Origin of the sequence: Escherichia sp. R1 (genome assembly GCF_003000935.1) — a bacterium.
GTDB lineage: Bacteria > Pseudomonadota > Gammaproteobacteria > Enterobacterales > Enterobacteriaceae > Escherichia > Escherichia coli.
This window is the reverse complement of sequence record NZ_PSRU01000001.1, coordinates 114382-170861: the sequence shown is the minus strand read 5'-3', so window position 1 is coordinate 170861 and position 56480 is coordinate 114382. Positions and strand designations below refer to the sequence as shown.

General features: G+C 51.7%; 57 protein-coding genes, 1 tRNA gene and 2 pseudogenes (2 of these 60 only partly in view). 33 read left to right on the top strand and 27 right to left on the bottom strand.

Features of this window, described 5'->3' with window-relative positions:
* The 5 genes in view from ssuB to ssuE are tightly spaced (at most 11 nt apart) and all read right to left on the bottom strand, a layout consistent with a single transcriptional unit that may run on beyond the window.
* Nucleotides 1–531, bottom strand: partial view of an aliphatic sulfonates ABC transporter ATP-binding protein gene (ssuB, locus tag C4F37_RS00930; protein WP_001090487.1) — the 5' portion only. Its footprint begins 237 nt before the window's first position; 531 of the gene's 768 nt are visible here — the first part of the coding sequence; the start codon lies at nt 529–531; its stop codon lies beyond the left edge, outside the window.
* Nucleotides 528–1319 carry an aliphatic sulfonate ABC transporter permease SsuC gene (ssuC, locus tag C4F37_RS00925; RefSeq protein WP_000235189.1) on the bottom strand — a complete coding sequence of 264 codons (792 nt, stop codon included), beginning with the start codon at nt 1317–1319 and terminating at the stop codon, nt 528–530. The genes ssuB and ssuC overlap by 4 nt, the downstream gene beginning before the upstream one ends.
* An 11-nt stretch (nt 1320–1330) precedes the next feature.
* Nucleotides 1331–2476, bottom strand: a complete 1146-nt coding sequence (gene ssuD / locus C4F37_RS00920) for an FMNH2-dependent alkanesulfonate monooxygenase (RefSeq protein ID WP_000055973.1) — start codon at nt 2474–2476, stop codon at nt 1331–1333.
* Complete coding sequence (ssuA, locus tag C4F37_RS00915; protein ID WP_001226260.1) at nt 2473–3432, bottom strand: aliphatic sulfonate ABC transporter substrate-binding protein SsuA; 960 nt, start codon at nt 3430–3432, stop codon at nt 2473–2475. The genes ssuD and ssuA overlap by 4 nt, the downstream gene beginning before the upstream one ends.
* Entirely contained in the window at nt 3425–4000 is a 576-nt protein-coding gene (gene ssuE, locus C4F37_RS00910) for an NADPH-dependent FMN reductase (RefSeq protein WP_001263945.1), read from the bottom strand. Before ssuE ends, ssuA begins: the two co-directional genes overlap by 8 nt.
* A gap of 236 nt (nt 4001–4236) precedes the next feature.
* Between ssuE and pyrD the strand changes: the two genes are divergently transcribed.
* Together pyrD and zapC are read left to right on the top strand one after the other, a co-directional pair.
* Nucleotides 4237–5247 (top strand): quinone-dependent dihydroorotate dehydrogenase, encoded by a 1011-nt coding sequence (pyrD, locus tag C4F37_RS00900; protein ID WP_001538524.1) that lies wholly within the window; start codon nt 4237–4239, stop codon nt 5245–5247.
* Nucleotides 5248–5420: 173 nt separating this feature from the next.
* The gene (gene zapC / locus C4F37_RS00895) at nt 5421–5963 is read left to right on the top strand and encodes a cell division protein ZapC (RefSeq protein ID WP_001295935.1); all 543 of its coding nucleotides are present in this window, start codon (nt 5421–5423) and stop codon (nt 5961–5963) included.
* Here the strand turns inward: zapC and ycbX are convergent.
* Nucleotides 5960–7069 (bottom strand): 6-N-hydroxylaminopurine resistance protein YcbX, encoded by a 1110-nt coding sequence (ycbX, locus tag C4F37_RS00890; RefSeq protein WP_000224300.1) that lies wholly within the window; start codon nt 7067–7069, stop codon nt 5960–5962. The two genes, zapC and ycbX, sit on opposite strands and share 4 nt — an antisense overlap.
* Nucleotides 7070–7166: 97 nt before the next feature.
* Here ycbX and rlmKL point away from each other — a divergent pair, with 97 nt between their 5' ends.
* The 6 genes from rlmKL to rmf all read left to right on the top strand — a co-directional run bounded on the left by rlmKL (nt 7167) and on the right by rmf (nt 15205).
* Complete coding sequence (rlmKL, locus tag C4F37_RS00885) at nt 7167–9275, top strand: bifunctional 23S rRNA (guanine(2069)-N(7))-methyltransferase RlmK/23S rRNA (guanine(2445)-N(2))-methyltransferase RlmL (protein ID WP_001538527.1); 2109 nt, start codon at nt 7167–7169, stop codon at nt 9273–9275.
* An 11-nt stretch (nt 9276–9286) separates the two neighbouring features.
* A complete protein-coding gene (locus tag C4F37_RS00880; protein ID WP_001773885.1) occupies nt 9287–11194 on the top strand; it encodes an ABC transporter ATP-binding protein in 1908 nt (635 codons plus the stop codon).
* A 129-nt stretch (nt 11195–11323) separates the two neighbouring features.
* The gene (pqiA, locus tag C4F37_RS00875) at nt 11324–12577 is read left to right on the top strand and encodes a membrane integrity-associated transporter subunit PqiA (RefSeq protein ID WP_000333176.1); all 1254 of its coding nucleotides are present in this window, start codon (nt 11324–11326) and stop codon (nt 12575–12577) included.
* Nucleotides 12578–12581: 4 nt separating this feature from the next.
* On the top strand, nt 12582–14222 hold the full coding sequence (gene pqiB / locus C4F37_RS00870) for an intermembrane transport protein PqiB (RefSeq protein ID WP_000445548.1): 1641 nt from the start codon (nt 12582–12584) through the stop codon (nt 14220–14222).
* Nucleotides 14219–14782 carry a membrane integrity-associated transporter subunit PqiC gene (pqiC, locus tag C4F37_RS00865; RefSeq protein ID WP_000759110.1) on the top strand — a complete coding sequence of 188 codons (564 nt, stop codon included), beginning with the start codon at nt 14219–14221 and terminating at the stop codon, nt 14780–14782. The genes pqiB and pqiC overlap by 4 nt, the downstream gene beginning before the upstream one ends.
* Nucleotides 14783–15037: 255 nt before the next feature.
* Entirely contained in the window at nt 15038–15205 is a 168-nt protein-coding gene (rmf, locus tag C4F37_RS00860; RefSeq protein WP_000828648.1) for a ribosome modulation factor, read from the top strand.
* Between the two features lie 69 nt (nt 15206–15274).
* Here rmf and fabA read toward each other — a convergent pair whose 3' ends face one another.
* Nucleotides 15275–15793, bottom strand: coding sequence for a bifunctional 3-hydroxydecanoyl-ACP dehydratase/trans-2-decenoyl-ACP isomerase (gene fabA / locus C4F37_RS00855; RefSeq protein ID WP_000227926.1), 519 nt, complete (start codon nt 15791–15793; stop codon nt 15275–15277).
* 68 nt (nt 15794–15861) lie between these two features.
* Nucleotides 15862–17622 carry an AAA family ATPase gene (locus tag C4F37_RS00850; RefSeq protein ID WP_000156498.1) on the bottom strand — a complete coding sequence of 587 codons (1761 nt, stop codon included), beginning with the start codon at nt 17620–17622 and terminating at the stop codon, nt 15862–15864.
* Between the two features lie 185 nt (nt 17623–17807).
* Between C4F37_RS00850 and matP the strand changes: the two genes are divergently transcribed.
* Nucleotides 17808–18260 carry a macrodomain Ter protein MatP gene (gene matP, locus C4F37_RS00845; protein WP_000877153.1) on the top strand — a complete coding sequence of 151 codons (453 nt, stop codon included), beginning with the start codon at nt 17808–17810 and terminating at the stop codon, nt 18258–18260.
* Nucleotides 18261–18337: 77 nt separating this feature from the next.
* On the opposite strand, the gene ompA is transcribed toward matP, so the two are convergent.
* Complete coding sequence (gene ompA, locus C4F37_RS00840; protein ID WP_001313715.1) at nt 18338–19378, bottom strand: porin OmpA; 1041 nt, start codon at nt 19376–19378, stop codon at nt 18338–18340.
* A gap of 355 nt (nt 19379–19733) precedes the next feature.
* Complete coding sequence (sulA, locus tag C4F37_RS00830; protein ID WP_000288723.1) at nt 19734–20243, bottom strand: SOS-induced cell division inhibitor SulA; 510 nt, start codon at nt 20241–20243, stop codon at nt 19734–19736.
* Nucleotides 20244–20461: 218 nt separating this feature from the next.
* On the opposite strand from sulA, the gene sxy reads away from it, so the two are divergent.
* On the top strand, nt 20462–21091 hold the full coding sequence (sxy, locus tag C4F37_RS00825) for a CRP-S regulon transcriptional coactivator Sxy (protein ID WP_000839136.1): 630 nt from the start codon (nt 20462–20464) through the stop codon (nt 21089–21091).
* Here the strand turns inward: sxy and yccS are convergent.
* Both yccS and C4F37_RS00815 read right to left on the bottom strand, forming a co-directional pair.
* The gene (gene yccS, locus C4F37_RS00820; protein WP_000875041.1) at nt 21054–23216 is read right to left on the bottom strand and encodes a YccS family putative transporter; all 2163 of its coding nucleotides are present in this window, start codon (nt 23214–23216) and stop codon (nt 21054–21056) included. The two genes, sxy and yccS, sit on opposite strands and share 38 nt — an antisense overlap.
* Nucleotides 23217–23225: 9 nt before the next feature.
* The gene (locus tag C4F37_RS00815; RefSeq protein ID WP_001261236.1) at nt 23226–23672 is read right to left on the bottom strand and encodes a YccF domain-containing protein; all 447 of its coding nucleotides are present in this window, start codon (nt 23670–23672) and stop codon (nt 23226–23228) included.
* Nucleotides 23673–23794: 122 nt separating this feature from the next.
* On the opposite strand from C4F37_RS00815, the gene helD reads away from it, so the two are divergent.
* Nucleotides 23795–25849 (top strand): DNA helicase IV, encoded by a 2055-nt coding sequence (gene helD, locus C4F37_RS00810; protein WP_001538528.1) that lies wholly within the window; start codon nt 23795–23797, stop codon nt 25847–25849.
* A gap of 31 nt (nt 25850–25880) precedes the next feature.
* Here helD and mgsA read toward each other — a convergent pair whose 3' ends face one another.
* Nucleotides 25881–26339: a methylglyoxal synthase gene (gene mgsA, locus C4F37_RS00805; RefSeq protein ID WP_000424181.1), complete on the bottom strand. Its 459-nt coding sequence runs from the start codon at nt 26337–26339 to the stop codon at nt 25881–25883.
* Nucleotides 26340–26434: 95 nt separating this feature from the next.
* Nucleotides 26435–27097 carry a DUF2057 family protein gene (locus C4F37_RS00800; protein ID WP_000847791.1) on the bottom strand — a complete coding sequence of 221 codons (663 nt, stop codon included), beginning with the start codon at nt 27095–27097 and terminating at the stop codon, nt 26435–26437.
* A gap of 172 nt (nt 27098–27269) precedes the next feature.
* Here C4F37_RS00800 and C4F37_RS00795 point away from each other — a divergent pair, with 172 nt between their 5' ends.
* Nucleotides 27270–27683 carry a CoA-binding protein gene (locus C4F37_RS00795; protein ID WP_000665218.1) on the top strand — a complete coding sequence of 138 codons (414 nt, stop codon included), beginning with the start codon at nt 27270–27272 and terminating at the stop codon, nt 27681–27683.
* Nucleotides 27684–27727: 44 nt separating this feature from the next.
* Here C4F37_RS00795 and hspQ read toward each other — a convergent pair whose 3' ends face one another.
* Both hspQ and rlmI read right to left on the bottom strand, forming a co-directional pair.
* Nucleotides 27728–28045 carry a heat shock protein HspQ gene (hspQ, locus tag C4F37_RS00790; RefSeq protein WP_001295356.1) on the bottom strand — a complete coding sequence of 106 codons (318 nt, stop codon included), beginning with the start codon at nt 28043–28045 and terminating at the stop codon, nt 27728–27730.
* 57 nt (nt 28046–28102) lie between these two features.
* On the bottom strand, nt 28103–29293 hold the full coding sequence (gene rlmI, locus C4F37_RS00785) for a 23S rRNA (cytosine(1962)-C(5))-methyltransferase RlmI (protein WP_000116317.1): 1191 nt from the start codon (nt 29291–29293) through the stop codon (nt 28103–28105).
* A gap of 94 nt (nt 29294–29387) precedes the next feature.
* Between rlmI and yccX the strand changes: the two genes are divergently transcribed.
* Entirely contained in the window at nt 29388–29666 is a 279-nt protein-coding gene (gene yccX / locus C4F37_RS00780) for an acylphosphatase (RefSeq protein ID WP_000048225.1), read from the top strand.
* Here yccX and tusE read toward each other — a convergent pair.
* The 3 genes from tusE to C4F37_RS00765 all read right to left on the bottom strand — a co-directional run bounded on the left by tusE (nt 29663) and on the right by C4F37_RS00765 (nt 31036).
* Nucleotides 29663–29992 (bottom strand): sulfurtransferase TusE, encoded by a 330-nt coding sequence (gene tusE / locus C4F37_RS00775; protein ID WP_000904443.1) that lies wholly within the window; start codon nt 29990–29992, stop codon nt 29663–29665. The genes yccX and tusE overlap by 4 nt on opposite strands.
* Before the next feature lie 90 nt (nt 29993–30082).
* Nucleotides 30083–30742 (bottom strand): FtsH protease modulator YccA, encoded by a 660-nt coding sequence (yccA, locus tag C4F37_RS00770; RefSeq protein WP_001538531.1) that lies wholly within the window; start codon nt 30740–30742, stop codon nt 30083–30085.
* A 206-nt stretch (nt 30743–30948) separates the two neighbouring features.
* Nucleotides 30949–31036, bottom strand: a tRNA-Ser gene (locus C4F37_RS00765).
* A gap of 426 nt (nt 31037–31462) precedes the next feature.
* On the opposite strand from C4F37_RS00765, the gene hyaA reads away from it, so the two are divergent.
* From hyaA to appA, 10 genes are all read left to right on the top strand, one after another.
* Complete coding sequence (gene hyaA, locus C4F37_RS00760) at nt 31463–32581, top strand: hydrogenase 1 small subunit (RefSeq protein WP_001538532.1); 1119 nt, start codon at nt 31463–31465, stop codon at nt 32579–32581.
* Nucleotides 32578–34371 (top strand): Ni/Fe-hydrogenase large subunit, encoded by a 1794-nt coding sequence (gene hyaB, locus C4F37_RS00755; protein WP_000107398.1) that lies wholly within the window; start codon nt 32578–32580, stop codon nt 34369–34371. The genes hyaA and hyaB overlap by 4 nt, the downstream gene beginning before the upstream one ends.
* 18 nt (nt 34372–34389) lie before the next feature.
* The gene (gene hyaC, locus C4F37_RS00750; RefSeq protein ID WP_001538533.1) at nt 34390–35097 is read left to right on the top strand and encodes a Ni/Fe-hydrogenase b-type cytochrome subunit; all 708 of its coding nucleotides are present in this window, start codon (nt 34390–34392) and stop codon (nt 35095–35097) included.
* Entirely contained in the window at nt 35094–35681 is a 588-nt protein-coding gene (hyaD, locus tag C4F37_RS00745) for a hydrogenase 1 maturation protease (RefSeq protein ID WP_000003675.1), read from the top strand. The genes hyaC and hyaD overlap by 4 nt, the downstream gene beginning before the upstream one ends.
* On the top strand, nt 35678–36076 hold the full coding sequence (gene hyaE / locus C4F37_RS00740; protein WP_000063990.1) for a hydrogenase-1 operon protein HyaE: 399 nt from the start codon (nt 35678–35680) through the stop codon (nt 36074–36076). Before hyaD ends, hyaE begins: the two co-directional genes overlap by 4 nt.
* On the top strand, nt 36073–36930 hold the full coding sequence (locus C4F37_RS00735; protein WP_000004930.1) for a hydrogenase expression/formation protein: 858 nt from the start codon (nt 36073–36075) through the stop codon (nt 36928–36930). Before hyaE ends, C4F37_RS00735 begins: the two co-directional genes overlap by 4 nt.
* Nucleotides 36931–37063: 133 nt before the next feature.
* The gene (gene appC, locus C4F37_RS00730; RefSeq protein ID WP_000263563.1) at nt 37064–38608 is read left to right on the top strand and encodes a cytochrome bd-II oxidase subunit 1; all 1545 of its coding nucleotides are present in this window, start codon (nt 37064–37066) and stop codon (nt 38606–38608) included.
* A gap of 11 nt (nt 38609–38619) precedes the next feature.
* Nucleotides 38620–39756 carry a cytochrome d ubiquinol oxidase subunit II gene (gene appB, locus C4F37_RS00725; protein WP_000460803.1) on the top strand — a complete coding sequence of 379 codons (1137 nt, stop codon included), beginning with the start codon at nt 38620–38622 and terminating at the stop codon, nt 39754–39756.
* A gap of 12 nt (nt 39757–39768) precedes the next feature.
* Nucleotides 39769–39861 carry a cytochrome bd-II oxidase subunit CbdX gene (gene cbdX, locus C4F37_RS00720; RefSeq protein ID WP_000270305.1) on the top strand — a complete coding sequence of 31 codons (93 nt, stop codon included), beginning with the start codon at nt 39769–39771 and terminating at the stop codon, nt 39859–39861.
* Nucleotides 39862–39940: 79 nt separating this feature from the next.
* Nucleotides 39941–41251 carry a bifunctional acid phosphatase/4-phytase gene (appA, locus tag C4F37_RS00715; RefSeq protein ID WP_001538534.1) on the top strand — a complete coding sequence of 437 codons (1311 nt, stop codon included), beginning with the start codon at nt 39941–39943 and terminating at the stop codon, nt 41249–41251.
* On the opposite strand, the gene cspH is transcribed toward appA, so the two are convergent.
* Nucleotides 41239–41451, bottom strand: coding sequence for a cold shock-like protein CspH (gene cspH, locus C4F37_RS00710; protein WP_000087763.1), 213 nt, complete (start codon nt 41449–41451; stop codon nt 41239–41241). The two genes, appA and cspH, sit on opposite strands and share 13 nt — an antisense overlap.
* A gap of 285 nt (nt 41452–41736) precedes the next feature.
* On the opposite strand from cspH, the gene cspG reads away from it, so the two are divergent.
* The 4 genes from cspG to C4F37_RS00690 are packed head-to-tail and all read left to right on the top strand — an operon-like array spanning nt 41737 to nt 42516.
* Nucleotides 41737–41949 carry a cold shock protein CspG gene (gene cspG, locus C4F37_RS00705; protein WP_000066490.1) on the top strand — a complete coding sequence of 71 codons (213 nt, stop codon included), beginning with the start codon at nt 41737–41739 and terminating at the stop codon, nt 41947–41949.
* Nucleotides 41950–41959: 10 nt separating this feature from the next.
* Nucleotides 41960–42148, top strand: coding sequence for a cold shock small protein YmcF (ymcF, locus tag C4F37_RS00700; RefSeq protein WP_071524879.1), 189 nt, complete (start codon nt 41960–41962; stop codon nt 42146–42148).
* Nucleotides 42123–42353 carry a protein YmcE gene (gene ymcE, locus C4F37_RS00695; protein ID WP_012896763.1) on the top strand — a complete coding sequence of 77 codons (231 nt, stop codon included), beginning with the start codon at nt 42123–42125 and terminating at the stop codon, nt 42351–42353. Before ymcF ends, ymcE begins: the two co-directional genes overlap by 26 nt.
* Nucleotides 42343–42516 (top strand): GnsA/GnsB family addiction module toxin, encoded by a 174-nt coding sequence (locus C4F37_RS00690; RefSeq protein WP_001019197.1) that lies wholly within the window; start codon nt 42343–42345, stop codon nt 42514–42516. The genes ymcE and C4F37_RS00690 overlap by 11 nt, the downstream gene beginning before the upstream one ends.
* Nucleotides 42517–42564: 48 nt before the next feature.
* Here C4F37_RS00690 and C4F37_RS00685 read toward each other — a convergent pair whose 3' ends face one another.
* Together C4F37_RS00685 and torS are read right to left on the bottom strand one after the other, a co-directional pair.
* Nucleotides 42565–43638 (bottom strand): 4Fe-4S binding protein, encoded by a 1074-nt coding sequence (locus C4F37_RS00685; RefSeq protein ID WP_000818456.1) that lies wholly within the window; start codon nt 43636–43638, stop codon nt 42565–42567.
* A 71-nt stretch (nt 43639–43709) separates the two neighbouring features.
* Nucleotides 43710–46453 (bottom strand): annotated as a pseudogene (gene torS / locus C4F37_RS00680) (TMAO reductase system sensor histidine kinase/response regulator TorS).
* An 82-nt stretch (nt 46454–46535) separates the two neighbouring features.
* On the opposite strand from torS, the gene torT reads away from it, so the two are divergent.
* Nucleotides 46536–47564 carry a TMAO reductase system periplasmic protein TorT gene (gene torT / locus C4F37_RS00675; protein ID WP_001264953.1) on the top strand — a complete coding sequence of 343 codons (1029 nt, stop codon included), beginning with the start codon at nt 46536–46538 and terminating at the stop codon, nt 47562–47564.
* On the opposite strand, the gene torR is transcribed toward torT, so the two are convergent.
* Nucleotides 47537–48229, bottom strand: a complete 693-nt coding sequence (gene torR / locus C4F37_RS00670) for a two-component system response regulator TorR (RefSeq protein ID WP_001120112.1) — start codon at nt 48227–48229, stop codon at nt 47537–47539. The genes torT and torR overlap by 28 nt on opposite strands.
* Nucleotides 48230–48358: 129 nt before the next feature.
* On the opposite strand from torR, the gene torC reads away from it, so the two are divergent.
* The 3 genes from torC to torD are packed head-to-tail and all read left to right on the top strand — an operon-like array spanning nt 48359 to nt 52673.
* On the top strand, nt 48359–49531 hold the full coding sequence (gene torC, locus C4F37_RS00665; RefSeq protein WP_001230247.1) for a pentaheme c-type cytochrome TorC: 1173 nt from the start codon (nt 48359–48361) through the stop codon (nt 49529–49531).
* Nucleotides 49531–52077 carry a trimethylamine-N-oxide reductase TorA gene (gene torA, locus C4F37_RS00660; RefSeq protein WP_001538536.1) on the top strand — a complete coding sequence of 849 codons (2547 nt, stop codon included), beginning with the start codon at nt 49531–49533 and terminating at the stop codon, nt 52075–52077. The genes torC and torA overlap by 1 nt, the downstream gene beginning before the upstream one ends.
* Complete coding sequence (gene torD / locus C4F37_RS00655; RefSeq protein WP_001538537.1) at nt 52074–52673, top strand: molecular chaperone TorD; 600 nt, start codon at nt 52074–52076, stop codon at nt 52671–52673. The genes torA and torD overlap by 4 nt, the downstream gene beginning before the upstream one ends.
* A 356-nt stretch (nt 52674–53029) precedes the next feature.
* Here the strand turns inward: torD and cbpM are convergent, their stop codons facing one another.
* Nucleotides 53030–53335, bottom strand: a complete 306-nt coding sequence (gene cbpM, locus C4F37_RS00650) for a chaperone modulator CbpM (RefSeq protein WP_000024569.1) — start codon at nt 53333–53335, stop codon at nt 53030–53032.
* Nucleotides 53335–54255 carry a curved DNA-binding protein gene (gene cbpA / locus C4F37_RS00645; protein ID WP_000420625.1) on the bottom strand — a complete coding sequence of 307 codons (921 nt, stop codon included), beginning with the start codon at nt 54253–54255 and terminating at the stop codon, nt 53335–53337. The genes cbpM and cbpA overlap by 1 nt, the downstream gene beginning before the upstream one ends.
* Nucleotides 54256–54407: 152 nt before the next feature.
* On the opposite strand from cbpA, the pseudogene C4F37_RS27680 reads away from it, so the two are divergent.
* Nucleotides 54408–54509 (top strand): annotated as a pseudogene (locus tag C4F37_RS27680) (hypothetical protein); the annotation flags it as partial.
* A 280-nt stretch (nt 54510–54789) separates the two neighbouring features.
* Nucleotides 54790–56031, top strand: a complete 1242-nt coding sequence (gene agp, locus C4F37_RS00640) for a bifunctional glucose-1-phosphatase/inositol phosphatase (RefSeq protein WP_001773887.1) — start codon at nt 54790–54792, stop codon at nt 56029–56031.
* A gap of 37 nt (nt 56032–56068) precedes the next feature.
* Here the strand turns inward: agp and C4F37_RS00635 are convergent, their stop codons facing one another.
* Together C4F37_RS00635 and wrbA are read right to left on the bottom strand one after the other, a co-directional pair.
* Complete coding sequence (locus C4F37_RS00635; protein ID WP_001143120.1) at nt 56069–56296, bottom strand: YccJ family protein; 228 nt, start codon at nt 56294–56296, stop codon at nt 56069–56071.
* A gap of 20 nt (nt 56297–56316) precedes the next feature.
* Nucleotides 56317–56480 carry the 3' portion of an NAD(P)H:quinone oxidoreductase gene (wrbA, locus tag C4F37_RS00630; protein ID WP_001151437.1) on the bottom strand. It continues 433 nt past the right edge of the window, so the window shows 164 of its 597 coding nt (coding positions 434–597); its start codon lies off the right edge, out of view; the stop codon is at nt 56317–56319.

Sequence of the window (56480 nt, the reverse complement as noted above, 5' to 3'; positions counted from 1 at the left end):
TGACACAATCAAATCCTGCATCTCGAGTCGCGTTAAAGCGTCCAGCGCACCGAGTGGTTCATCAAGCAACAATAAACCCGGTCGATGAATCAGCGCCCTTGCCAGCGCCACACGTTGTTTCTGCCCGCCAGAAAGTGCGGCAGGCCATTCCCCCGCGCGATTCTCCAGCCCTACCGCAGCCAGAGCCTGACGCGCCGCATCGCGCCACTGGCCTTTAAGGCCTAACCCAACGTTATCAATCACCGATTTCCACGGCAGCAGACGCGCGTCCTGAAACATCATTCGCGTATCATCCTGAATCTCAGCCAGCGGTGTGGTGCCCGCTAACACATCGCCAGCGGTTGGCGTTTCCAGACCTGCCAGCAGGCGCAGCAGGGTACTTTTGCCACCGCCGCTGCGGCCCACCACCGCCACAAACTGACCTGCCGGAATATGTAAATCCAGTTGGTTCAGGACGATATTTTCCGCGTAATGTTTGCTTACTGCATTGAGCAACAATGGTGTGCCCTGGTTCAGACGAGCAGTATTCATACCGTGGCCTCCTTCAAATGATAAGCCGGGTTCCAGCGCAACCAGAGACGCTCTAACAGCTGCGCGCTGACGTCAGCAAGTTTGCCGAGCAGGGCGTAAAGAATAATGGCGACTACCACCACGTCCGTTTGCAGAAACTCCCGCGCATTCATCGCCAGATAACCAATGCCGGAATTGGCAGAAATAGTTTCGGCAACGATCAGCGTCAGCCACATCAGGCCCAAAGCAAAACGCACACCGACCATAATTGAGGGCAGGGCACCAGGCAGGATCACATGGATAAACAGCGGTATGCCGGATAATCCATAGCTACGTGCCATCTCCACCAGCCCACGGTCGATATTACGGATGCCGTGCCAGGTGTTGATATAAATGGGGAATAGCGTACCGAGCGCCACCAGAAATATTTTAGCGGATTCATCAATGCCGAACCACAAAATCACCAGCGGGATCAGCGCCAGATGCGGCACGTTGCGCAACATCTGAATTGAGGTATCCAGCAGCCGTTCTCCCCAGCGTGACAGCCCGCTAATCAGCCCCAGAATTAATCCCAGTGATCCGCCAATTGAAAAGCCAATCAACGCACGCCAGGAGCTGATCGCCAGATGCTGCCACAGTTCGCCGCTGGCAGAGAGCGTCCAGAACGCCATCACCACTCCTTCCGGTGAGGGCAAAATACGCGTCGATAGCCAGCCAACCGAGGAGGCCAGTTGCCACACCGCCACGATGCCCACCGGTAAAAACCAGGGAGCAACGCGCAATAACCACTTCTTCACTGGCGTTGCCATCATCGTGTTCCTTAGCTTTGCGCGACGTTACGGGGGATAAAATCATTCGCCACCGCTTCGCCTTGTGGATTCAGCGGTTGTGGCTGGGGAATTTCCGGGATGGCGACATCCAGATGTGGGAACAGTAACTCGCCGACCCGATACGCTTCTTCCAGATGCGGGTAGCCCGAAAGCACAAAACTGTCGATGCCAAGTGCAGCGTATTCGTTGATTCGCGCGGCGACCGTAGGACCATCGCCCACCAGCGCCGTCCCGGCACCGCCGCGCACTAAGCCAACACCCGCCCATAAATTGGGGCTGATCTCCAGATTGTCGCGCTTGCCGTTATGTAGCGCCGCCATTCGCTGTTGTCCTACGGAATCCGTGCGGGCGAATGCGGCCTGTGCTTTGGCGATAGTTTCATCATCAAGATGCGAGATTAACCGCTCGGCGGCCTGCCACGCTTCGTCGTTGGTTTCACGAACAATCACATGCAGACGAATACCGAAACGAATTTTGCGTCCATGCGCGGCAGCTTTCGCCCGCACGTGTTCGATTTTCTCTTTTACCAGTTCCGGTGGTTCGCCCCAGGTAAGGTAGAGATCAACTTGTTCTGCCGCCAGCTCCTGGGCGACATCTGACGATCCGCCAAAGTAAAGCGGAGGATAAGGCTGTTGAATCGGCGGGAAGAGCAGTTTGGCTCCGCGTACATGAATATGTTTGCCGTTGAAATCCACAGTCTCGCCAAGCAACAACCGCCGCCAGACCTGGGTAAATTCTGCCGAGGCTTCGTAACGCTCGCTATGATCAAGGAACACGCCGTCGCCTGCCAGTTCTTGTGGATCGCTGCCTGTGACCAGGTTAAACAACGCACGTCCGTTAGAGAGACGGTCAAGCGTGGCGGCCTGACGGGCGGCAACGGTAGGTGAGGTTACGCTGGGGCGCAGGGCGACAAGAAACTTCAGCCGTTGTGTCACCGGGATCATCGACGCCGCCACCAGCCACGCATCTTCACACGATCGCCCCGTCGGGATCAGCACACCGGTATAGCCCAGACGATCCGCCGCTTGCGCAATTTGTTGCAGATAACCGTGATCAACCGGACGTGAACCTTCTTCCGTTCCCAGATAATGCCCGTCACCGTGGGTCGGTAAAAACCAGAACATATTCAGACTCATAATTGTTTTCCTTCCAGTTGAGTGGGCTGCCAGATGCGCTGGCGAATATCGACTTTTTTCGGCACCAGACGGTTTTCATAAAACAGATCTGCCGTTTGCTGCTGTAAGGCGGCAACTTCAGCGCTCAACGGTTTGATGGTGGTGGGAGGACGATGATCCAGATATGAGGCAATAACCGGTGCCGGTAAGCCCATCGTTTTTGCCAGTAAAGCGATGCTTTGTTCGCGCTGGCTGCGGGTTAACGCATCGGCCTCACTAAAGGTTGTCAGCACACCCTGAATAAAAGCGCCGTTTTTTTCTGCATACGGACGAGCTGCCAGATAAAACGATCCAGTTTGATTGAGATCGGTGCCGTCTTTCAGCACCCGCACGCCGCCCTGTAATAATGCAGCGGAGTAGTAGGGATCCCAGATAGCCCAGGCGTCAACGTTACCTTGCTGGAACGCGGCGCGGGCATCGGCAGGCGTCAGGTAAGTGGGCTGAATATCCGTGAATTTAAGCCCGGCCTGGCGAAGGGCTCGCAGTAAAAGATTGTGCGAACTGGAACCTTTCTGAAAGGCAACTTTGTGACCTTTAAGATCGGCTACGGTTTTGATCGGGCTGTTTTCTGCCACCAGAATCACTTCGGCTTTGGGTTTCGGTGGCTCGACGCCCACGTATACCAAATCAGCCCCGGCAGCCTGGGCAAAGATTGGCGGAATATCCCCGGTACTGCCGAGATCGATACTGCCAACGTTTAACGCCTCCAGCATCTGTGGGCCAGCGGGGAACTCCACCCAGGAGATTTTTGTTTGCGGATAGCGTTTTTCCAGTAACTGGTGGCTTTTTGCCAGCACCATACCAATACTGCCTTTTTGATAGCCTATACGTAACGCCTCTGGCGAAGACTCCGCGGCAACAGCAAGTGTAGAGACGCTAAGTAAACCCGCCAGCGCCAGTTTAATGATCTTACGCATGGGCATTACCTCGCAGAGACAGAAGGTCAGGAACCTGAACATCGCGGCGGTGCAACGCCTGCCAGAAAGTTTCTAGCGCGGTATCAAGACGAGTTTGCAGATTTGGCGTGAACTGGGGTTTGTGTTGATAATCAATGACTTGCGAGTCATCGGCAAACACGCCGTGCAGGATCTCCTGGGCTTTCAGCGTACTTAAAACTGGCTTAAGGGCATAATCGACCGCCAGCAGATGGGCCACGGTGCCGCCTGTCGCCAGCGGCAGCACCACTTTGCCTTGCAACGCACGTTCTGGCAGCAGGTCGAGCAGGGTTTTCAGTGCACCGGAATAGGCGGCTTTATACACAGGCGTGGCGACAATCAGCCCATCGGCCTGTTGCAGCTGTTCGGTGAAGGTCTTGAGTGCCGGACTATCGAAACGAGCATAAAGCAGATCTTCCGGGACGAAGTTTTGCAAATTCCAGTGATAAACCTCTACATCCAGGCCATTTAGTTTTTCCCGCGCATATTCCAGCAAGGAGCTGGAGCGAGAAGGAAAGCGAGGACTACCCGCCAGGGTGATGACACGCATACTCTCTCCTTATAACCAATTGTTCTTGTTTTGTTAACATTGATAACAATTCGGTCAGTCTGACAGAGGGCGTCCGCGAGTCGAAATGATTTATCTGAGGAAGAAAAGCCAAAAAAAGCATAAAAAAAGCGCAATAAGAAAACGTTTGCTATTTATTGCCGCAGGTCAATTCCCTTTTGGTCCGAACTCGCACATAATACGCCCCCGGTTTGCACACCGGGAATCCAGGAGAGTTCATGTACTACCCCTTCGTTCGTAAAGCCCTTTTCCAGCTCGATCCAGAGCGCGCTCATGAGTTTACTTTTCAGCAATTACGCCGTATTACAGGAACGCCGTTTGAAGCACTGGTGCGGCAGAAAGTGCCTGCGAAACCTGTTAACTGCATGGGCCTGACGTTTAAAAATCCGCTTGGTCTGGCAGCCGGTCTTGATAAAGACGGGGAGTGCATTGACGCGTTAGGCGCGATGGGATTTGGATCCATCGAGATCGGTACCGTCACGCCACGTCCCCAGCCAGGTAATGACAAGCCGCGTCTCTTTCGTCTGGTAGATGCCGAAGGTTTGATCAACCGTATGGGCTTTAATAATCTTGGCGTTGATAACCTCGTAGAGAACGTAAAAAAAGCCCATTATGACGGCGTTCTGGGTATTAACATCGGCAAAAATAAAGATACGCCGGTGGAGCAGGGTAAAGATGACTATCTGATTTGTATGGAAAAAATCTATGCCTATGCGGGATATATCGCCATCAATATTTCATCGCCAAATACCCCAGGATTACGCACACTGCAATATGGTGAAGCGCTGGATGATCTCTTAACTGCGATTAAAAATAAACAAAATGATTTGCAAGTGATGCACCATAAATATGTGCCGATCGCAGTGAAGATCGCGCCGGATCTTTCTGAAGAAGAATTGATCCAGGTTGCCGATAGTTTAGTTCGCCATAATATTGATGGCGTTATTGCAACCAATACCACACTCGATCGTTCTCTGGTTCAGGGAATGAAAAATTGTGATCAAACCGGTGGCTTAAGTGGTCGTCCGCTTCAGTTAAAAAGCACCGAAATTATTCGCCGCTTGTCACAGGAATTAAACGGACGCTTGCCGATTATTGGTGTTGGCGGCATTGACTCGGTTATCGCTGCGCGTGAAAAGATTGCTGCGGGTGCCACACTGGTGCAAATTTATTCTGGTTTTATTTTTAAAGGCCCGCCGCTGATTAAAGAAATCGTTACCCATATCTAATTATTTCTTCAAATTCCTCTTTATAAGATAATCAGGGCTTTATTTTCAGCCCTGGTTGTTTTATATTCATCGCTGTTGCTTATTTAGACATTTTGTACTTTTATTGTTGAGGTTATTAAGCGAAGCGACAATGGATTGTGTCGCTGCGGTTTTATAAGGTTGGGGAGTGGCAGATGCGAATTAAACCAGACGATAACTGGCGTTGGTATTACGATGAAGAGCACGATCGAATGATGCTCGATTTAGCCAATGGTATGCTATTTCGCTCACGTTTTGCGCGCAAAATGTTGACTCCAGATGCCTTTTCTCCCGCAGGTTTTTGCGTTGATGACGCCGCGCTCTATTTCTCTTTTGAAGAAAAGTGCCGCGATTTTAATTTATCTAAAGAACAAAAAGCCGAACTGGTGCTGAATGCACTGGTAGCAATTCGTTATCTCAAACCGCAAATGCCGAAAAGCTGGCATTTTGTATCTCATGGTGAAATGTGGATGCCCATGCCGGGCGATGCGGCCTACGTTTGGTTGAGCGACACTCATGAGCAAGTGAATTTACTGGTCGTTGAATCTGGCGAGAATGCCGCGCTATGTCTACTGGCACAACCCTGCGTTGTTATTGCGGGTCGCGCGATGCAGTTGGGCGACGCCATTAAAATCATGAACGACAGGCTGAAACCGCAGGTTAATGTTGACAGCTTCAGCCTCGAACAGGCAGTCTAACGCGCCAGCTTAAGCGCAGTCTTCGGTACACAACTACAGCAAAGAATAGTGCCATCATCGCCTATTGCTGATTTTTTTAGCGGCGTGACTTCGCCTTCTAAAAGCTGAACACGGCAACTTCCACAAATGCCCGCGCGGCAAGAATAAGGGATACGAATTCCCTGATTTTCTAATTGCTCCAGCAGCACCTGTTGGTTATTTCCACGAAATGCCTGTCCCTGCCAGTCAATATCTACGTTTGCGTCCGGTTGTTGCGTGATGTTGGCAGTATCATCAGCGGCACCTGCGCCGTAAATTTTAGCCGGAGCCGTTGCCAGAATTTCCACCTCGTCGCCAACGCGAATCACGCCGCTATTACGGGCAATTAAATTCTGACCAAAATCGACATCGCCGTTATCCTGGGCAGTACGGAAAGATTGCAGCGTTTTTAATGGTTCGCCTGCCGGATGTTTTTGCCCTTTTTCTGGGCTGACGGTGGTGAAAATACAGCGGCTACAAGGCTTAACCACATCAAACACGACATCACCAATGCGAATCACTTTCCAGCTATCTTCTTCCCAGGCCGAAGCACCGGAAACCACCAGATTGGGGCGGAATTGCTCCATTTTTACACTGGCCGGACAACGTTGTTGGAGATCACGTAACGAGGCCTCGTTAGCAAGAAGGTAAGGATAGCCATCAGCAAATGACAGGGGTACAGTGTTGTGGCGTTTCACGCGCCGGGTCATTTGTGGCCCCACCCAGCGTAATTGCACTTCGCGGGAGAAAAATCCACTTAGCCATTTGTTGATCGCGTCTGGCGCAATTCGCGCGGTAAAATGTGTGCCCCAAACTTCGGTTGGTGCGTCTTGTGTGGCGAAATCAGCAAAACGAACATATGCACTACTGCCATCTGGTGCGGTGAGATGCAAGCCATCATGCACGGGTGAAGGAGTAAACCGTACCATTAGCGGAAACTGGCGAGCGGTAATAAACGTACCGTCAGGTTCCGTGATCATAAAGATGCGATCGAAGGCCAGACCACTGACATCTGCCAGGGTATGTGTAAGACCAATGCCGCGCATCGATTTAACAGGATGAATAAAAAGCCGGGTTAATGTCGCCACGGTGCGGTCCTCAAATGAAAATAAGCCCTCAACTTTATGACATGACGCGCTTATTAGCTATAATGCGCAACAATTTTCTTAGAGTAAAAGTGACAATATGAATTCTCTGTTTGCCAGTACGGCCCGTGGGCTGGAAGAGCTGTTAAAAACTGAACTGGAAAACCTGGGGGCCGTTGAATGCCAGGTGGTTCAGGGTGGGGTCCATTTCAAGGGCGACACACGGCTTGTTTACCAGAGCCTGATGTGGAGCCGCCTGGCCTCGCGTATTATGTTGCCGCTGGGCGAGTGTAAGGTTTACAGTGATTTAGACCTCTATCTCGGCGTTCAGGCGATCAACTGGACAGAGATGTTTAATCCTGGCGCGACCTTCGCTGTCCACTTCAGTGGTTTGAATGACACCATACGCAACAGTCAGTACGGTGCGATGAAAGTGAAAGACGCGATCGTCGATGCTTTCACGCGGAAAAATCTGCCGCGTCCAAATGTTGATCGCGATGCGCCGGATATCCGCGTTAACGTCTGGCTGCATAAAGAAACGGCCAGTATCGCCCTTGATCTCAGTGGTGATGGTTTACATCTGCGTGGCTATCGCGATCGTGCTGGCATTGCGCCGATCAAAGAAACCCTGGCAGCCGCTATTGTGATGCGATCCGGCTGGCAGCCAGGAACACCGCTGCTCGATCCAATGTGTGGTTCAGGTACGTTGCTGATTGAAGCAGCGATGCTGGCGACCGACCGCGCACCGGGCTTGCACCGTGGGCGTTGGGGCTTTAGCGGCTGGACGCAGCATGATGAAGCTATCTGGCAGGAAGTGAAAGCGGAAGCGCAAACTCGTGCCCGTAAAGGCCTGGCGGAGTATAGCTCCCATTTCTACGGTTCGGACAGTGACGCACGGGTGATTCAACGTGCGCGCACTAACGCCCGTCTTGCGGGGATTGGTGAACTGATCACCTTTGAGGTGAACGATGTCGCGCAACTGGTCAATCCGCTGCCGAAAGGGCCGTACGGTACAGTGTTGAGCAACCCGCCATACGGTGAACGTCTGGACAGCGAACCGGCGCTGATTGCGCTGCATAGTCTGCTGGGCCGAATCATGAAAAACCAGTTCGGTGGCTGGAATCTCTCTTTGTTTAGTGCCTCGCCGGATCTGCTAAGCTGCCTGCAGCTGCGTGCAGACAAACAGTACAAGGCGAAAAACGGCCCGCTGGACTGCGTACAGAAAAACTACCATGTTGCCGAAAGCACACCAGACAGCAAACCGGTAATGGCAGCGGAAGACTACGCCAACCGTCTGCGTAAGAACCTCAAAAAATTCGAGAAGTGGGCTCGCCAGGAAGGAATTGAATGTTACCGCCTGTATGACGCCGATCTGCCGGAATATAACGTTGCCGTTGACCGTTATGCCGACTGGGTGGTGGTGCAGGAGTATGCGCCGCCAAAAACTATTGATGCGCACAAAGCGCGTCAGCGTCTGTTCGATATTATCGCTGCAACCATTTTGGTACTGGGGATTGCGCCAAACAAACTGGTGCTAAAAACCCGTGAACGCCAGAAGGGCAAAAATCAATACCAGAAACTGGGCGAGAAGGGCGAGTTTCTGGAAGTTACCGAATATAACGCTCACTTGTGGGTGAACCTGACGGATTACCTCGATACCGGTCTGTTCCTCGATCACCGTATCGCCCGTCGTATGCTCGGTCAGATGAGCAAAGGCAAAGATTTCCTCAACCTGTTCTCTTATACCGGCAGCGCCACCGTGCACGCGGGATTAGGCGGTGCACGCAGCACTACCACCGTGGATATGTCGCGTACTTATCTGGAGTGGGCAGAACGCAACCTGCGTCTGAATGGCCTAACCGGGCGTGCGCATCGCCTGATTCAGGCCGATTGCCTGGCGTGGCTGCGTGAGGCTAATGAACAGTTCGATCTGATATTTATCGATCCACCAACCTTCTCTAACTCGAAACGAATGGAAGATGCGTTTGATGTTCAGCGCGATCATCTGGCGCTGATGAAAGATTTGAAACGTCTGCTGCGTGCTGGTGGGACGATCATGTTCTCGAACAACAAACGTGGCTTCCGTATGGATCTTGACGGACTGGCAAAACTGGGACTGAAAGCACAAGAAATTACGCAAAAAACGCTCTCCCAGGATTTCGCCCGTAACCGCCAGATCCACAACTGCTGGCTGATTACCGCAGCCTGAAAGGAATAGTAATGTCATTAATCAGTATGCATGGCGCATGGCTGTCGTTCAGCGACGCGCCGCTTCTCGATAACGCAGAACTGCATATCGAAGATAACGAACGTGTTTGTCTGGTGGGGCGTAACGGCGCAGGCAAATCGACGTTAATGAAGATCCTCAACCGTGAACAGGGGCTGGATGACGGTCGCATTATTTATGAGCAAGGTGTGATTGTAGCTCGTCTGCAACAGGATCCGCCGCGTAACGTTGAGGGTAGCGTTTATGATTTCGTTGCCGAAGGTATTGAAGAACAAGCGGAATACCTGAAACGCTATCACGATATTTCGCGCCTGGTGATGAACGACCCGAGCGAGAAAAATCTCAACGAACTGGCGAAGGTTCAGGAACTGCTGGATCACCACAACCTGTGGCAGCTGGAAAACCGTATCAACGAAGTGCTGGCGCAACTGGGGTTAGATCCTAATGTTGCGCTGTCGTCGCTTTCCGGCGGTTGGTTGCGTAAAGCGGCATTAGGACGCGCGCTGGTGAGCAATCCGCGCGTATTGCTGCTCGACGAACCGACTAACCACCTGGATATCGAAACCATCGACTGGCTGGAAGGATTCCTTAAAACCTTCAATGGGACGATTATTTTCATCTCCCACGACCGTTCGTTTATCCGCAATATGGCGACGCGTATTGTTGATCTCGATCGCGGCAAACTTGTGACCTATCCAGGGAATTACGACCAGTACCTGCTGGAAAAAGAAGAAGCCCTGCGCGTGGAAGAACTACAAAATGCCGAGTTCGATCGCAAACTGGCGCAGGAAGAAGTGTGGATCCGTCAGGGGATCAAAGCACGCCGTACCCGTAATGAAGGCCGCGTACGCGCCCTGAAAGCAATGCGTCGCGAGCGTGGCGAACGTCGCGAAGTGATGGGTACCGCAAAAATGCAGGTGGAAGAAGCCAGCCGCTCCGGTAAGATCGTTTTCGAAATGGAAGACGTTTGCTACCAGGTTGACGGTAAGCAACTGGTGAAAGATTTTTCTGCCCAGGTTCTACGCGGCGACAAAATTGCCCTGATTGGTCCGAATGGGTGCGGCAAAACCACGCTGCTGAAACTAATGCTCGGTCAGCTTCAAGCAGACAGCGGGCGTATTCATGTTGGCACCAAACTGGAAGTGGCTTATTTCGATCAGCACCGCGCGGAACTGGATCCCGATAAAACGGTGATGGATAACCTTGCTGAAGGTAAGCAAGAGGTGATGGTTAACGGCAAGCCACGCCACGTATTGGGCTATTTGCAGGACTTCCTGTTCCATCCAAAACGGGCGATGACGCCGGTACGTGCGCTTTCTGGCGGTGAGCGTAACCGCTTGTTGTTGGCGCGTTTGTTCCTCAAACCAAGCAACTTATTGATTCTTGACGAACCGACCAACGATCTTGATGTCGAAACGCTGGAACTGCTGGAAGAACTGATCGACAGCTATCAGGGCACGGTATTGCTGGTTAGCCACGATCGTCAGTTTGTCGATAACACCGTTACAGAATGCTGGATCTTCGAAGGCGGCGGTAAAATTGGTCGTTATGTCGGCGGTTATCATGATGCCCGTGGTCAGCAAGAACAGTATGTGGCGCTCAAACAGCCTGCGGTGAAAAAAAGCGAAGAAGCCGCTGCGCCAAAAGCAGAAACTGTAAAACGCAGCAGTAGCAAACTAAGCTATAAATTGCAGCGCGAACTGGAGCAGCTACCGCAATTGCTTGAAGATCTGGAGGCGAAGCTGGAAGCTTTACAGACGCAAGTGGCGGATGCTTCCTTCTTCAGTCAGCCCCATGAGCAGACACAAAAAGTGCTCGCCGATATGGCTGCTGCAGAGCAGGAGCTGGAGCAAGCCTTTGAACGCTGGGAGTATCTTGAAGCGTTAAAAAATGGTGGCTGATCGCAAAATAGTCGATTTAAACAGAGACAGCTGACAACGGTAAAATTGCCTGATGAACTGGGTTTATCAGGCATGAAAACCAACACTTTGTTAGTCATCTGCAAAATAGCGCATCATTAAGGAGTACCAATGTGCGAACATCATCATGCCGCGAAGCACATCCTGTGCTCGCAGTGTGACATGCTGGTGGCGTTACCGCGCCTTGAGCATGGTCAGAAAGCGGCATGTCCCCGGTGTGGCACAACGTTAACCGTGGCGTGGGATGCCCCTCGGCAGCGTCCCACCGCCTATGCGTTGGCTGCACTGTTCATGCTGTTGCTGTCCAACTTGTTTCCTTTTGTGAATATGAACGTTGCAGGAGTTACCAGTGAAATTACATTACTGGAAATTCCCGGCGTGCTTTTTTCTGAGGACTACGCCAGCCTCGGCACCTTTTTCCTGTTGTTTGTGCAACTGGTTCCCGCGTTTTGTCTGATAACCATTCTGTTACTGGTGAATCGCGCGGAATTACCGGTCCGTTTAAAAGAGCAACTGGCACGGGTGCTTTTTCAACTCAAAACCTGGGGAATGGCGGAGATTTTCCTCGCGGGTGTGCTGGTCAGTTTCGTTAAACTGATGGCTTACGGCAGCATTGGGGTAGGCAGCAGCTTTCTCCCCTGGTGTTTATTTTGTGTCCTGCAACTGCGCGCTTTTCAGTGCGTTGATCGTCGCTGGTTATGGGACGACATCGCCCCGATGCCAGAACTGCGCCAGCCGCTAAAACCAGGTGTCACGGGGATACGTCAGGGGCTGCGTTCGTGCTCCTGTTGTACGGCAATCCTTCCTGCTGATGAACCCGTGTGCCCGCGTTGTAGTACCAAAGGGTACGTTCGGCGTAGAAACAGCCTGCAGTGGACACTCGCGCTGCTTGTAACGTCCATCATGCTGTATCTTCCGGCTAATATTTTGCCCATCATGGTGACGGATTTATTAGGCTCGAAGATGCCGTCGACGATTCTCGCTGGGGTCATTCTGTTATGGAGCGAAGGCTCTTATCCCGTCGCTGCGGTGATTTTTCTGGCCAGTATTATGGTGCCAACGTTAAAGATGATCGCCATTGCGTGGCTGTGTTGGGATGCCAAAGGACACGGCAAGCGCGACAGTGAAAGAATGCATTTGATTTATGAAGTTGTTGAGTTTGTAGGCCGCTGGTCGATGATTGACGTTTTCGTTATCGCGGTGCTCTCGGCGCTGGTGCGTATGGGAGGTTTAATGAGTATTTATCCGGCAATGGGTGCATTAATGTTTGCTTTAGTCGTCATAATGACAATGTTTTCTGCTATGACGTTTGACCCGCGTTTGTCGTGGGATCGTCAACCTGAATCAGAGCATGAGGAGTCCTGACAGTATGGAATCTAATAATGGGGAAGCCAAAATCCAGAAAGTGAAGAACTGGTCTCCCGTGTGGATATTTCCTATCGTCACGGCGCTCATTGGGGCCTGGGTTCTTTTTTATCATTACAGCCATCAGGGACCGGAAGTGACCCTGATCACCGCGAATGCGGAAGGAATTGAAGGTGGCAAAACCACCATTAAAAGCCGTAGCGTTGACGTCGGCGTGGTTGAAAGCGCCACACTGGCTGATGATTTGACGCACGTTGAAATCAAAGCGCGGCTGAATTCCGGTATGGAAAAATTGCTGCATAAAGATACCGTCTTTTGGGTGGTGAAACCGCAGATTGGTCGAGAAGGGATTAGCGGCCTGGGAACGCTACTGTCTGGGGTTTATATCGAACTGCAGCCAGGCGCGAAAGGCAGCAAAATGGATAAATACGATTTGTTGGACTCGCCACCGTTGGCCCCGCCTGATGCGAAAGGTATCCGTGTGCTTCTCGATAGCAAAAAAGCCGGGCAGCTCTCGCCAGGAGATCCGGTGCTGTTCCGTGGCTATCGGGTAGGTTCGGTTGAAACCAGCACTTTCGATACGCAAAAACGCAATATCAGCTATCAACTGTTCATCAATGCACCTTATGACCGACTGGTGACCAGCAATGTTCGTTTCTGGAAAGATAGTGGCATTGCGGTTGATCTGACGTCAGCGGGAATGCGTGTGGAGATGGGCTCATTGACAACGCTGCTTAGTGGCGGTGTCAGCTTTGATGTGCCGGAAGGTCTGGATTTAGGGCAGCCAGTGGCACCGAAAACAGCTTTCGTTTTGTATGATGATCAGAAGAGCATTCAGGATTCGTTGTACACCGATCACATTGATTATCTGATGTTCTTTAAAGATTCGGTACGCGGTCTGCAACCGGGAGCTCCGGTAGAATTCCGGGGTATTCGCCTGGGTACCGTAAGCAAAGTGCCATTCTTTGCGCCGAATATGCGTCAGACATTTAACGATGATTACCGTATTCCGGTACTGATTCGTATCGAGCCAGAGCGGCTGAAAATGCAGCTTGGCGAAAATGCGGATGTTGTTGAGCACCTTGGCGAATTGTTGAAACGTGGTTTACGCGGATCGCTGAAAACCGGAAACCTGGTCACTGGCGCACTGTATGTTGATCTCGATTTCTATCCAAATACGCCTGCAATAACCGGTATTCGTGAATTTAATGGTTATCAGATTATCCCGACCGTCAGCGGCGGCCTGGCGCAAATCCAGCAACGACTGATGGAAGCGTTGGATAAGATCAACAAACTGCCACTGAATCCGATGATTGAACAGGCAACCAGTACGCTTTCTGAAAGTCAGCGCACAATGAAAAACCTGCAAACGACGCTGGATAGCATGAACAAGATCCTTGCCAGCCAGTCGATGCAGCAGTTACCGACGGATATGCAGTCAACGTTGCGTGAATTGAATCGCAGCATGCAGGGCTTCCAGCCTGGTTCCGCAGCCTACAACAAGATGGTGGCGGATATGCAGCGCCTTGATCAGGTGTTGCGAGAACTGCAACCGGTGCTGAAAACGCTCAACGAGAAGAGTAACGCGCTGGTATTTGAAGCGAAGGGCAAAAAAGATCCAGAGCCGAAGAGGGCGAAACAATGAAAAAGTGGCTAGTGACGATTGCGGCACTGTGGCTGGCCGGATGCAGCTCCGGCGAAATTAATAAAAACTATTACCAGTTACCTGTGGTGCAGAGCGGTACACAAAGCACCGCCAGCCAGGGTAATCGCCTGTTATGGGTTGAGCAGGTCGCTGTTCCTGACTATCTGGCGGGGAATGGTGTGGTTTATCAAACCAGTGATGTGAAGTATGTGATTGCCAACAACAACCTGTGGGCCAGCCCGTTGGATCAACAGTTGCGCAACACCCTGGTTGCCAACCTGAGTACGCAACTACCCGGCTGGGTGGTTGCCTCCCAGCCTCTGGGAAGCGCCCAGGACACGCTCAATGTTACCGTCACGGAGTTTAACGGTCGCTATGATGGTAAGGTCATTGTCAGTGGTGAGTGGCTGTTGAACCACCAGGGACAACTGATCAAACGTCCGTTCCGTCTGGAAGGAGTGCAAACTCAGGATGGTTACGATGAGATGGTTAAAGTGCTGGCCAGTGTCTGGAGTCAGGAAGCCGCTTCTATTGCGCAAGAGATAAAGCGTCTACCTTAATCATAAAGATTTGTAAATATAACCGTCTCCGGTATGTTGCCTGAGGCGGTTTTTTTGTTTCTAACGTGCGGAAAAAGTTGTTCCTCTTCACATTTTTTGTACAACCGACATGCCCGTGTAGCTCACAAATATGACAGTGGCGTGAATTTTGCGCATTGACGGCAGTTATGATTCGCGGTATTGCTTAACTGTGATTGCATATTTAGTAATCACTGTTTTCTTTTCCACCAGAAACCAGTATGAGGGAAACGAGGCATGAAGAGACAAAAACGAGATCGCCTGGAACGGGCACATCAACGTGGTTATCAGGCCGGCATCGCCGGACGCTCAAAAGAAATGTGTCCCTATCAGACGCTGAATCAAAGGTCACAATGGCTGGGAGGCTGGCGAGAAGCCATGGCGGACAGGGTAGTAATGGCCTGATTCTGTCTCTTTAAAAAGAAACCTCCGCATTGCGGAGGTTTCGCCTTTATATACTCTGTCTGATTAAAATCAGAATGCAGACGTATCCTGGAACAGACCTACTTTCAGGTCGTTGGCGGTATAGATCAAACGACCATCAACCAGCACTTCACCATCAGCCAGGCCCATAATCAGACGACGGTTAACTATGCGTTTAAAGTGAATACGATAGGTCACTTTTTTCGCCGTCGGCAGCACCTGGCCTGTGAATTTCACTTCACCTACGCCTAGCGCGCGACCTTTACCTTCGCCGCCCAGCCAGCCGAGGTAGAACCCTACCAGCTGCCACATTGCGTCCAGGCCCAGGCATCCCGGCATAACCGGATCGCCGATAAAGTGGCATCCGAAGAACCACAGATCCGGATTGATATCCAGCTCTGCTTCAACATACCCTTTGTCGAAGTTACCACCCGTTTCGGTCATTTTGACCACACGGTCCATCATCAGCATGTTTGGTGCTGGCAATTGCGGGCCTTTAGCACCAAACAGTTCACCGCGACCAGAGGCAAGAAGGTCTTCTTTTGTATAGGATTCGCGTTTATCTACCATGTTCTCTGTAAGCCTTATTTTATTGAAGCACGCAGGATAGCTAACACGTGTACGCTGAACAAGTCCGATCAGTTCGGAATAAACCAGTTCAGCCAACGTAATGGCCATGGAAAACGGTGACGTCCTTCCTGTTGCGATGCTTGTGCGATACGTTCCTGGATGGTTTGCATCAGCGTCGTTTGGCCTTCGCCATCCCACACCAGATTTAATAATAACGGCAGTGCGTCAGTCACATCGTCTACTGCCCAGATGGTGAATTTGTCTTCTTCTACCGCTTTCACCAGTTCACTGTGAAGACTTAAATGGCGAACGTTAGCTGTGGGGATAATGACACCTTGTTTCCCCGTTAACTCACGTTGCTGGCAAATAGCAAAGAAGCCTTCGATTTTCTCATTTAAACCACCGACTGGCTGGGCGCGACCGAACTGATCGACTGAACCTGTGATAGCGATACTCTGATTCACCGGCACATCGGCGAGGGCGCTTATCAGGGCGCAGAGTTCAGCCATCGAGGCACTATCGCCATCCACTTCACTGTATGACTGCTCAAATGTCAGCGATGCTGAGAAGGGGATCTGTTGCTCAAGCTGTAGTTCCGACATCAGGAACGCTTGCATGATCATCATCCCTTTCGCATGGATATTGCCGCCAAGCTCCGCTTTGCGTTCGATGTCGGTGAATTCACCATCGCCAATATGCACAACGCAGCTAATGCGAGAAGGTTCGCCAAAAGCGCGTGGATGACCCGGAAATTCAATGACCGAAAGGGCGTTAATTTGCCCGATGCGTTCGCCTTCGGTTTCTATCAGGATTTGCTCCTGAAGGATCTCATCCTGCATGCGTTCAGCGAGGAAACCTTCGCGCCATTCACGCTGCTGTAGCATTAAGTTTAGCTGCTCGCCGGAGAAGGTGTCGCCATCACACAGGGAGGCGACCTCTTGACACTGGCGGAGGATCCACTGCGGGCTAAGCGGAAGTGTTTCTTGTTCACCAGTGTAGCGTGCTGCTTCGCGGATAAGTACCGGCCAGGCATCCGCTCCCGGTGCTGGTAAGTGATTATGTCTGGCGGTAAATGTCACCCAGCGACACCACTGGCTTACTGACTCCGCATCGACAATCTGCAGAGTATCTTCAAATTCGCTATAAATAGCCTGCTCTGAAAGCTCTGGCTCCATCTCCTGGAAATCAGCCAATGATTCGCGTTCGCCTACCAGAATGACTTTCAGCTTCAATGGCATCGAAGGCACAGAGACGGGGAGAGGGCGCGACTCATCAAACGCAACCCAGTCAAAACGCTCGCGGTTAACGATATTTTTCAGCCGCATCCACAGCAGAGGTTGCGCCAGCAGTGTACGCAAAGAGATGATGAGAATACCGCCATTTGCCTGATGCACCAGACCAGGCTGCAGGGTAATATCGCCATTAAACTGACGCAGGCAGCCAAAGAGTTGCTCTGCTTCTACCCAGTCGGCAGCGACAACTTGCGTTAAAGTCGCAAAATCATCATCTGCACTCACTGCGTGACGTAAGCGGATGGTGTGGCCGGAAACCTCATAGTGACCGCCCACCAGTTGGCCTGCATCGCTTTGTAGCGTACGCGCGGCATCAGCAATAAGATTCAGATACTCAGACTCTTCCGGGGCCTTCGCCAGCATAAAAGAGGAGGATGCTCGCGTATGCAGCAACTGCTCCAGCGCAAATTGCAGTCGCGGTTGAGTATCACTGAATAAAGGATCGTTTTCGTCAATCAAATGTGGCTGAGCAAATATTTCCTGATAGCTATCGGTATCAGGAACCAGGTCACGCCATGCAAGTTTCGTAATGGTCAAAGTTGATGTTTTTTAGTCTGTTGTCAAAGCCGCGATTATACCGTAACCGGCACTGCAGCACACGTAGAAAGCAACGACAATACTCCTGGCATGGGCGTTAAAGCTCACAGGATGGAGATTCTTTTCTTCACTGGCCTAAAAAGCTGATATTCTGTAAAGAGTTACACGGTAACATTGAGATCGCTATGAAATATCAACAACTTGAAAATCTTGAAAGCGGTTGGAAATGGAAGTATCTGGTGAAGAAGCACCGCGAAGGGGAGTTAATCACCCGTTACATAGAAGCCAGTGCCGCCCAGGAAGCCGTCGATGAGTTGCTCTCGCTGGAAAATGAACCCGTGCTGGTAAATGGTTGGATTGACAAGCATATGAATCCGGAACTGGTCAATCGCATGAAGCAGACCATTCGGGCCAGACGGAAGCGCCATTTTAATGCAGAACACCAGCATACGCGCAAAAAATCGATCGATCTGGAATTTATCGTCTGGCAACGTCTGGCTGGCCTTGCGCAGCGTCGCGGTAAAACGCTTTCTGAAACGATTGTTCAGCTGATTGAAGATGCGGAAAACAAAGAGAAATACGCGAATAAAATGTCTTCTTTGAAGCAGGATCTGCAGGCATTGCTGGGTAAGGAATAACTGTCAAAAGTCAGTTCAATTTACTAAAGGCAAAAAAAAAACCCCGCAGCTGCGGGGTTTTTCTACCAGACGAGAACTTAAGCCTGCGGCTGAGTTACAACGTCTTTGATGCCTTTAACTTCGATCTCTACGCGACGATCCGGAGCCAGGCAATCGATCAGTGCAGCACGCTGTTTCACGTTGTCACAGGTGTTGCCAGTAACCGGGTTGGATTCGCCCATACCACGTGCGGAGATTTTGTCTGCCGGGATACCTTTAGAGATCAGGTAATCAACAACGGACTGAGCACGACGCTCGGACAGAGCCTGGTTATAAGCGTCAGAACCGATGCGGTCAGTGTAACCCAGAACAACTACGGAACCGTCTTTCGGATCCAGGTTGCTCAGCTGGCTGTACAGCTGATCCAGAGCAGCCTGACCTTCCGGTTTCAGGGTTGCTTTGTTGAAGGTGAACAGAACGTCAGACTTCAGAGTGAAGTGCTTGGTCTGTACTTCCGGTGCCGGAGCTGGAGCCGGAGCAACTACTGGAGCTGCTTCGCCCTGACCGAAACGGTAGGAAACACCCAGGCTCAGCATGCCGTTGTCCGGACGAGTACCGATGGTGTGTGCGTCACCGATGTTGTTGGTCCACTGGTATTCCAGACGGGTAGCGATTTCAGGAGTGATCGCATACTCAACACCGCCAGCGAAGACCGGAGAAACGCCGGTATCGTGGTTTTTACCATCAAAGTTGGATTTAGTGTCTGCACGCCATACCATACCACCCAGACGAGTGTATACGTCCAGATCGTCAGTGATTGGGTAACCCAGTTTAGCGGTCAGCTGAACGCCCTGAGCTTTATATGCACCGTTTTCAACGCTGCCTTTGTATGGCATACGACCTAACCAGTCATAACCCATTTCAAAGCCAACATACGGGTTAACCTGGTAACCACCAAAAGCACCAGCGCCCAGTTGGTTTTCATGGGTTGGACCATTGTTGTTGATGAAACCAGTGTCATGGTACTGGGACCAGCCCAGTTTAGCACCAGTGTACCAGGTGTTATCTTTCGGAGCGGCCTGCGCTACGGTAGCGAAACCAGCCAGTGCCACTGCAATCGCGATAGCTGTCTTTTTCATTTTTTGCGCCTCGTTATCATCCAAAATACGCCATGAATATCTCCAACGAGATAACACGGTTAAATCCTTCACCGGGGATCTGCTCAATATTAACTCTACCGATATCTTCGGCTTATGCCGAGCACCCCTGGCGATGTAAAGTCTACAACGTAGTTGAAAACTTACAAGTGTGAACTCCGTCAGGCATATGAAAAAAAAGTCTTGTATAAGGTACGTTTAATCTTTTTTGTCAGCGACAATTTACAGAAGAAAATCGTGGAAACCGCTTCAGACAAGCCTCCGCAAGGAAAATTAGTCACGACTGAAAGCATTGGCTGGGCGATAAAAAAAGTTCCAGGATTAATCCTAAATTTACTTAATGATACAAATTAGAGTGAATTTTTAGCCCGGAAAGTTGTCTCGTTGCGTGAGAGGATGCGCTTACCGGACGCATAATAAACCCCATAGCGTTACCTTCATTTGCCGCATCAACAAGTTCAGCATGCTCTTCTTCAGTCAAATCATCTGCCAACCAACCGATCACCACGCTGTAATTGCCCGTGCGTAAAGCGCGAACCATTGACTCCACGGTGTGGCAAGGGGAGAGCTGGCTAATCTGCATTACTTTCGTTAAGGGTAGCCCAGATGCCTGAACCCATTCGCGACTCAGTTTTTGTTGCGGTGTTAACCAGAGTTGCCAGCGCGATTGCTGACCGAGTTGCTGTAACAATGGCAACAGTAGAAGTTGCGTCATCATGGGCTGATCTTCGCGATAGACAACTTCACTGATAAGCCCGGCTGTAGTGTTTTCCGTAGAGACACGCGCAATTTTACTTGCTGTGGATGAGAACGACGAAGAACGATGTGCATAGCCTGAAGTGTACATAATCAATCCAGCCCCTGTGAGTTACTGTATGGATGTACAGTACATCCAGTGACGACAAAGATCAACTCTATTTTCGGAAAGAGCCTCGCAAATTTTGTCGTTGGTGACGGGAAAACATAAATTAATCTTGCCCCTTAAGAATAAGTTGCCTATTTTCGTAGTTAACGGATCCGTTAATGTGAATCATTCTTTTATGTTATGATTTTAAAAGGAATTTTATGAAAAGCCTCTCCTATAAGCGGATCTATAAATCACAAGAATACCTGGCAACGTTGGGCACAATTGAATACCGATCATTGTTTGGTAGTTACAGCCTAACCGTTGACGACACGGTGTTTGCGATGGTTTCTGATGGTGAGTTGTATCTTCGGGCTTGTGAGCAAAGTGCACCGTACTGTGTAAAACATCCGCCTGTCTGGCTGACATATAAAAAGTGTGGCCGATCCGTTACCCTCAATTACTATCGGGTTGATGAAAGTCTATGGCGAAATCAACTGAAGCTGGTGCGTCTGTCGAAATATTCTCTCGATGCAGCGCTGAAAGAGAAAAGCACGCGCAATATTCGGGAAAGACTGAAAGATTTGCCCAATATGTCTTTTCATCTGGAAGCGATTCTCGGGGAGGTGGGGATTAAGGATGTACGGGCGTTACGTATACTTGGGGCAAAAATGTGTTGGTTGCGACTGCGGCAGCAAAACAGTCTGGTGACAGAAAAGATTCTGTTTATGCTTGAAGGGGCCATTATCGGCATTCATGAAGCTGCGCTCCCGGTGGCACGCCGCCAGGAGCTTGCAGAATGGGCTGACTCTCTTACGCCGAAACAGGAGTTTCCTGCGGAACTTGAGTAATCTGGCGTTGCAGACGACCAATCTCTGGCAGTAATGCAATCAATAACCCAACTTGTTGTACGACCAGAGGTTCTTTGCTGTCTGCCCGTGGTTCAAGTTGCTGCATCCGCTGTTTCAGGCCAGCTAATGCCTGATTGACGCGTTCTTCATCAGCAGGTTGATGATGTAGCGCGTCATCAACATAGCAAACGGCGTCATCAAGAAACGCCAGAATTTCAGGATTAGTTAACTGCTCCCGGTGAGCACCGAGGGCTGAGATATAGCTGGTAAACGTATGGTTAAGGCACAGCAACCGAAACGCGGCTTCGCGAATTTGCGGGGTAACGTTCGGTTCGCTGGACATATTTGATACCACCGACGCCAGTTCAGCATCACGGTTGTGTGCATCGCGGCGGGCAATACGATACGCCAGACGGTTATCACGCCCCTGATGGTATTGTTCCAGTATGGCATCTAGATACCGGCAGTTGGCCTCTGTGGCGCGTTCGAGCATTCGCGGCAGATTGCGAAACTTCCAGTCAGGCCAGATGTAGCTCACTGCCGCCCACGCAATGGCACAACCAATCAGCGTATCGATTACGCGAGGTAACGCCACTTCAAAACCTTCACCCAGCAAGTTGAAACACAGTAGCACCAAAAGTGTGATGAACATCGTTGCATGGGCGTATTGCACGTTACGGAAGGCAAAAAAGAGCACGCCGGTAATAACCAGCAGCACCAGCTGCCCTTCCAGTGATGGCACAAACCACAGCACAGGAATACCAATTGCGATACCTACCAGCGTACCAATAATCCTTAACTTCAGCCGGTGGCGCGTGGCGTTATAGTTTGGCTGGCAGACAAACAAACTTGTCAGCAAGATCCAATACCCGTGATGCATTCCGGTTATCTGAATGATGGCGTAGCCGAAGCACAACACCAGCGACATTCTTACCGCATGACGGAAGAGGGCGGATTCCGGCGTGAAGTGACGGCTAAGACGCAGCCAGATATCACTCAATCCGTGCGGGCTGTCATCAGCGAGCTCATTTTCGTCATTATTATGGGGCAGTGCCTGGGCCTGTTCTGATTCAATTGTTGCCAGTTGGGCATCAATGGCACGTAAATTGTTCAGTAAAAATCCCAGTGTTTTGAGTAAATCAGCAGGAGCGCCGTTATCGCGCATCCGCTCCAGCGCAGCATCAATATGCGTAAAAGCGCGCTCAAAATGCGGATCATGTTGATAAGGCTGACGCAGCAAAATACAGCGTGACAGTTGCTGGCACGCCTGGCCCTGCATCGACATCAGCCGCTGAAAACGGAACAGCACGTCGCTGTGGCGAAAATGTTCACGCAATGTTTGATATTGAATATGAGAAGAGCTGGCACGCTCGTGAATATCCTGTGCGACAAAGTAATAATGCAGTGTGCGACGCGTTCCTCGTTGACCACGATCGCCACGTAAGCGGGTCAGCAGCGAGAGTTTCGTCTGATTCAATGTCGCCATCAGCTGACCGTTGGCGAGAGCCAAATCGTACAGCGGTGCCTGGCTTTCATCTTCAATATCAGGATCAAACATGCGCGACTTGAGCTCAAGATAACGCGCCAGTTGTTCATAGCAACGCGCCAGGTTGTCCTGCAGCGGGCGGACCGGGAACAGCAGATGACCAATAAGTGTCAGGACGTTGTACCAGACGGCACCGGCCAGAAGATACATTGGCTGCTGATACCAGTGCTCATACAGTGATGTTCCCAACATAGTGTAAATGGCGATCAGCAATGCACCGAAGGCAATTGTTGCATAGCGTTGACCCAGACCGCCGAGCAAAATGAAGCCGCTGGTAGAGAGCGTTAAGCCAATCGCAAATAGCCAGGGCCAGGGAAACAGCAATTCTACTGAGGCCGAGGCGATAAAAAAGCAGAACAGCGTAATGATGAGGTTACGCAAACGTCCCGCCAGTCGGTCATCGAGATCGGTCAGCGCCGCTGCCACCATCCCAAGCGTCAGCGGAATCGTCAGTTTTACATCACCCAGCCACCACGGAAACGCTGTGGTTCCACAAAGCGCAATAAAAATACGCGCGTAATACAGCCAGGCGCTGTTCCAGGTATAGCGTTTGAGCAAAGGACTTAGCATAAAGGCCATATTAGTGGATTATTGGAAACGACGACGAGCATTGGCTTCGCGCGCAGCTTGCGCTGTTTCTACCGATACCACGCGACGACCGACCGGCCATAGTGCAATAGCGGCAATTTTAAAGTTCGCAATACCGACAGGAATGCCAATGATGGAAATACATTGTGCGATGCCCGTTGCAATGTGCATCAGGCATAACCACCAGCCAAAGAAAATCAGCCAGAAAATATTCAATACCGTACCGCCAGTATTTAGCAGCACATTTTTGCCAGCCGGGTTCAGTTCATCGACATGAATAGCTTCATTGCCATAAGGCACCAGAGACAGTTTGGTGATCTCCCAGCAGGATCGTGTCAGTGGTAAGGTAAAAATCAGCACAATACTGACCAGAGTCGCCAACAGCCAGCCCAGAGTGGTGGCAAATCCGCCAAGCACAAAGTTCAGAATGTTCAAAACGGTACGCATAAAACCTCGCTTTACTGTGGTTTTCAGTAATGGGCGGCAATTGTAACGTTTTTTTGGGCTGGAGCACGTTTTCTCTGACGGTTACACTGATAAGAAATAATTTCGTGTGGATCTACAGAGTCATGGAACTGAAAGCGACAACGCTTGGAAAACGTCTGGCACAGCACCCTTACGATCGGGCGGTGATCCTCAATGCCGGGATTAAAGTCTCCGGCGATCGCCACGAATACCTTATTCCTTTCAATCAATTACTGGCGATTCACTGTAAGCGCGGTCTGGTATGGGGCGAACTGGAGTTTGTACTGCCGGACGAAAAAGTGGTGCGTCTGCACGGCACCGAATGGGGCGAGACGCAGCGTTTTTACCATCATCTTGATGCTCACTGGCGGCGGTGGAGTGGCGAGATGAGCGAAATTGCGTCTGGCGTTTTACGTCAGCAACTGGATTTGATTGCCACGCGCACCGGAGAAAATAAATGGCTGACGCGTGAGCAAACCTCTGGCGTGCAGCAACAAATCCGCCAGGCTTTGTCGGCGTTACCATTGCCGGTTAACCGACTGGAAGAATTCGATAACTGCCGTGAGGCGTGGCGTAAATGTCAGGCCTGGTTGAAGGACATTGAAGGCGCTCGGTTGCAGCATAATCAGGCGTATACCGAAGCCATGCTTACCGAGTATGCGGATTTTTTCCGCCAGGTCGAGTCTTCACCGCTGAATCCGGCGCAGGCCCGGGCAGTCGTTAATGGCGAGCATTCTCTGTTAGTGCTGGCAGGTGCAGGAAGCGGAAAAACGTCGGTGCTGGTGGCCCGTGCTGGCTGGTTACTGGCGCGTGGTGAAGCGTCTCCTGAGCAAATTTTATTGCTGGCGTTTGGTCGCAAAGCCGCTGAAGAGATGCACGAGCGTATTCGAGAACGACTACATACCGAAGACATTACCGCACGCACGTTTCATGCGCTGGCGCTGCATATTATTCAGCAGGGCAGCAAAAAAGTTCCGATAGTCAGCAAACTGGAAAATGATACCGCTGCCCGTCATGAACTTTTTATTGCTGAGTGGCGCAAGCAATGCAGCGAAAAGAAAGCGCAGGCGAAGGGCTGGCGGCAATGGCTGACGGAAGAAATGCAGTGGTCAGTGCCAGAAGGTAATTTCTGGGATGATGAAAAATTACAGCGTCGTCTTGCCTCTCGCCTCGATCGCTGGGTAAGTCTGATGCGGATGCACGGTGGTGCACAGGCAGAAATGATTGCCAGTGCACCCGAAGAGATTCGCGATCTGTTCAGTAAACGTATCAAGTTGATGGCCCCGTTATTAAAAGCCTGGAAAGGTGCGCTGAAGGCAGAAAACGCTGTCGATTTTTCGGGCCTTATTCACCAGGCGATTGTGATTCTGGAGAAAGGTCGCTTTATCAGCCCGTGGAAGCATATTCTGGTTGATGAATTTCAGGATATCTCGCCGCAGCGTGCAGCGTTGTTAGCGGCATTACGCAAGCAAAATAGTCAAACGACGTTGTTCGCTGTTGGTGATGACTGGCAGGCGATTTACCGATTCAGCGGTGCGCAAATGTCGCTTACCACGGCTTTCCATGAAAACTTTGGTGAAGGTGATCGCTGTGATTTAGACACGACCTACCGTTTTAACAGTCGTATCGGTGAGGTGGCAAACAGGTTTATTCAGCAGAACCCAGGCCAGCTTAAAAAGCCGCTAAACAGCTTAACCAATGGAGACAAAAAAGCCGTCACGTTATTGGATGAGGGTCAACTTGACGCTTTGCTGGATAAACTCTCTGGTTATGCCAAACCGGAAGAGCGCATTCTGATCCTGGCGCGTTACCATCACATGAGGCCTGCCAGCCTGGAAAAAGCAGCAACACGCTGGCCGAAGTTGCAAATCGACTTTATGACCATTCATGCCAGCAAAGGGCAACAGGCGGATTACGTCATCATCGTTGGCTTGCAGGAGGGAAGTGATGGTTTTCCGGCTGCGGCGCGGGAGTCGATTATGGAAGAGGCGCTACTGCCACCGGTTGAGGATTTCCCGGACGCTGAAGAACGGCGGTTAATGTACGTGGCGCTGACCCGGGCACGCCATCGGGTATGGGCACTGTTTAACAAAGAGAATCCCTCTCCCTTTGTGGAAATACTGAAAAATCTGGATGTGCCGGTGGCGAGAAAACCGTAAGAAACAGGTGGCGTTTGCCACCTGTGCAATATTACTTCAGACGGTCCGCGAGATAACGCTGATAATCGGGGATCAGAATATCGACCGCGTCGTTGAAATGCGGCGACTGGATAATGAAGTCTGCCGTTGCCACGTTGGTGGCAACCGGAATGTTCCATACCGTCGCCAGACGCAGCAAGGCTTTCACGTCAGGATCGTGCGGAACGGCATTTAGTGGGTCCCAGAAGAAAATCAATACATCAATTTTCCCTTCTGAGATCAATGCGCCAACCTGCTGGTCACCCCCCATTGGGCCACTCAACATCGCGTTGACGTTCATGCCGGTTGCACGGGAAATCAAGTTACCGGTAGTGCCTGTTGCATACAGTACGTGTTGTTCCAGTAACGGTTGATGTCGTTCCACCCAGCTCATCAGCATTTGTTTGCAGTGATCGTGTGCCACCAGCGCAATATGTTTCCGCGCAGGTAAAGTGCGTGTCGTCAGTTCCATAATGTACATCCGTAGTTAACTTTCCTACAGATTACTGTAAGCACTTATCGCTGCAAGAGAAAGACCGAAAAAGCCTGCGCACAGGCACAAAAATCTCAGGAAGATGGTTGTTTTTCCGCCCATTGCAGAAAAGTATTTCGCGTTTGTGGGTCAGCCAGTTTAAACCAATACTTCAGCCGTTGTTCTGTGAGCACCTGAGACTGCGGTGGAATAGCATCCAGCTCGGAAACACCCGAAAGCAGCGTACTGTCATCTGCCATCATCGTGGCAAATTGCGGTAGTGAAGCGCGTTTCGCGGATTTGTTATAGCGTTCAACCTCGACCTCATAATCAATCGTTTTTGCCGTTGAGGTAATGGCGAGAATATCCAGCTTTACCGGAATCGGCGTCGCATCGCCATCCAACAATTCAAGGCGCGGTGCGGCATCAAAATGGTTAGCTTCCCGCTCATTCTCCAGGCGAGGCAGGCGAAAATTGACCTGGTTGATGAGCTGGGTATTAAAACTGACCACCAGCGGTGGGGAGATATACAGCCGTTCTTCACTATTGGAAAGATGAATCGTCTTCTCAACGCGAAACACTAACTGATGCGGTCCGTTATCCAGTTCAATGCTGTCCGCACCGCGCAGCAGAGAGCTGGAAACCTTCTTGCCGTCGAGTACCAGAAGATCGACATCGGTTGAAAGCCGCAGCGTGGTGGCAAAAACGGATACCGGCAAACATAATGCAATCAAGGTGGTCACGATGCCGGTTTTCATAGGTAGCTCCTGTCAAAAGACCGCCCGAATAATAATGTGTCAAAATTTTTCTTTAATCATACTTACTAACATATAGACATATTTCCCGCTTTTGCTCTCATTCATTCGTATTAGCTGCATGGTTGGCATGTCGGCTTTGTCGTACACTTTGTTAAACAGTCTGGAGGAAATAATGAAAGAAACCGATATTGCAGGCATTTTAACGTCCACTCACACCATTGCGCTGGTGGGGGCAAGCGACAAACCCGATCGTCCCAGCTATCGCGTGATGAAATATCTACTCGACCAGGGGTATCACGTCATTCCGGTTTCGCCAAAAGTTGCTGGCAAAACACTGCTGGGCCAGCAGGGGTATGGCACGCTGGCAGAAGTTCCGGAAAAAGTCGATATGGTCGATGTTTTCCGGAATTCAGAAGCGGCGTGGGGCGTAGCGCAGGAAGCGATCGCCATCGGCGCGAAAACCCTCTGGATGCAACTGGGGGTGATTAATGAGCAAGCGGCAGTACTGGCTCGGGATGCCGGATTAAATGTAGTGATGGATCGCTGCCCGGCTATTGAGATCCCTCGCCTGGGCCTGGCCAAATAAAAAATCCCCGGAAGGCAAAAACCTTCCGGGGATTTGTTCAGGGATTAGTTACGCAGACGCGGGGCCTGGAGTTGTTTGCGGATGGTCTGCGCCAGCTCATCCATGGATGGCTGTTCAGGATGTTCATCCTGCAATTCGCTACTTAGCTGGGCTTCAGCCAGGTAGGTATGAACCGGTAGGCCGTTATCGTCCTCCATCACCACGTGATACCACGGAGCGGCGCGAAGCTCGTCATTCACCGCCAGCTCATCAGGCGACGGTTCAGAGAGCGAATAAACCGGGTCGATATCCACGACCACTCCGAGATAACCTAACAGGGAATGGCGGACCTGCTGGCCGATACCGAATTTGCTGGCAATCATAGTCACCTCCCGGGAAATCTTTACCTTTGATATAAGGGTAAAATTCCACATTTCAAGTTACATGACGCGACAGGCAAACCCTTTCAGATATAGCCCTTCCGGGTAGGTAGCGATCACCGGATGATCGGCTGCCTGACGGAACTGCTCTATAAATTGTACATCACGACCGGCATCAATTGCGGCATCCGCGATGATTTTCTGAAATAAATCGCTGGTCATCAGACCGGAACAGGAGAAAGTCAGGAGAATACCGCCTTCATTCAGCAACTGAATCGCCAGCATGTTGATGTCTTTATAACCACGACACGCGCCCATCAACTGGCTTTTATTCTCAACAAACTTCGGCGGGTCCATCACGATAACATCAAATTTTTCACCGCGATCGCGATAAGTACGCAGCAATTTAAAGACATCATCACGGACAAACTCTGCCTTGCTCAGATCCAGTTTGTTCAGCTCAACGTTCTGCCGTGCAATATCCAGCGCTTCCTGGGAGGTATCAACGCTGACAACCTGGCTGCAACCGCCCATCAATGCCGATACGGCGAAACCACCGGTATAGGAGAAACAGTTAAGTACGCGTTTATTTTCGACGTAGCGGCGGGTAGCCAGGCGGCTGTCACGCTGGTCCAGGTAGTAGCCCGTTTTGTGTCCGTGCTGAATATCCACCAGCAGTTTCATGCCGTGTTCTTCAATCGGCAGCAGGGCAGGCGGCAACTCGCCGGTGATGGGGCCCTGAGTCAGCTCCATCCCTTCTTTTTTACGTACCGCGACGTCGCTGCGATCGTAAATAGCACATTCCGGGTACAGCGTTTGCAGGGCGCTAATTAATGCCGCGCGCTGATACTCTGCGCCAGCACTCAGCAGTTGCAGCACCAGAAAATTACCGAAACGATCGATAGTAATACCCGGCAGGCCATCAGATTCTCCGGCGATTAAACGATAGCTGTCGAGGCCATCTTTTTGCGCCAGCCAGTCACGCCATTTTTGTGCTTGCTGCAAACGGCGGGTAAAAAAAGCAATGTCGATAGACTCTGACGGGTCAAACGTCCAGACGCGCGCCCGGATTTGCGAAGCTGGCGAATAAGCGCCGCGTGCTAACCATTTTCCCTGATGATCAACAATATCGATGGTTTCACCGAGGCTGGCTTTACCTTCCATGCGGGCAACGGCCCCGGAAAAGACCCACGGATGGCGACGAAGTAATGATTTTTCGCGCCCTTTGGCTAACACTAAACGTACACTCATAATTTACTTTTCTGTCGATGCAAAGAAATGGGCGTCATTGTCCGGAGTTTTCCATGGATTTGCAACGCGTCCATTAAGGATAAGGAGAGCAGCAATGTCGAAAGTCTGCATAATTGCCTGGGTTTACGGGCGAGTTCAGGGCGTTGGATTTCGCTATACCACGCAGTACGAAGCGAAAAAACTGGGATTAGCCGGGTACGCCAAAAATCTTGACGATGGCAGCGTGGAAGTGGTTGCCTGCGGTGAAGAAGGGCAGGTGGAAAAATTAATGCAGTGGTTAAAGAGTGGCGGCCCGCGTTCTGCGCGTGTGGAACGGGTGCTCAGCGAGCCGCATCATCCCTCGGGGGAATTAACCGATTTTCGTATCCGTTAAATACATTTTACCGGTTTTGGCAGGCCAGCAATTTTGGTGGCTTGCTTAGCCGGACCTTTCGGAAACAGTCGGTATAAATAGCGGCTGTTTCCTTTTTCTTCGCCAAATTTATTCGCCATCGCTTTTACCAGCATACGAATCGCCGGAGAAGTATTGAATTCCAGATAGAAATCACGCACAAAACGCACCACTTCCCAGTGTTCTGGCGACAGCGTAATCCCTTCGTTCTCTGCAATCACCACTGCCAGCGGCTCACTCCACTGGCTGCTTTCTTTGAGATAGCCTTCGGTATCCGTTTCTATCTCTTTACCTTCGAAGATCAGCATAATTATTACTACCTTAATCAGACTGGCGGCAGTGTAACAAAAAACAAAGCCCCGCATAAAGCGAGGCTCGGTAAGTAACCTTGGGCGAGATTAATCGCGGCTGGCGAAGCCCAGAATGCTCAGCAGGCTGACGAAGATGTTGTACAGCGAAACATACAGGCTAACCGTGGCACGAATATAGTTCGTTTCACCGCCATGAATGATGTTGCTGGTTTCAAACAAAATAGCGCCAGAGGAGATCAGAATGAAGACCGCGCTGATCGCCAGATGCAGAGCAGGCAGTTGCAGGAAGATATTAGCAACCATGCCAATCAGCACCACCACAATACCCGCCATCAGCATACCGCCAAGGAACGACATATCTTTGCGGGTGGTCAGCACATACGCAGAGCAGCAGAAGAACACCAACGCCGTTCCGCCCAGTGCCATAGCGATTACGTCACCCATTCCGGCAGACAGGTAGGTGTTCAGAATTGGTCCGAGGATATATCCCAGAAAACCGGTAAAGGCGAATGCGGAGATAATCCCGGTCGGCTTATTCGCCGTTTTATAGGTCAGGAACATCAAACCATACATACCCACCAGCGTCAGAATCAGACCTGGAGATGGCAGCATCAGCACCGTACTGGCAGTTGCGGTAATCGCCGAAAAGGCCAGCGTCAGGCTCAGCATAAAATAGGTATTACGCAGCACCTTATGGGTGCTAAGCAGTGATGTACGGTCATGTGAAGAACTAACAATACGATCCATTGAGTCACTCTCTATGACAGATGTAATTAATTAAGCAGCATAATGATAATGCGTAAGGGCACCCAGAAGTTTTACCCATCTTTACGCATTTGATCTGGAACAGGTTTAACAGCGGATTATCAGGTCATTAAGCAAATATAACGCCCTGAGAATTTCGACAGGCAAAAGAAAAAGGGGTTAGCAGTTAGCTAACCCCTTATCTTATTTGGCGGAAGCGCAGAGATTCGAACTCTGGAACCCTTTCGGGTCGCCGGTTTTCAAGACCGGTGCCTTCAACCGCTCGGCCACACTTCCGGAATGACGCGCACTATAAACATCCCGATGCGGCGTGTAAACCCCTAATTTGTTTGTTTGCCTGAAAAACAGTCAAAAGTGCATTGATAGCGTGAAATAACAGCAGATTGATCATTTCATCACCATGAATTCCTTCTCTTTTACTCGTTTAGCAACCGGCTAAACATCCCCACTGCCCGGCAAAAAGAAAAATAGGTCCATTTTTATCGCTAAAAGATAAATCCACACAGTTTGTATTGTTTTGTGCAAAAGTTTCACTACGCTTTATTAACAATACTTTCTGGCGACGTGCGCCAGTGCAGAAGGATGAGCTTTCGTTTTCAGCATCTCACGTGAAGCGATGGTTTGCCTTGCTACAGGGACGTCGCTTGCCGACCATAAGCGCCCGGTGTCCTGCCGGTGTCGCAAGGAGAAGAGACGTGCGATATGAATAACGAGGAAACATTTTACCAGGCCATGCGGCGTCAGGGCGTTACCCGGCGCAGCTTTCTCAAATATTGTAGTCTGGCTGCCACGTCGCTGGGATTAGGCGCGGGAATGGCACCAAAGATTGCCTGGGCGCTGGAGAACAAACCGCGCATTCCGGTGGTATGGATCCACGGTCTGGAATGCACCTGCTGTACCGAATCTTTTATCCGCTCCGCTCACCCGCTGGCAAAGGACGTCATCCTTTCCCTGATTTCCCTCGATTACGACGATACTTTGATGGCTGCCGCCGGAACCCAGGCGGAAGAAGTCTTTGAAGACATCATCACGCAATACAATGGCAAATATATCCTCGCCGTTGAAGGTAATCCGCCGCTGGGCGAGCTGGGGATGTTCTGTATCAGCAGCGGTCGACCGTTTATTGAGAAACTCAAACGTGCCGCTGCCGGAGCCAGTGCGATTATCGCCTGGGGAACCTGCGCGTCCTGGGGCTGCGTGCAGGCCGCGCGACCCAATCCGACGCAGGCAACGCCTATCGACAAAGTCATCACCGACAAACCTATTATCAAAGTACCTGGCTGCCCACCGATCCCGGATGTGATGAGCGCCATCATTACTTACATGGTGACCTTTGATCGCTTGCCAGATGTCGACAGAATGGGCCGTCCGTTGATGTTCTATGGTCAGCGAATCCACGATAAATGCTATCGCCGCGCTCACTTCGACGCCGGAGAGTTCGTGCAGAGTTGGGATGATGACGCTGCCCGCAAAGGTTACTGCCTGTACAAAATGGGCTGCAAAGGGCCTACCACCTATAACGCCTGTTCCTCCACACGCTGGAACGATGGCGTTTCCTTCCCGATCCAGTCAGGTCACGGCTGCCTGGGTTGTGCGGAAAATGGTTTCTGGGATCGCGGTTCGTTCTACAGCCGCGTGGTCGATATTCCACAAATGGGTACCCATTCCACCGCCGACACCGTCGGTTTAACCGCGCTTGGCGTGGTGGCAGCGGCTGTTGGTGTGCACGCAGTCGCCAGCGCCGTTGACCAGCGCAGACGTCATAACCAGCAACCTACAGAAACCGAACATCAGCCAGGCAATGAGGATAAACAGGCATGAGCACTCAGTACGAAACTCAGGGATACACCATCAACAATGCCGGACGCCGCCTGGTGGTCGACCCGATTACGCGCATTGAAGGCCACATGCGCTGCGAAGTGAATATTAACGATCAGAATGTGATCACCAATGCCGTCTCCTGCGGCACCATGTTTCGCGGGCTGGAGATCATCCTGCAAGGGCGTGACCCGCGCGATGCGTGGGCGTTCGTTGAACGTATCTGCGGCGTCTGTACTGGCGTACACGCCCTGGCTTCGGTTTACGCCATCGAAGATGCCATCGGTATTAAAGTGCCGGATAACGCCAATATCATCCGCAACATTATGCTGGCAACGCTCTGGTGCCACGATCATCTGGTGCACTTCTATCAGCTTGCCGGGATGGACTGGATCGATGTGTTAGATGCGCTGAAAGCCGACCCGCGGAAAACCTCCGAACTGGCGCAAAGCCTCTCCTCATGGCCGAAATCATCCCCTGGCTATTTCTTCGACGTACAAAACCGCCTGAAGAAATTCGTTGAAGGCGGGCAGTTGGGGATCTTCCGCAATGGCTACTGGGGGCACCCGCAGTACAAACTGCCGCCAGAAGCCAACCTGATGGGCTTTGCCCACTATCTCGAAGCTCTCGATTTCCAGCGTGAAATTGTCAAAATCCACGCGGTCTTTGGTGGTAAAAACCCGCATCCAAACTGGATTGTCGGCGGGATGCCTTGCGCCATTAACATTGACGAAAGCGGCGCAGTCGGGGCGGTCAATATGGAACGCCTGAACCTGGTGCAGTCGATCATTACCCGTACGGCGGATTTCATTAACAACGTGATGATCCCCGACGCCTTAGCCATCGGCCAGTTCAACAAACCGTGGAGCGAAATCGGCACGGGTCTTTCTGATAAATGTGTCCTCAGCTACGGCGCATTCCCGGATATTGCCAACGACTTTAGTGAGAAAAGTCTGCTGATGCCTGGCGGCGCGGTGATTAACGGCGACTTCAACAATGTGCTGCCAGTGGATTTGGTTGATCCGCAGCAGGTGCAGGAGTTTGTCGACCACGCCTGGTATCGTTATCCCAACGATCAGGTGGGGCGTCATCCGTTCGATGGCATTACCGACCCGTGGTACAACCCCGGCGATGTCAAAGGCAGCGATACCAACATTCAGCAGCTGAATGAACAGGAACGCTACTCGTGGATCAAAGCGCCACGCTGGCGCGGTAACGCGATGGAAGTGGGGCCGCTGGCACGCACGTTAATCGCTTATCACAAAGGCGATGCTGCGACCGTTGAGTCGGTCGATCGTATGATGTCGGCGTTGAAACTGCCGCTTTCCGGCATCCAGTCAACGTTGGGCCGCATTTTGTGTCGCGCGCACGAAGCGCAGTGGGCCGCAGGTAAGTTGCAGTATTTCTTCGATAAACTGATGACCAACCTGAAAAACGGCAATCTTGCCACCGCTTCCACGGAAAAATGGGAACCAGCAACCTGGCCGACAGAGTGCCGTGGTGTCGGTTTTACCGAAGCGCCGCGCGGGGCGTTAGGCCACTGGGCTGCCATTCGCGATGGCAAGATTGATCTCTACCAGTGCGTGGTGCCGACCACCTGGAACGCCAGCCCGCGCGATCCCAAAGGGCAGATTGGCGCTTATGAAGCGGCGCTGATGAACACCAAAATGGCGATCCCCGAGCAACCGCTGGAGATCCTGCGTACTCTGCACAGCTTTGACCCGTGCCTCGCCTGTTCAACACACGTGCTGGGCGACGACGGTAGCGAGCTTATCTCCGTGCAGGTGCGTTAACAGCGAAGGAGAATCATCATGCAACAGAAAAGCGACAACGTTGTCAGTCACTATGTCTTTGAAGCACCCGTGCGGATATGGCACTGGCTGACAGTGTTATGCATGGCGGTGTTGATGGTCACCGGTTACTTTATCGGCAAGCCGCTACCTTCCGTCAGCGGCGAGGCGACGTATCTGTTCTATATGGGCTACATCAGGTTAATTCACTTCAGCGCCGGGATGATTTTTACCGTGGTCTTGCTGATGCGGATCTACTGGGCTTTTGTTGGCAATCGTTACTCCCGCGAGCTGTTTATCGTGCCGGTATGGCGTAAAAGCTGGTGGCAGGGCGTGTGGTATGGAATCCGCTGGTATCTGTTTCTGGCAAAACGTCCGAGTGCCGATATAGGCCATAACCCCATCGCCCAGGCGGCGATGTTCGGCTATTTCCTGATGTCAGTTTTTATGATCATCACCGGCTTTGCGCTGTACAGCGAACACAGCCAGTACGCTATTTTTGCGCCGTTCCGTTATGTGGTGGAATTTTTCTACTGGACGGGTGGCAACTCAATGGACATTCACAGCTGGCATCGGCTGGGGATGTGGCTGATTGGCGCGTTTGTGATCGGTCATGTCTACATGGCGCTGCGTGAAGACATCATGTCCGACGACACGGTGATCTCCACTATGGTCAACGGCTACCGTAGCCACAAATTTGGCAAAATAAGTAACAAGGAGCGTTCATGAGCGAGCAACGCGTGGTGGTAATGGGGCTGGGTAACCTGCTGTGGGCCGATGAAGGCTTCGGCGTGCGGGTGGCGGAACGGCTGTATGCCCATTACCACTGGCCCGAGTATGTGGAGATTGTCGATGGCGGCACCCAAGGACTGAACTTGCTGGGGTATGTCGAAAGCGCCAGTCATCTGTTGATTCTCGATGCCATTGATTACGGGCTGGAACCCGGAACGCTACGAACGTATGCCGGAGAACGCATTCCAGCTTATCTCAGCGCGAAGAAAATGAGCCTGCACCAGAACAGTTTCTCCGAAGTGCTGGCGCTGGCAGATATCCGCGGACATCTGCCAGCATATATTGCCCTCGTCGGTCTGCAACCCGCGATGCTCGACGACTACGGCGGCAGCCTGAGCGAACTGGCGCGGGAGCAACTGCCCGCTGCGGAACAGGCGGCGCTGGTACAGCTGGCGGCCTGGGGAATTGTACCGCAACCGACTGAGGAGTTGCGCTGTCTCAATTATGACTGTCTGTCGATGGAAAATTACGAAGGCGTTCGCTTGCGTCAGTACAGGATGAGGCTGGAGAAACAGGGATGAGCAACGACACACCATTTAATGCGTTGTGGCAACGAATGCTGGCACGTGGCTGGACGCCGGTCAGTGAATGCCGTCTTGACGACTGGCTTACGCAAGCGCCAGACGGCGTGGTGTTATTAAGTAGTGACCCGAAACGCACGCCAGAAGTCAGCGATAACCCGGTAATGATTGGCGAATTACTGCGCGAGTTTCCCGACTATACATGGCAGGTAGCGATTGCTGATCTTGAGCAGAGCGAAGCCATCGGCGATCGCTTTGGCGTCTTTCGCTTTCCCGCCACATTAGTGTTTACCGGCGGAAACTATCGCGGCGTGCTGAATGGTATTCACCCGTGGGCGGAACTGATAAACCTGATGCGCGGGCTTGTCGAACCGCAACAGGAGCGTGCTTCATGAGCGAAACTTTTTTCCATCTGCTGGGGCCAGGAACGCAACCGAACGATGACAGTTTCAGCATGAATCCACTGCCGATCACCTGTCGGGTGAATGGTGAACCGAGTATGGCGGCCCTGGAGCAATGTGCTCACAGCCCGCAGGTGATTGCGCTGTTAAACGAGTTACAACATCAACTAAGCGAACGCCAACCGCCGTTGGGCGAGGTGCTGGCAGTCGATCTGTTAAATCTCAACGCCGACGATCGTCACTTTATCAATACGCTTCTCGGGGAAGGGGAAGTGTCAGTGCGCATTCAGCAGGCTGACGACAGTGAAAGTGAAATTCAGGAGGCGATCTTCTGCGGATTATGGCGGGTGCGCAGACGTCACGGCGAACAGTTGCTGGAAGACAAACTGGAGGCTGGCTGCGCACCGCTGGCGTTGTGGCAGGCGGCAACGCAAAACGTCTTGCCAACAGACTCGTTGCTACCGCCGCCCATTGATGGCCTGATGAATGGCCTACCGTTGGCCCATGAATTACTGGCACATGTACGTAACCCCGACGCGCAGCCGCACAGCATTAATCTGACGCAATTACCCATCAGCGAAGCTGACCGGCTTTTTCTCTCACGTCTCTGTGGGCCGGGAAATATTCAGATTCGTACCATTGGCTATGGCGAGAGCTATATCAACGCCACGGGGTTACGCCATGTCTGGCATTTACGCTGTACGGACACCTTAAAAGGCCCGTTACTGGAAAGTTATGAAATCTGCCCAATACCGGAAGTGGTGCTGGCAGCGCCAGAAGATTTGGTCGACTCTGCGCAGCGGCTTAGCGAGGTATGCCAGTGGCTGGCGGAAGGTGCACCGACGTAAAAAGACGGTAAGTATCGCTTTCAGGCTTATGAATATCGCAATCGGCGAATACCTCTGGTCGTAGAGTTTCAGGATAAAGAGGGAGATCTACCATTAACGGGTTATTTTTCTCTCTTCGCCTACAGGAGTGCGCATGTGGGATGTCATTGATTTATCGCGCTGGCAGTTTGCTCTGACCGCGCTGTATCACTTTTTATTTGTACCCCTTACCCTGGGGCTGATTTTTTTGCTGGCTATCATGGAAACCATTTACGTGGTCACCGGCAAAACAATCTACCGCGATATGACGCGCTTCTGGGGTAAGCTCTTCGGTATCAACTTTGCTCTTGGCGTGGCTACCGGCCTGACCATGGAGTTTCAGTTTGGTACTAACTGGTCATTCTATTCCAACTATGTGGGCGATATTTTTGGCGCACCGCTGGCGATGGAAGCATTAATGGCCTTCTTCCTCGAATCCACCTTTGTCGGGCTGTTCTTCTTCGGCTGGCAGCGGCTGAATAAATACCAGCACCTGCTGGTGACGTGGCTGGTGGCGTTCGGTTCAAATCTCTCTGCGTTGTGGATATTGAATGCCAACGGTTGGATGCAATACCCGACCGGTGCGCATTTTGATATCGACACCCTGCGTATGGAGATGACCAGTTTCAGCGAGCTGGTCTTTAACCCGGTCAGCCAGGTGAAATTTGTGCACACCGTAATGGCGGGATACGTGACCGGGGCTATGTTTATTATGGCGATCAGCGCCTGGTATTTACTGCGCGGACGGGAGCGCGATGTCGCATTACGCTCGTTTGCCATCGGTTCCGTCTTCGGTACTCTGGCGATTATCGGTACGCTGCAACTCGGAGACAGTTCTGCGTATGAAGTCGCGCAAGTACAACCGGTAAAACTGGCGGCGATGGAAGGGGAGTGGCAAACGGAACCTGCACCTGCACCGTTCCATGTGGTTGCCTGGCCGGAACAGGATCAAGAGCGTAACGCCTTTGCTATCAAAATTCCCGCGCTGCTAGGAATCCTCGCCACTCATTCATTAGATAAACCCGTGCCGGGTCTGAAGAATTTGATGGCTGAAACCTACCCACGCTTGCAACGCGGACGTATGGCGTGGCTGTTAATGCAGGAAATATCGCAAGGCAATCGTGAGCCGCATGTGTTGCAGGCATTCCGGGAGCTGGAAGGCGACCTGGGTTACGGCATGTTGCTCTCCCGCTATGCGCCGGATATGAATCATGTCACAGCCGCACAGTACCAGGCGGCGATGCGTGGCGCGATACCTCAGGTTGCGCCGGTATTCTGGAGTTTCCGCATCATGGTGGGCTGTGGTTCCCTGCTGCTACTGGTGATGCTGATTGCGCTTGTCCAGACGCTGCGTGGCAAAATCGACCAGCATCGCTGGGTGCTGAAAATGGCGCTCTGGAGTTTGCCGCTGCCGTGGATTGCGATTGAAGCCGGATGGTTTATGACCGAGTTTGGTCGTCAGCCGTGGGCGATACAAGACATCTTACCGACATACTCCGCGCACTCCGCCTTAACCACAGGACAACTGGCTTTCTCACTGATCATGATCGTAGGGCTTTACACCCTGTTCTTAATCGCCGAAGTCTACCTGATGCAGAAATATGCCCGTCTGGGGCCGAGCGCGATGCAGAGTGAACAACCGACGCAGCAACAGGGGTAAAGGAGAAAATCATGTTTGATTATGAAACATTGCGCTTCATCTGGTGGCTGCTGATTGGCGTGATCCTGGTGGTCTTTATGATCTCCGACGGATTTGACATGGGGATCGGCTGTCTGCTGCCGCTGGTGGCGCGTAATGATGATGAACGTCGGATAGTGATAAACAGCGTTGGCGCGCACTGGGAAGGCAATCAGGTCTGGTTGATCCTCGCAGGTGGGGCATTATTTGCCGCCTGGCCCAGAGTGTATGCAGCGGCGTTTTCCGGCTTTTATGTGGCGATGATTCTGGTGCTGTGCTCGCTGTTCTTCCGCCCGCTGGCCTTTGATTATCGCGGAAAAATCGCCGATGCACGCTGGCGTAAAATGTGGGATGCCGGACTGGTCATCGGCAGTCTGGTGCCGCCGGTAGTCTTCGGTATTGCATTCGGCAACTTGCTGCTCGGCGTGCCGTTTGCTTTCACACCGCAATTACGCGTGGAATATCTCGGCAGCTTCTGGCAACTGCTGACGCCATTCCCTTTATTGTGTGGATTGCTCAGTCTTGGGATGGTGATTTTGCAAGGTGGCGTCTGGTTACAACTGAAAACTGTTGGTGTGATTCATCTGCGTTCACAGCTGGCGACCAAACGCGCCGCACTACTGGTGATGCTGTGCTTTTTGCTGGCGGGTTACTGGCTGTGGGTTGGTATTGATGGCTTTGTACTGCTCGCCCAGGATGCTAACGGTCCTTCCAATCCGCTAATGAAACTGGTGGCAGTGCTACCTGGTGCCTGGATGAATAATTTCGTCGAATCGCCCGTTTTGTGGATCTTCCCGCTGCTGGGGTTCTTCTGCCCATTGCTGACGGTGATGGCGATTTATCGTGGTCGCCCGGGTTGGGGATTTTTGATGGCGTCATTGATGCAATTTGGCGTGATTTTCACGGCAGGCATCACGCTGTTCCCCTTTGTCATGCCGTCAAGCGTGAGTCCGATCTCCAGCCTGACGTTGTGGGACAGCACTTCCAGTCAGCTGACGCTGAGCATTATGTTGGTAATCGTGCTGATATTTTTGCCCATTGTGTTGCTCTACACTCTCTGGAGCTACTACAAAATGTGGGGGCGCATGACGACAGAAACTCTCCGCCGTAACGAAAACGAGCTGTACTAAGGAGCAGGAACAATGTGGTATTTACTTTGGTTCGTCGGCATTTTGTTGATGTGTTCGCTCTCCACCCTTGTGTTGGTATGGCTGGACCCGCGTCTGAAAAGTTAACGAACGTAAGCCTGATGTGGCGCATTAGCATCTCATCAGGCAATCAATAATGTCAGATATGAAAAGCGGAAACATATCGATGAAAGCGATCTTAATCCCATTTTTATCTCTTCTGATTCCGTTAACCCCGCAATCTGCATTCGCTCAGAGTGAGCCGGAGCTGAAGCTGGAAAGTGTGGTGATTGTCAGTCGTCATGGTGTGCGTGCACCAACCAAGGCCACGCAACTGATGCAGGATGTCACCCCAGACGCATGGCCAACCTGGCCGGTAAAACTGGGTTGGCTGACACCGCGCGGTGGTGAGCTGATCGCCTATCTCGGACATTACCAACGCCAGCGTCTGGTGGCTGACGGATTGCTGGCGAAAAAGGGCTGCCCGCAGCCTGGTCAGGTCGCGATTATTGCTGATGTCGACGAGCGTACCCGTAAAACAGGCGAAGCCTTCGCCGCCGGGCTGGCACCTGACTGTGCAATAACCGTACATACCCAGGCAGATACCTCCAGTCCCGATCCGTTATTTAATCCCCTAAAAACTGGCGTTTGCCAACTGGATAATGCGAACGTGACTGACGCGATCCTCAGCAGGGCAGGAGGGTCAATTGCTGACTTTACCGGGCATCGGCAAACGGCGTTTCGCGAACTGGAACGAGTGCTTAATTTTCCGCAATCAAACTTGTGCCTTAACCGTGAGAAACAGGACGAAAGCTGTTCATTAACGCAGGCATTACCATCGGAACTCAAGGTGAGCGCCGACAATGTCTCATTAACCGGTGCGGTAAGCCTCGCATCAATGCTGACGGAGATATTTCTCCTGCAACAGGCACAAGGAATGCCGGAGCCGGGGTGGGGAAGGATCACTGATTCACACCAGTGGAACACCTTGCTAAGTTTGCATAACGCGCAATTTTATTTACTACAACGCACGCCAGAGGTTGCCCGCAGTCGCGCCACCCCGTTATTGGATTTGATCATGGCAGCGTTGACGCCCCATCCACCGCAAAAACAGGCGTATGGTGTGACATTACCCACTTCAGTGCTGTTTATTGCCGGACACGATACTAATCTGGCAAATCTCGGCGGCGCACTGGAGCTCAACTGGACGCTTCCAGGTCAGCCGGATAACACACCGCCAGGTGGTGAACTGGTGTTTGAACGCTGGCGTCGGCTAAGCGATAACAGCCAGTGGATTCAGGTTTCGCTGGTCTTCCAGACTTTACAGCAGATGCGTGATAAAACGCCGCTGTCATTAAATACGCCGCCCGGAGAGGTGAAACTGACCCTGGCAGGATGTGAAGAGCGAAATGCGCAGGGCATGTGTTCGTTGGCAGGTTTTACGCAAATCGCGAATGAAGCACGCATACCAGCGTGCGCTCTCCATCAAGACAAATAAACATTTGCCGCTGTTGGTCCACGCAGGCCATTTACGCGGCAAAATTCCACGCGTAATCCTGGTATAAGCACTTCTGCGTCGCGGGGAGTGAATGCGGAAATATGGACCTGGACTTCTTTACGACCGTCGGAGGGGATAATGAATCCTTTGCCGCTTTTGCGATCAAAGGTTTTGACAATTCCTGTCATTTTACGGGACAAACAAATTCCTTACTGAAAATACTGCGCTGCACTATACGGGGTTAATAAAATAAAGCCAGCGATATTTAAGACCGCCGGACGGCTAAAATAAAATTTGCTTAATCTCAATTATCATGCGTTAATAGCTGCGTCGGTTTGAAAGACAGACAGCATACAAAGTAGTTTACTAAAGCAGTTCTCATTATCAGGCATTATCCCCTTCTTTTGAGTCTCTCTCCTGAACACTAAGTAGTTTCTGTATTAAAGCCCTGTTTGCCGAAAGGCCCAAAATGAAGGAAGTAAAATATGTCTAATAAAATGACTGGTTTAGTAAAATGGTTTAACGCAGATAAAGGTTTTGGCTTTATCACTCCTGATGATGGCAGCAAAGACGTTTTCGTCCATTTCACTGCCATCCAGAGCAATGAATTCCGCACGCTGAACGAAAATCAGAAAGTTGAATTTTCTATTGAGCAGGGGCAACGTGGTCCCGCGGCAGCGAACGTTGTTACGCTCTAAGGTTGCCGTTATTACTCAACATCTCCATTTCCGCTGTCCATGTTGCCATGGTTCACAGTACCGCACATCGGCATTCGATGTGACGGAGCGAAACCCTTTGGGTGCAAAGTGCATTTTTTGTAAATCGACGATGATCACCTTTGATAACGTCGCGCTGCAAATACGCACTGACCATGCGCCGCTGGATTTCACAAAATAATATCAGGCTCCCTCGTGGAGCCTTTTTTATATCTGCCTTATTTTTCTTCAATGCTGTACGTATAGTAAGCGATAACCTGTTGATTATTGAATCTTTCGGGGAGATGGCTTATAACATTTCTTACCTGACCAGGGTACCGGGAACCAACACCTTACTGGCGTGTTGCTGTCTTTTAAGACCAGAAGAGGTTAACAGTGAATATTGAAGAGTTAAAAAAACAAGCCGAAACGGAAATCGCCGACTTTATCGCGCAAAAAATCGCCGAGCTGAACAAGAATACAGGGAAAGAAGTCTCTGAAATTCGCTTCACCGCACGAGAAAAAATGACCGGGCTTGAAAGTTATGATGTCAAAATCAAAATAATGTGATTTTGTGAACATCACCCCGTGCGAGGTGATGTTCCGCTTGTTGCTAATTTAGTGACCAATCATTGGCGATTGCGGAATTAAGCGTTGGTACAATTCCTCCGGCACCGGGCTTTGCCATACTCCCGCATAGATTGCGTAACCAATCGCCGCAAACATAATCCCCATAACCAGTAGCGTCATTAACCATCCAGACAACGCAAAGGCTTTTTTATTTGCCGCAGGTTTTTGCAGTGAAAAGGTCAATGTTGAGGCTACCGGACATGACTCTACGCAAGTCATACAGCCGGTACATTCCACTGTTCGTACCTGAATTAATTTATCGACCGGGATCCGTGATGGGCAACTTTTTGCGCATTTGCCACAATCGATACAACTTTCGGCATTGCGACGAATCTTAAACGGCGATAATAGCGAAACCACGCCCATCAGCGCGCCATATGGGCAAAGATAACGACACCAGGCATGGCGAATAAACAGGCTGGCAATCAGCAAAACGATCATGCTGATTAATGTCGCGGTCCCCATATGACGAAAGAAATCGAGCATTTTAACGTCCATCACCACGCTGTAGGGCGACAACATAAAATAGTGAATCGCCTGAGCGGGCATCAATAACGCGATATAGAGAAAAAAACTCAACAGCAAATACTTCACGCCGCGCAGAGGAATATCCAGCCAGCGGGGAAGGACAAATTGCCGACCAAACAGTTTGTTACCGAGATCGCCGATTAATTCAGAAAGCGTACCAACCGGGCATAACCATGAACAAAAGGCCTTTTTGAGTAATAGACTGATGACGATAAAAGCGACCAATAACAGCATCGCGGCGGCGTGGACGGACGGTAACTGACCTGTTGCAAGGCTATATTTCAGATTCATCAGACCGGCAATCGGTAGCCAGCCTTCGATACCTCCCGGTCTGGCGACAAATGTCGTACTACCTGCCGTTTCGTAATAGCGCACCCAATACCAGAACGTGATGGCAATATAAATATTAATTGCCAACAGTAATAATTGCGTCGCTTTACGCCAGGTCGTGGCATTGCGCCAGTCATTCCACGGTAATTTGCCGCCCGTCGTGCCTGGCCGCCGCTGCCAGCGGGTTCTTTTTTTCTCTGCCATGATTTTGCCAGTCCGTTAAGTTGCATACAAAATGCCACTATTCTAGTTGTTCTTAACTGGCTGATATTGATTCAAATCGCGTTCAGGTCTTTCTTATTAACCATGCTTCCAGAGCGGCAACACTGCGTGTAATTTCTTCGTGTGGAAGGGGGGCAGATAATGGCTGCTGCTCCAGTTGTGCGCATTGCTGGCTGGCGCTACGCATTCCCAGACTCGAGCAACTGCTTTTTAGCTGATGTGCGGCACGCTTTATTTTCTCGTTATCCTGACTGGCGCGGGCAATGTCGATTTCATCGAGAAGCGGCAGGGCATGTTGTTTAAATAATATCAGCCATTCGTGGATCTTCTCCGCCCCCATTAAATGAGCATCTTCATTGAGTTGCGATACATCCAGCGGTTGATCGTTATTGACTTGCAGTTGGAGATAGTGCGCCAGTAATTGACCGAGCACTTCACGCGGCACCGGTTTAGGGATAATCCCGCGAAATAGCGAACTGGTACGCTGTCGCAGTGTTTCGTCAATGACATGGGCGCTAAAGCCAATCAAAACCAGCGACGGATATTGCTGTGCCAGTTGTCGGGCAAGCGTAATGCCGTCGATATCCGGCAGATCAAAATCCACCAGTGCGGCAGCAAACGGTTCACTATTTTGCAGTGTTTCTAAAGCCTGCACGGCATTGCCAACAGCAACAACCTGCGCACCACTGATGTTCAGCATCTCAACGGTAATTCGCTGGGTTAGCGGGTTATCTTCAATTAACAGCAAACGTAAACCGTCCAGACGCACCGCCTGATTGACTGTTTTTGGCACGGGTGCAGTGGCAACACGTAACGGCAAGCGTAAACAAAAACAGCTTCCAACCTCCGGCGTGCTGGTGGCGCTCAGTTCGCCGCCCATCGCCTGGGCCAGACGGCTACTGATAGTCAGCCCCAGCCCGGTGCCGCCGCGTTTGCCGCTAACCTGAACAAATGGCTGGAAGATTTCTGCCAGTTTCGCGGGATCAATACCGCAGCCGCTGTCTTCCACTTCGACCAGCCATTGTTCGCCATCAGTGCGACTACGCAGGATAATGTGCCCTTCGTCGGTGAAACGCAGGGCGTTGCTCAACAGGTTGGTGATGACCTGACGAATACGCCGCGGATCGCCCATTAACGCAGTCGGTACATCGTCGGCAATTTCTGTTGCCAGGCGAATCGGGCGACCTTTCACCCTTCCGCTCATTAATTGCAGGGTACTTTCCAGCAGCGGGCGCGGTTCAAAGGGTTCATCGCTGACCGAAACATTCTTGCCACCTGCTTCGATAGCCGAATAATCGAGAATATCGTTGAGGATGGTCAGCAACGATTCACCAGAGTCGGTAATCGCCCGCAAATCATCGCGCTGGGCGTTAAGTGCGGGGTTATCTGCCAGCAGTTGCGCGGTGCCGAGAATACCGTACAGCGGTGTGCGGATCTCATGGCTCATCGCCGCCAGAAACGCCGATTTTGCCTGGCTGGCTTTTTCTGCTTCCGCCCGTGCCTGTCGGTGTTCTATCACCAGTTCCTGCAATTCAGCTGTACGCGCTTTGACCTGCGCCGCCAGCTGTTCGCGGTGGCGATTCAGTGCATGAACACTGCTGCGAAACGCATCCATCAGCCGCCCGATGGTATCCAGTTCCCGTACGCCAGCGGTTTCCGGGAAAGGGGAGTCGATATCACCATCCAGCAAGCGTTGCAGCGCCTGCGTTTGTTCTGCAAGAGGGCGCGTGACTGAGCGATAAACCACGCGCCAGAGGATCAGAATCAGTGCGCAAAGAGAAACTAATCCCAGCAATAACAGGCTGTATTGCCCGCGTGCACTGGCTTTTTCCAGATGTGCCAGCCCGTGCTGATTACGCAGCTCAATGGTGTCGACCAGCTGACTGACTTCGCTACTAAACTGCGCGAATTGGGCGATGTTATTTTGGGCGAGAGTTTGCAGGTGATTGCTGATTTCACTGTCCTGCTGATACAGCGCCAGCAAATCGCTATATTGGCTAACGGTAGTTAACGTTGTTGCTACCTGAGTACGAACACCCGGATCTTCAATGCGTATTTGCCGACGTTGCAGAATTTTCACCGCATTATTGAGCTGCTTTTCCAGCGTTGGCGCATTTTTCTGGATCTGTTCCAGCCCCAGATTCATCACCATTTGCTGCACCCGTAGGGCGCTAAGGCGCAGTTCATTCATCTGGTTAACATACTCAAGATCGATATCAATCAGCCGATCGAGTGCACTTTCTGCGGCCTGACGCTGATGTTGTTCGATCAAATCGTAAATCCCGGCCTGGGTCGCTCCGGCGGAGGTTGCCGCATTATTCGCCTGACCTTGCGCCAGGCGTGCGATCTCATCGGCGGCGGCGACTATCTGCTGACTGAGTTGCTGTTGTTGCTGGCGCAGTTGCAAACGCTGTCCCACCAGTTCCCCTTGCTGACGTAACGAACGGGAGATCTCCTGCTCCTGTTGTTCAATAGCGGTGGTGTCAAAACCTTGTTCCCGTAACGCTTGCAGCAACGCATTAATCTTCAGGCTTTGTGCGGTGAGCATTCGCCCCTGCGCCTGCCACATCTTTTCGTTATCGGCACTGGTCAGGTTCTGCGCGGCGAAAAGTTCCCAGGCGCTGGCTTCGCTCAACTGGCGCGCCATATTCATGGTAGGAATCAATGCCTGAGTGTTGTCTTTTTCCACCAGGCTGATAAAGCGCAGGTTGTACCATCCCACCAGGGTACTGGTCAGGGTTAACAGCGCCATCAGGGCAAAGCCCATCCAGAGTCTTCGGGTCAGGGTTAAATTCACGGTCGGTGCACTTTAGGTGAAAAAGGTTGAGTCGCAAAGCAGAATGCATCTAGCATAAAGCCTTATTATTGATGAGGCTATCATGCGCGTACTGCTATTTTTACTTCTTTCCCTTTTCATGTTATCGGCATTTTCGGCTGATAACCTGTTGCGCTGGCATGATGCGCAGCATTACACGGTGCAAGCCTCTACGCCGCTTAAAGCCAAACGCGCATGGAAACTGTGCGCGCTTTATCCCAGCCTGAAAGATTCATACTGGTTATCGTTGAACTATGGTATGCAGGAGGCTGCTCGCCGCTACGGTGTGGATTTAAAAGTGCTGGAGGCAGGCGGCTACAGCCAGTTGGCTACCCAGCAAGCACAAATCGACCAATGTAAACAGTGGGGCGCAGAGGCCATTTTGCTCGGTAGTAGCACGACGTCATTTCCCGATCTGCAAAAGCAGGTAGCAAATCTGCCGGTGATCGAACTGGTGAATGCTATTGATGCTCCCCAGGTGAAAAGCCGCGTTGGTGTGCCTTGGTTTCAGATGGGCTATCAACCAGGGCGATATCTGGTGCAATGGGCGCACGGTAAACCACTGAACGTGCTGTTGATGCCCGGCCCCGATAACGCCGGGGGCAGTAAGGAGATGGTAGAGGGTTTTCGCGCAGCCATTGCCGGAAGCCCGGTACGTATTGTTGATATTGCGCTCGGTGATAACGATATTGAAATCCAGCGTAACCTGTTGCAGGAGATGCTGGAACGCCATCCAGAAATCGACGTCGTTGCCGGAACGGCCATTGCGGCAGAGGCGGCAATGGGGGAAGGGCGCAACCTGAAAACGCCGCTTACCGTGGTGTCGTTTTATCTTTCACATCAGGTGTATCGCGGGTTGAAGCGGGGAAGAGTGATTATGGCAGCCAGCGATCAAATGGTCTGGCAGGGGGAACTGGCGGTTGAGCAGGCTATCAGGCAATTACAGGGGCAATCGGTGTCTGATAATGTCAGCCCACCGATTTTAGTCATGACGCCGAAAAATGCCGACCGCGAACATATCCGTCGCTCGCTGTCACCAGGGGGATTTCGTCCGGTCTATTTTTATCAGCACACATCAGCGGCTAAGAAATAACCTTCGCCATGTTGTGTCACCAGTAAATCTGCACTGAGTTTATGGCGTAAACGACGAATTAACACATCGACGGTGCGCAGGTCAGGGTTTTCCACCCGACGCGCAGAGAGCATACGCAGCAGACGTTCACGGCTGAGAATTTCGCCGGGATTGGTCACAAACGCCACCAGCATTTCATACTCTGCGCGGGTCAGTTTAATCGGCTCTCCATCCCGCTCCAGCGTATGGCGCGACACATTCAGGCAATAACCGGCAAAGCGATAGCAGTTGTCCTGAGTGTGCGGTTGCGCCTGTCGCGCGAGGTCGATTCGCCAGAGCAAATTTTTCACTCGTACCACCAGTTCGCGCAGCTCCAGCGGTTTGGTGACGTAATCGTCTGCGCCCATTTCCAGCCCAACAATACGGTCAATCCGATCGCTGCGTCCGGTAACCAGAATAATCCCCACCGTTGAGCGTTCTCGCAGGGCGCGGGTTAACATCAGGCCATTTTCATCGGGCAAATTGATATCCAGCAGAATCAAATCCACCGGCTGATTCTGCATAATTTCCCGCAGCCCGGCACCGCTCGCCGTAACGGAAACGGTATACCCCTCCTGAGTGAAGTAAGATTGTAATCGCGCCTGGGTAACCGGCTCATCTTCAACAATAACAATGTGATGTGGCATCAGAGGGTTTTACTCATTCTGTTCATATCTGTTCATATTCTGCCGTAAGCCGTTCATCCTGACCAGTGCCGCTGTTCATATTTGCTCATTAAGATCGCTTCACTAAACCATAATTTTACAGGGGCTATTATGCGGAAACTCTGGAACGCGCTACGCCGACCCAGTGCTCGTTGGTCGGTACTGGCGCTGGTCGCTACTGGGATTGTGATTGGCATTGCGCTGATTGTATTGCCACACGTTGGGATCAAAGTCACCAGCACAACCGAATTTTGTGTCAGTTGCCACAGTATGCAACCGGTGTATGAAGAATATAAACAGTCGGTGCATTTCCAGAACGCCTCCGGCGTGCGAGCTGAATGCCATGACTGTCATATCCCGCCGGATATTCCAGGCATGGTGAAGCGCAAACTGGAAGCGAGCAACGACATTTACCAGACCTTTATTGCCCACTCCATTGATACACCTGAGAAATTTGAAGCCAAACGCGCGGAACTTGCCGAGCGTGAATGGGCGCGAATGAAAGAAAACAACTCGGCAACCTGCCGCTCCTGCCATAACTACGATGCGATGGATCATGCGAAGCAGCATCCTGAAGCGGCGCGTCAGATGAAGGTGGCAGCGAAAGATAATCAATCCTGCATCGACTGTCATAAAGGTATTGCCCACCAGTTACCGGATATGAGTAGTGGCTTCCGTAAGCAGTTCGATGAGCTGCGCGCCAGTGCTAATGATAGTGGTGACACGCTGTACTCCATTGATATTAAGCCGATTTATGCGGCGAAAGGCGATAAAGAAGCGTCTGGTTCTCTGCTGCCTGCTTCGGAAGTGAAAGTCCTTAAACGTGACGGCGACTGGCTGCAAATTGAAATCACTGGCTGGACGGAAAGTGCAGGACGTCAGCGTGTACTCACCCAATTCCCAGGTAAACGCATCTTTGTTGCCTCGATTCGTGGTGATGTGCAGCAGCAGGTGAAAACACTGGAGAAAACCACCGTTGCCGACACCAATACCGAGTGGAGCAAGTTGCAGGCCACTGCGTGGATGAAGAAAGGCGACATGGTGAACGATATCAAACCGATCTGGGCTTATGCGGATTCGCTGTACAACGGCACCTGTAACCAGTGCCACGGCGCACCGGAAATATCCCACTTTGACGCTAACGGTTGGATCGGCACGCTCAACGGCATGATTGGCTTTACCAGCCTCGATAAACGTGAAGAACGCACCTTGTTGAAATATCTGCAAATGAATGCGTCTGACACCGCAGGTAAAGCTCACGGCGATAAGAAGGAAGAAAAATAATGAACAATAACGATCTCTTTCAGGCATCACGTCGGCGTTTTCTGGCACAACTCGGCGGCTTAACCGTCGCCGGGATGCTGGGGCCGTCATTGTTAACGCCGCGCCGTGCGACTGCGGCGCAAGCGGCGACTGAGGCTGTCATCTCGAAAGAGGGCATTCTTACCGGGTCGCACTGGGGGGCTATCCGCGCGACGGTGAAGGATGGTCGCTTTGTGGCAGCAAAACCGTTCGAACTGGATAAATATCCGTCGAAAATGATCGCCGGATTGCCGGATCATGTACACAACGCGGCGCGTATTCGTTACCCGATGGTACGCGTGGACTGGCTGCGTAAGCGCCATCTGAGCGACATCTCCCAGCGCGGTGATAACCGTTTTGTGCGCGTGAGCTGGGATGAAGCCCTCGACATGTTCTATGAAGAACTGGAACGCGTACAGAAAACTCACGGGCCGAGTGCCTTGCTGACCGCCAGTGGTTGGCAATCGACGGGGATGTTCCATAACGCTTCGGGGATGCTGGCGAAAGCTATTGCCTTGCATGGTAATAGCGTTGGTACGGGCGGAGATTACTCTACCGGTGCTGCGCAGGTGATCTTGCCGCGCGTGGTTGGCTCAATGGAAGTGTATGAACAGCAAACCTCCTGGCCGCTGGTATTGCAGAACAGCAAAACCATTGTGCTGTGGGGCTCCGATTTGCTGAAAAACCAGCAAGCGAACTGGTGGTGCCCGGATCACGATGTTTATGAATATTACGAGCAGCTAAAAGCGAAAGTCGCCGCCGGTGAAATTGAGGTCATCAGCATCGATCCTGTTGTCACATCCACCCATGAGTATCTGGGGCGCGAGCATGTGAAGCACATTGCGGTTAACCCGCAAACTGACGTGCCGCTGCAACTGGCGCTGGCGTATACGCTGTACGGTGAAAACCTGTACGACAAAAACTTCCTCGCTAACTACTGTGTAGGTTTTGAGCAGTTCCTGCCGTATCTGCTGGGTGAGAAAGACGGTCAGCCGAAAGATGCCGCATGGGCTGAAAAACTGACCGGCATTGATGCCGAAACCATTCGTGGGCTGGCGCGGCAGATGGCGGCGAACAGAACGCAGATTATTGCTGGTTGGTGCGTACAGCGTATGCAGCACGGTGAACAGTGGGCGTGGATGATTGTGGTTCTGGCGGCGATGCTGGGGCAAATTGGCCTGCCGGGTGGTGGCTTCGGTTTTGGCTGGCACTATAACGGCGCAGGCACGCCGGGGCGTAAAGGCGTTATTCTGAGTGGTTTCTCCGGTTCTACGTCGATTCCGCCTGTTCACGACAACAGTGACTACAAAGGCTACAGCAGCACCATTCCGATTGCCCGTTTTATCGATGCGATCCTCGAACCGGGGAAAGTGATCAACTGGAACGGTAAATCGGTAAAACTGCCGCCGCTGAAAATGTGTATTTTTGCCGGAACTAACCCGTTCCATCGCCATCAGCAGATCAACCGCATTATTGAAGGCTGGCGCAAGCTGGAAACGGTTATCGCCATAGATAACCAGTGGACCTCAACCTGCCGCTTTGCCGATATCGTGCTGCCTGCGACCACGCAGTTTGAGCGTAACGATCTCGACCAGTACGGCAACCACTCCAATCGTGGCATCATCGCCATGAAACAGGTCGTGCCGCCGCAGTTCGAGGCGCGCAACGACTTTGATATTTTCCGCGAGCTGTGCCGCCGCTTTAATCGCGAAGAAGCCTTTACCGAAGGGCTGGACGAGATGGGCTGGCTGAAACGCATCTGGCAGGAAGGTGTACAACAAGGCAAAGGACGCGGCGTTCATCTGCCAGCGTTTGATGACTTCTGGAATAACAAAGAGTACGTCGAGTTTGACCATCCGCAGATGTTTGTTCGCCACCAGGCATTCCGCGAAGATCCGGATCTCGAACCGCTGGGCACGCCGAGTGGCCTGATTGAGATCTACTCAAAAACCATCGCCGACATGAACTACGACGATTGTCAGGGGCATCCGATGTGGTTTGAGAAAATCGAACGCTCCCACGGTGGGCCTGGCTCGCAGAAGTATCCGTTGCATCTGCAATCTGTGCATCCGGATTTCCGACTTCACTCGCAGTTATGTGAGTCGGAAACTCTGCGTCAGCAATATACCGTAGCGGGTAAAGAGCCAGTATTTATTAGCCCGCAGGATGCCAGCGCGCGCGGTATTCGTCACGGTGATGTGGTACGCGTCTTTAACGTTCGTGGTCAGGTGTTGGCTGGAGCAGTGGTTTCTGACCGTTATGCACCCGGCGTGGCGCGAATTCACGAAGGGGCATGGTACGATCCGGACAAAGGCGGCGAGCCAGGGGCGCTGTGCAAATACGGTAACCCCAACGTGTTGACCATCGACATCGGTACTTCGCAGCTGGCGCAGGCGACCAGTGCGCACACTACGCTGGTGGAAATTGAGAAGTACAACGGAACAGTGGAGCAGGTGACGGCGTTTAACGGCCCCGTGGAGATGGTGGCGCAGTGCGAATATGTTCCCGCGTCGCAGGTGAAATCATGACCACGCTGACAGCACAACAGATTGCCTGTGTTTACGCCTGGCTGGCGCAGTTGTTCTCCCGTGAACTGGACGATGAACAACTGACGCAAATCGCCAGTGCGCAGATGGCTGAATGGTTTTCGTTGCTGAAAAGCGAACCTCCGCTCACTGCGACGGTGAATGGGCTGGAAAACAGTATTGCCACTCTGACAGTACGTGACGATGCCCGTCTGGAACTGGCCGCTGACTTTTGCGGCCTGTTTCTGATGACCGACAATCAAGCGGCGCTGCCGTATGCATCGGCCTACAAACAGGACGAGCAAGAGATTAAACGCTTGTTAGTTGAGGCGGGGATGGAAACCAGCGGCAATTTCAACGAACCGGCAGATCATCTGGCGATCTATCTCGAGTTGTTGAGTCATCTGCATTTTTCGCTGGGAGAGGGGACCGTTCCTGCGCGAAGAATCGACGGTTTGCGGCAAAAAACACTGACGGCGCTGCGGCAATGGTTACCGGAATTTGTTGCGCGTTGCCATCAGTATGACCGCTTTGGTTTTTACGCAGCACTAAGCCAGTTGTTGCAGGTGTTGGTGGAGTGCGACAACCAAAAGGGATAATGCCGATTTGTAGGCCTGATAAGACGCGTTAAGCGTCGCATCAGGCATTATGGCGCAGTTGCCGGATGCGGCGAGAACGCCTTATCCGGCCTACGGGAACAGTGCTTTTTGTGGGCCTGATAAGATGCGTTAAGCGTCGTATCAGGCATTAGTGCGCAGTTGCCGGATGCGGCGAGAACGCCTTATCCGGCCTACGGGAACAGTGCTTTTTGTGGGCCTGATAAGATGCGTTAAGCGTCGCATCAGGCATTATGGCGCAGTTGCCGGATGCGGCATGAACGCCTTATCCGGCCTACGGGAACAGTGCTCTTTGTAGGCCTGATAAGACGCGTTAAGCGTCGCATCAGGCAACAAACTCACGGGTGAGCCACAAACCGGGAAAGCCGCTGGCGCAGCAGGCGGTTTTCCTGCTTCAGGTGCGCAATATCATCCATTAACGTCAGCGCCACCGCGATCCCCGGCCAGTCCAGAGCCAGTTCATGACGCAGGCGTACCGCGCGTTGCACCACAATGGCGGCATGGTCGTCAAATACCCAGGTTGTCTCCTGGATCTCACTCGGTTCAACCACCCCCAAACCGACAATTTCATTCAACTCCTCTTCAGAGATGCCGGTATGCAGGCAAAATTCGGTAATAGTAAAAGTCACCGTAACATTAGCCATTATGCTTTCCCCCAATCTTTACGTGGATCAAAAGACGACTGGGCGTCTGCCAGTTGCTGCCACAGCGCGGCAGTGTTTTCATCCGGTTTCGGCGGCATCACGATTTTCAGTACCGCATACAGATCGCCGGTCTGTTTTTTGCTCACCAGACCTTTGCCTTTAACGCGCAATCGTTGCCCGGCCTGGCTGCCAGGCGGGATAGTCAGCAAAATGCTTTCTTTCAGTGTTGGAACGGTGACTTTAGTACCCAGCGCCGCTTCCCACGGGCTAACCGGCACCACTATTTCCAGATCCTGGCCGACAATATCAAACAGCGGATGTGGCGCAATGTGAATCACCAGCCACAGGTCGCCATTTGGACCGCCGTTTTCGCCCGGCGTCCCCTGGCCTTTCAGGCGGATGCGTTGACCATTGCCGACGCCCGCCGGGATCTTCACATTCAGCGTTTTCGGGATTTCCTGTTCGATCATGCCAAAGGCGTTATAAACCGGCAGGTTATAGCTGATGGTACGCTTATGCTCAGTAAGCGTTTCTTCGAGGAAAACCGCCACTTCGATTTCAATATCGTGGCCGCGTGTGGCGGGGCGTTGACGGCTCTGGCGGGCATGCTGACCGAAAATTGACGAGAAGATATCGTCAAAATCTTCGGCGTTAAAACTCTGACCGTCGCCATGATGGAACTGACGGTTAAATTGCGGATCGTTGCGATGTTGCCACATCTGATCATACTCAGCGCGACGTTGTTCATCACTTAACACTTCCCAGGCTTCGGCGACCTCTTTGAAGCGGGCTTCGGCATCCGGTTCTTTGCTGACATCAGGATGGTATTTGCGGGCCAGTCGACGATAGGCGGTCTTGATTGTCTTGAGATCGTCCGTCGGTTTCACGCCCATGATGGCGTAATAATCCTTTAATTCCATAGCGTTATCTCGCGTAAATCAACACAAATTGAAGGAACCCCTGTAAGGTAACTCCTATAAGTGTAGGGTAATCCTCAAAATTTCATATGCCAACACAGAATATGTTATTGAAATCATCGCGGAGGGGAGGTTGCCTCAAGGTGGGAGGAACATATTTTATTTACCTCACTCCTGAACTTTTGGCTCATGCTTACAAGTTAAACAATAAGGAAAGGAATGCACAACTCGACTATTTAAATCGTTATGCAATTTAATGATAAAGACATGTGCTAAAAACCATTGCTATTAGTCTCACATTCTTTTTTTATTGGTAATGGTAACGCCGCTGATTTTCTTTATAGCTACTGATGTAATCATTAGCGGCGTAAACGAGGCCGGGGCTAATCAGGCATAGTTTGCGTCAAAACTTGCCTGTTTTTAAAGGGGAATATAGAAAAACAGGCGTTCAACGAGCCATTTTGCGAACCTGTTCCCGGAAAAATGACATATTTCTGTCACACTCTTTAATTATTGATAACAAAAGAGGTGTGAGGAATGAACAAAACGCTAATCGCCGCAACTGTGGCAGGGATAGTTTTACTCGCTTCAAATGCTCAGGCACAAACCGTACCGGAAGGCTATCAGCTACAGCAAGTCCTTATGATGAGCCGTCATAACTTACGTGCGCCGCTGGCGAACAATGGCAGTGTGCTGGAGCAGTCGACGCCGAATAAATGGCCTGAATGGGACGTCCCCGGTGGGCAGCTCACCACTAAAGGGGGCGTGCTCGAAGTGTATATGGGCCATTATATGCGTGAATGGCTGGCAGAACAGGGGATGGTGAAATCAGGGGAATGCCCGCCATCGGACACCGTTTATGCCTATGCCAATAGTCTGCAACGCACCGTCGCGACCGCGCAGTTCTTTATTACTGGCGCATTCCCTGGGTGTGATATTCCTGTTCATCACCAGGAAAAAATGGGCACTATGGACCCCACCTTTAACCCAGTGATCACCGATGATTCCGCCGCATTCAGTGAACAGGCGGTGGCGGCAATGGAGAAAGAGCTCAGCAAACTCCAGCTTACCGACAGCTACAAGCTACTGGAACAAATCGTTAACTATAAAGATTCTCCTGCGTGTAAAGAGAAGCAACAATGTTCGCTTGTAGATGGCAAAAATACCTTTAGCGCGAAGTATCAACAAGAACCGGGCGTTTCCGGGCCGCTGAAAGTCGGCAACTCGCTGGTAGATGCGTTTACTTTGCAATACTACGAAGGTTTTCCGATGGATCAGGTGGCCTGGGGAGAAATCAAATCTGACCAGCAGTGGAAGGTGTTGTCGAAGCTGAAAAACGGTTACCAGGACAGCCTGTTTACCTCACCGGAAGTGGCGCGCAATGTTGCGAAACCGCTGGTCAGTTATATCGACAAAGCCCTGGTCACCGATCGCACCAGTGCACCGAAAATCACGGTATTAGTTGGGCACGACTCCAACATTGCCTCTCTGTTAACGGCGCTGGATTTCAAACCGTATCAGTTGCATGACCAGAACGAACGCACGCCGATTGGCGGCAAAATCGTTTTCCAGCGTTGGCATGACAGCAAAGCCAATCGCGACCTGATGAAAATTGAATATGTGTACCAGAGTGCGGAACAGTTACGTAATGCCGATGCGTTAACCCTGCAGGCACCTGCGCAGCGCGTGACGCTGGAATTAAGCGGTTGCCCGATAGATGCCAACGGTTTTTGCCCAATGGATAAGTTTGATAGCGTATTGAATGAAGCGGTGAAATAACAGAAAACTCCCCCGCGTGAAGCGGGGGAGTCGCTGGTTAAACGTTTTTACGTTCGATGGTCTGTTCGCCCCAAAAAAGCGAATCTTTATCGGTCTTAGCAAAGGCTTTGACTAACACTTCATCGCTACCTTCTTCCCAAATCTTTTCCGCCATTTTTTCGTCGTACCCGGCGACTTCGAAAATGGCCTCGGCTATTTCCGGCGACGTATTGCGCAGAGATGCCCATTCACCGACGTGATGAGCTTTCGCTTCTTGAGTTGGCATGCGTATCCTCCTGTTGAAGATTAGCCGTTAAGTTTAACTGCCAGACCTGCGACATATTCCCCTTGATAACGAGCAATAGACAGTTCTTCCTGGCTGGGCTGGCGTGAACCGTCACCGCCTGCGATGGTGGTTGCGCCGTACGGCGTACCGCCGCGAACCTGTGAAACGTCAAATAATTCCTGCG

Excerpts from the sequence above, each read along its gene's own strand:
- ssuC (WP_000235189.1), bottom strand. The coding sequence starts at position 1,319 with ATGGCAACGCCAGTGAAGAAGTGGTTATTGCGCGTTGCTCCCTGGTTT.
- ssuD (WP_000055973.1), bottom strand. The coding sequence starts at position 2,476 with ATGAGTCTGAATATGTTCTGGTTTTTACCGACCCACGGTGACGGGCAT.
- ssuA (WP_001226260.1), bottom strand. The coding sequence starts at position 3,432 with ATGCGTAAGATCATTAAACTGGCGCTGGCGGGTTTACTTAGCGTCTCT.
- ssuE (WP_001263945.1), bottom strand. The coding sequence starts at position 4,000 with ATGCGTGTCATCACCCTGGCGGGTAGTCCTCGCTTTCCTTCTCGCTCC.
- pyrD (WP_001538524.1), top strand. The coding sequence starts at position 4,237 with ATGTACTACCCCTTCGTTCGTAAAGCCCTTTTCCAGCTCGATCCAGAG.
- zapC (WP_001295935.1), top strand. The coding sequence starts at position 5,421 with ATGCGAATTAAACCAGACGATAACTGGCGTTGGTATTACGATGAAGAG.
- rlmKL (WP_001538527.1), top strand. The coding sequence starts at position 7,167 with ATGAATTCTCTGTTTGCCAGTACGGCCCGTGGGCTGGAAGAGCTGTTA.
- C4F37_RS00880 (WP_001773885.1), top strand. The coding sequence starts at position 9,287 with ATGTCATTAATCAGTATGCATGGCGCATGGCTGTCGTTCAGCGACGCG.
- pqiA (WP_000333176.1), top strand. The coding sequence starts at position 11,324 with ATGTGCGAACATCATCATGCCGCGAAGCACATCCTGTGCTCGCAGTGT.
- pqiB (WP_000445548.1), top strand. The coding sequence starts at position 12,582 with ATGGAATCTAATAATGGGGAAGCCAAAATCCAGAAAGTGAAGAACTGG.
- pqiC (WP_000759110.1), top strand. The coding sequence starts at position 14,219 with ATGAAAAAGTGGCTAGTGACGATTGCGGCACTGTGGCTGGCCGGATGC.
- rmf (WP_000828648.1), top strand. The coding sequence starts at position 15,038 with ATGAAGAGACAAAAACGAGATCGCCTGGAACGGGCACATCAACGTGGT.
- fabA (WP_000227926.1), bottom strand. The coding sequence starts at position 15,793 with ATGGTAGATAAACGCGAATCCTATACAAAAGAAGACCTTCTTGCCTCT.
- matP (WP_000877153.1), top strand. The coding sequence starts at position 17,808 with ATGAAATATCAACAACTTGAAAATCTTGAAAGCGGTTGGAAATGGAAG.
- ompA (WP_001313715.1), bottom strand. The coding sequence starts at position 19,378 with ATGAAAAAGACAGCTATCGCGATTGCAGTGGCACTGGCTGGTTTCGCT.
- sulA (WP_000288723.1), bottom strand. The coding sequence starts at position 20,243 with ATGTACACTTCAGGCTATGCACATCGTTCTTCGTCGTTCTCATCCACA.
- sxy (WP_000839136.1), top strand. The coding sequence starts at position 20,462 with ATGAAAAGCCTCTCCTATAAGCGGATCTATAAATCACAAGAATACCTG.
- yccS (WP_000875041.1), bottom strand. The coding sequence starts at position 23,216 with ATGGCCTTTATGCTAAGTCCTTTGCTCAAACGCTATACCTGGAACAGC.
- C4F37_RS00815 (WP_001261236.1), bottom strand. The coding sequence starts at position 23,672 with ATGCGTACCGTTTTGAACATTCTGAACTTTGTGCTTGGCGGATTTGCC.
- helD (WP_001538528.1), top strand. The coding sequence starts at position 23,795 with ATGGAACTGAAAGCGACAACGCTTGGAAAACGTCTGGCACAGCACCCT.
- mgsA (WP_000424181.1), bottom strand. The coding sequence starts at position 26,339 with ATGGAACTGACGACACGCACTTTACCTGCGCGGAAACATATTGCGCTG.
- C4F37_RS00800 (WP_000847791.1), bottom strand. The coding sequence starts at position 27,097 with ATGAAAACCGGCATCGTGACCACCTTGATTGCATTATGTTTGCCGGTA.
- C4F37_RS00795 (WP_000665218.1), top strand. The coding sequence starts at position 27,270 with ATGAAAGAAACCGATATTGCAGGCATTTTAACGTCCACTCACACCATT.
- hspQ (WP_001295356.1), bottom strand. The coding sequence starts at position 28,045 with ATGATTGCCAGCAAATTCGGTATCGGCCAGCAGGTCCGCCATTCCCTG.
- rlmI (WP_000116317.1), bottom strand. The coding sequence starts at position 29,293 with ATGAGTGTACGTTTAGTGTTAGCCAAAGGGCGCGAAAAATCATTACTT.
- yccX (WP_000048225.1), top strand. The coding sequence starts at position 29,388 with ATGTCGAAAGTCTGCATAATTGCCTGGGTTTACGGGCGAGTTCAGGGC.
- tusE (WP_000904443.1), bottom strand. The coding sequence starts at position 29,992 with ATGCTGATCTTCGAAGGTAAAGAGATAGAAACGGATACCGAAGGCTAT.
- yccA (WP_001538531.1), bottom strand. The coding sequence starts at position 30,742 with ATGGATCGTATTGTTAGTTCTTCACATGACCGTACATCACTGCTTAGC.
- hyaA (WP_001538532.1), top strand. The coding sequence starts at position 31,463 with ATGAATAACGAGGAAACATTTTACCAGGCCATGCGGCGTCAGGGCGTT.
- hyaB (WP_000107398.1), top strand. The coding sequence starts at position 32,578 with ATGAGCACTCAGTACGAAACTCAGGGATACACCATCAACAATGCCGGA.
- hyaC (WP_001538533.1), top strand. The coding sequence starts at position 34,390 with ATGCAACAGAAAAGCGACAACGTTGTCAGTCACTATGTCTTTGAAGCA.
- hyaD (WP_000003675.1), top strand. The coding sequence starts at position 35,094 with ATGAGCGAGCAACGCGTGGTGGTAATGGGGCTGGGTAACCTGCTGTGG.
- hyaE (WP_000063990.1), top strand. The coding sequence starts at position 35,678 with ATGAGCAACGACACACCATTTAATGCGTTGTGGCAACGAATGCTGGCA.
- C4F37_RS00735 (WP_000004930.1), top strand. The coding sequence starts at position 36,073 with ATGAGCGAAACTTTTTTCCATCTGCTGGGGCCAGGAACGCAACCGAAC.
- appC (WP_000263563.1), top strand. The coding sequence starts at position 37,064 with ATGTGGGATGTCATTGATTTATCGCGCTGGCAGTTTGCTCTGACCGCG.
- appB (WP_000460803.1), top strand. The coding sequence starts at position 38,620 with ATGTTTGATTATGAAACATTGCGCTTCATCTGGTGGCTGCTGATTGGC.
- cbdX (WP_000270305.1), top strand. The coding sequence starts at position 39,769 with ATGTGGTATTTACTTTGGTTCGTCGGCATTTTGTTGATGTGTTCGCTC.
- appA (WP_001538534.1), top strand. The coding sequence starts at position 39,941 with ATGAAAGCGATCTTAATCCCATTTTTATCTCTTCTGATTCCGTTAACC.
- cspG (WP_000066490.1), top strand. The coding sequence starts at position 41,737 with ATGTCTAATAAAATGACTGGTTTAGTAAAATGGTTTAACGCAGATAAA.
- ymcE (WP_012896763.1), top strand. The coding sequence starts at position 42,123 with ATGCGCCGCTGGATTTCACAAAATAATATCAGGCTCCCTCGTGGAGCC.
- C4F37_RS00685 (WP_000818456.1), bottom strand. The coding sequence starts at position 43,638 with ATGGCAGAGAAAAAAAGAACCCGCTGGCAGCGGCGGCCAGGCACGACG.
- torT (WP_001264953.1), top strand. The coding sequence starts at position 46,536 with ATGCGCGTACTGCTATTTTTACTTCTTTCCCTTTTCATGTTATCGGCA.
- torR (WP_001120112.1), bottom strand. The coding sequence starts at position 48,229 with ATGCCACATCACATTGTTATTGTTGAAGATGAGCCGGTTACCCAGGCG.
- torC (WP_001230247.1), top strand. The coding sequence starts at position 48,359 with ATGCGGAAACTCTGGAACGCGCTACGCCGACCCAGTGCTCGTTGGTCG.
- torA (WP_001538536.1), top strand. The coding sequence starts at position 49,531 with ATGAACAATAACGATCTCTTTCAGGCATCACGTCGGCGTTTTCTGGCA.
- torD (WP_001538537.1), top strand. The coding sequence starts at position 52,074 with ATGACCACGCTGACAGCACAACAGATTGCCTGTGTTTACGCCTGGCTG.
- cbpM (WP_000024569.1), bottom strand. The coding sequence starts at position 53,335 with ATGGCTAATGTTACGGTGACTTTTACTATTACCGAATTTTGCCTGCAT.
- cbpA (WP_000420625.1), bottom strand. The coding sequence starts at position 54,255 with ATGGAATTAAAGGATTATTACGCCATCATGGGCGTGAAACCGACGGAC.
- agp (WP_001773887.1), top strand. The coding sequence starts at position 54,790 with ATGAACAAAACGCTAATCGCCGCAACTGTGGCAGGGATAGTTTTACTC.
- C4F37_RS00635 (WP_001143120.1), bottom strand. The coding sequence starts at position 56,296 with ATGCCAACTCAAGAAGCGAAAGCTCATCACGTCGGTGAATGGGCATCT.